A 46,905-nucleotide genomic window follows, 5' to 3' on the forward strand; every position below is an offset into this window, starting at 1 on the left:
CGGCGAGGCGACGGAAACGCCGGAGAGCGGCGGGGCGACGGCCTCGGCCGAGCCCTCGCCGGTCGAGACGCCGACGTTCGAGGAGTCGCCCCCCGCGCCGAAGAAGGCCGACTACGCGGGCCGGGTGAAGGGCAACGGCGGCCTGATCGCGATCTCGATCCGTGACGGCAGGGCCATCGGGTACTTCTGCGACGGCCGGACGGAGTCCTGGTTCAAGGGCGACGCGACCGGCGGCGAGCTGGCCCTGAAAGGCACGGGGAAGGCCACGGTCAAGGCCGAGCTGGGCGACGGCAAGGCCGCGGGGCAGGTCGCGGTCGGCGGGAAGCGCTGGAGCTTCGTCGCCGCCACGGCCAAGAAGCCCTCGGGCCTGTACCGGGCCAGCGCCGTCGTCAGGGGCGCCAAGGTGCGCGCGGGCTGGATCGTCGTGGAGAACCCGGGCGGCGGCTACACGCAGGTCGGCGCCGCCTTCAGCGACGACGAGCCGGTGGACGTGCCGCGGCTCGACGGCGACGACCCGACCAGGGCCGTCTCCGTGAACGGAACCACCGTCACGCCCGAGGACGTCGACGGTTTCATCGAGGAGATGCGATGACCGCCATCCACCGCCACCCCGCCCGGAGTTCCGTCTCGCTGCTGGTGCCGCTGCTGGCCGGCGCCGTGATCATGGTCGCGCTCGGCGTGTACGGGCGCGCGCACACCCCGACCGGCTTCGCCGTGGGCGTCGCGGGCTTCTCGGCCGCGCTGCCGATGAAGGTCTGGCTGACCACGGCCGCCGCCGCGCTGGCCGTGGTGCAGATCGTCTCGGCCCTGTCGATGTGGGGCCGGCTGGGGATCCGGATCCCGGAGGGGGTCCACCGGTGGTCGGGCAGGCTGGCGTTCCTGCTCACCATCCCGGTGGCCTTCCACTGCCTGTACGCGCTCGGCCTGCAGTACGACGTGCCGCGGGTGATGGTCCACTCGCTGCTCGGCTGCTTCTTCTACGGCGTGTTCACCACGAAGATGCTGGCCCTGCGCAAGGACGGCACCCCGGGCTGGACGCTTCCGGTGATCGGCGGGCTGGCGTTCACCGCGCTCGTGGGGCTCTGGCTGACCTCGTCGTTCTGGTTCTTCACGGCCGTGGGGTTCGCGGTCTAGCCCGCCGGGTCGAAGCTCGTGGTGCGCCGCAGCCCGGCGGCCCGGCCCTTGGCGGCCACGACGAGCGCCATCTTCCGGGACGCCTCGTCGATCATCTCGTCGCCGAGCATGGCCGCGCCGCGCTTCTCGACCGTCGTGTAGTACTCGTACGCGTCGAGGATGAGCTCGGCGCGGTCGTAGTCCGCCTGCGGCGGCGAGAAGAGCTCGTTGGCCGCGTCGACCTGCAGCGGGTGGAGCACCCACTTGCCGTCGTAGCCGAGCGCGGCCGAGCGCCGGGCGGCCCGGCGGAACCCGTCGACGTCCTTGATCTGCAGGTAGGGGCCGTCGATGACCTGGAGGTCGTGGGTGCGGGCGGCCATGAGCAGGCGCATCAGGATGTAGTGGTAGGCGTCGCCCTCCTCGTAGCCGGGCGGCTGCTCGCCCACGACGAGGGTGCGCATGTTGATCGAGGCCATGAAGTCGGCCGGCCCGAAGACCAGCGTCTCCAGCCGGCGGGACGAGCCGGCGATGGCGTCGGCGTTGACCAGCCCGCGCGCGTTCTCGATCTGCGCCTCGATGCCGATGCGGCCCGGCTCGTAGCCCATGGCCTTCTCGATCTGGGTGAGCAGCGTGTCGAGCCACACGACCTCGGTCGGGTCCTGCACCTTGGGCAGGATCAGGCAGTCGAGCCGGTCGCCGGCGCCTTCGACGACCTCGATGACGTCCTTGTACGCCCACTGCGTCGCCAGGTCGTTGACCCGCACCGCGACGGTCTTGCCCTCCCAGCCGCCCTCGCGCAGCGCGGCCACCACGTTGCGCCGCGCCTCGTCCTTGGCCAGTGGCGCGACGGCGTCCTCCAGGTCCAAGAACGCCTCGTCGACGGGCAGGGCGCGGGCCTTCTCCAGGAAACGGGGGTTGCTGCCGGGCACGGCCAGGACAGATCTACGCGAACGCAACATGAGCCACACCGTAACGGCACCGGAGCCGGTTACATTCGAGCTGTGACCGACAACACCCCGGCGATCGAGCTTTCGGCCGTAGAAGAGGGCGCCAAGAAGTCCGGCGTCCTCTGGCTCGATCTGGACCGGCCGCGGCTGGCCTGGCACGCGTGGCACGACGGCGCGATCTATCTGGTGACCGGCGGCGAGGAGCAGGAGCTGCCGGGGCTGGCCGGGCGGGAGAGCGTACGGGTCACGCTGCGCAGCAAGGACAACGGGGCCCGTCTGGTGGTGTTCGACGCCGCCGTGTCGGTCGTCGAGCAGGCGGCGGCGCCCGAGGCGGTGGCGGCGCTGGCCAAGGAGCGGCTCAACGCCCGCGACAGCGAGCGGCTGCCCGAGCGCTGGGCTCAGGGGTCGGCGGTGCTGCGGCTCACGCCGACGGGCGTCGCCAGTTCGACCGGCGTCTGACGGACGATGGTCGCGGTCTGCGCGAGGAGCGCGCCCGACAGCACGATGAGGCCGCCGACGATCTGGTATGCGCCGAGCGCCTGGCCGAGCAGGAGCCAGGCGACGATCGAGCCGGCGATGACCTCCAGCGAGGCCACGGTCGCTCCGACGGCCGCCGAGAGCCTGCGCACCGCGTTCACCCCGAGGATGTAGGCGATGACGGTGGCCACGACCACCAGCCACAGGTACGCGACGAGCACCGGCATCGGGGTGGCGTCGACCGGCGAGGCGGTCCGGGTGAAGGCGTCCCACGGGAGGTTCCACGGCTGGGAGATCGGCGCGAGCACGACGGCGGCGCCGATCATGCCCCAGGCGATCAGGCCGAGCGGGTCGATGTCATCCCCGAAGCTATCGTTCATCAGGAAATATCCGGCGCAGCACGCGCCGGCCAGCAGCGCCAGCGCCAGCCCGATCGCGTCCAGCCGGAGGCCCTGCCAGGCCTCGACCACGATGGCCAGGCCGACCACCGCCATGACCGCGCCGAGGTAGGCGGCCCTGGCCAGCCGGATCTTCCGCACGAACCGTACCCACACCACCACCATCACCGGCGCCATGAACTCCAGCAGCAGGGCGATCCCCACCGGCAGCCTGGTGATGGCCGCGAAGTACAGTGATTGCACCCCCGCGATGGCGACGACCGCGTACACCGCGAAGAACGGCAGCCGCGAGCGGGCGATCCGCAGCGCGGACGGCTTGACCACGGCGAGCACGGCGACGAGCAGCACCCCGGCACCCGCCATCCGCACCCAGACCGCCTCCAGCGGCGCCAGACCGGCGGCGTTGAGGTATTTGGCCATGGTGCCGGAGAAGGCGAAGCAGAGCGAGGACACGAAGGCCATCGCGAGTCCCGCGTAGCGCACGTGAACCCCCGTCGAACGTCATTACCGTGGTGCAGGTTGGATACTGACACGTCAGGCGTCCGCGGCGCAACGCGGGGGCGCTGTTAGCCTGGCTGACGTGCAGATCTTCGTCGCCCGGCTGGCGGGCACCCCGGTCTTCGACCCGGCGGGCGATCAGATCGGCCGCATCAGGGACGTGGTCGTCGGGCTGCGCGGCGTGCGCCCGCCCCGCGTGCACGGCATGGTGGTCGAGGTCCGCCCCCGCCGCCGGGTGTTCCTGCCCATCACCCGGGTACGCGGCATCGAGGCCGGCGCGGTGGTCTTCACCGGCAAGCTCAACGTGCGCCGGTTCGAGCAGCGGCCCCTGGAGACCCTGGTGATCGGCGAGATGCTCGACCTGACCGTGCGCGTCGACGGCGAGCCGATGACCGTCTACGACGTCGCCATCGCCGAGACCAAGCCTGCCGAGTGGCAGGTCACCCAGGTCGCGGTCTACCGGGGCAGGCGGCGGCGCGACGCCCGGGTGGCCGACTGGGACGAGGTCTCCGGCTTCGACATCCTCCAGGAGAACCAGGGCGCCGCCGGGCTGATCGCCTCGTTCGACTCGCTGCGCGCCGCCGACCTGGCAAACGCCCTGCACGAGCTGTCCGGAAAGCGGCGCGAGGAGGTCGCCCGCGCGCTCGACGACGACCGGCTGGCCGACGTGCTGGAGGAGCTGCCGCCCGGCGACCAGATCGGCATCCTCGGCGCGCTCGAACCGGAGCGGGCCGCCGACGTGCTGGAGGAGATGGGCCCCGACGACGCCGCCGACCTGCTCCACGACCTGCCGCCGGAGCAGGCGGCCGCGCTGCTGGCGCTGATGGAGCCGGAGGAGGCCGCCCCGGTGCGGCGGCTGCTCACCTACCCGCACGACACCGCCGGCGGCCTGATGACCACCGATCCGGTCATCCTCCCCCCGACCAGCTCGGTCGCCGAGGCGCTCGCGCACATCCGGCAGCAGGAGCTGACCCCGGCCGTGGCGGCCCAGGTGTTCATCACCCGCCCGCCCAATGAGACCCCGACCGGCCGCTACCTCGGCGTGAGCCACTTCCAGCGGCTGCTCCGCGTCCCGCCCTCCACGCTGCTCGGCAACGTCATCGACCCGTCGATCGACCCCATCAAGCCCGACCTCCCGCTGCCCGACGTCGCCGCCTACCTGGCGGTCTACAACCTCGTCGCGGCCCCGGTCGTCGACGAGCACAACCGGCTCGTCGGCACGGTGACCGTCGACGACGTCCTTGACCACCTGCTCCCCGCAGACTGGCGCGAGAGGCTCTGACGTGACCACCGAACGCCTTGACCAGCCCCGTGACCTGCGCCGCTCGCTGCGCCCGCACTACGACCCCGAGGCGTTCGGCCGGCTGTCGGAGCGCATCGCCCGCTTCCTCGGCACCGCGCGCTTCCTGGTCTACATGACCGTGTTCGTGGTGGTCTGGGTGAGCTGGAACGTCGCCGCCCCGGCCTCGTTCCAGTTCGATCCGTACCCGTTCATCTTCCTCACGCTCATGCTGTCGCTGCAGGCCTCCTACGCGGCCCCGCTGATCCTGCTCGCCCAGAACCGGCAGGACGACCGCGACCGCGTCCAGTACGAGCAGGACCGGCAGACGGCCGAGCGCAACCGCGCCGACGTCGAGTACCTCACCCGCGAGATCGCCGGGCTGCGGCTGGCGCTCGGCGAGGTGGCCACCCGCGACTACCTGCGCTCGGAGCTGCAGCGGCTGGGCGAGGAGCTCAAGGAGTCGCGATGACCGCGGCGGCCCTCGTCCCTCGCTGCGGGTCACCCAGTAACCTTGGCACGTTGCCCGATGAGCCTGCTGGATTAACGGGACCGGTTCCCGGGTTCATACCATGGAGGGGCATCCTCAACCGGCGTTCCCGCGCTGTCACACCCATACCGGCAAAGGAGGGACGGCACCCCCTCACCCGGGCGTGCCGAGACTTCGATGGCACCAACCCAGGAACAGGTGACGGCCGCCCTCGCCACCGTCATCGACCCCGAGATCCGCCGCCCGATCACCGACCTCGGCATGGTCAAGGGCGTCGACATCGCCGCTGACGGCAGGGTGCGCGTCGGCGTCTTCCTCACGGTCGCCGGCTGCCCGATGAAGGACACGATCCGGCGCGACGTCACGACCGCGGTCGCCAAGGTCGACGGCGTCACCGCCGTCGAGCTGGAGCTCGACGTGATGAGCCAGGAGCAGCGCAAGGAGCTGCAGACCAAGCTCCGCGGCGACAAGGGCCCCGAGAAGGAGGTCCCGTTCAACAAGCCCGGCTCGCTGACCCGCGTCTTCGCGGTGGCCAGCGGCAAGGGCGGCGTCGGCAAGTCCTCGGTGACGGTCAACCTCGCCGCCGCGATGGCCGCGAGCGGGATGAAGGTCGGCATCGTCGACGCCGACATCTACGGCCACAGCGTCCCCCGCATGCTGGGCGCGGCCGAGCGGCCCACCAAGGTCGAAGACATGATCATGCCGCCGGTGGCCCACGACATCAAGGTCATCTCGGTGGGCATGTTCAAGCCCGAGGGCAACACGCCCGTGGTGTGGCGCGGCCCGATGCTCGACCGGGCGCTCCACCAGTTCCTCACCGACGTCTACTGGGGCGACCTCGACGTCCTCCTGCTCGACCTGCCGCCGGGCACCGGCGACATCGCCATCTCGGTGGCCCAGCGGCTGCCGGGGGCCGAGATCCTGGTCGTCACCACGCCGCAGATGGCCGCCGCCGAGGTGGCCGAGCGGGCCGGCTCCATCGCGGCGCAGACCCACCAGCAGATCGCCGGCGTCATCGAGAACATGGCCTGGCTGCCCTGTCCCCACTGCGACGAGCGCATCGCCGTCTTCGGCGAGGGCGGCGGCCAGACGGTCGCCGACGCGCTGACCCGCATCCTCGGCGCGCGCGTGCCGCTGCTCGGCCAGGTCCCGATCGACCTGCGGCTGCGCGAGGGCGGCGACGAGGGCAAGCCGCTGGTCCTCACCGACCCCGACTCCCCCGCCGCGGCGGAGCTCCGCTCGATCGCGACCACGCTGAGCAAGCGCGCGTCCAGCCTCAAGGGCATGCAGCTCGGGCTCGCCCCCAACCGGGGCTGACCGCGCGGGCGCGGGTCTGTGCTCGCCGCGTCGTACGGGTGTGGGTCAGGTCGCCTCGTTGTCGTACGGGGGGACCTCGCCCACGCCCAGCTCCCCTCCCACCGGGGCGGGGTAGATCGGTTCCGCCTCCGCGACGGCCGGCTTGCCGTCCTTCCAGACGTCGTCGTCCTCCAGCAGGTGCTTGCGGACGAAGTTGCGCGGATTGAGGTCGGCGGGGTCGAAGTCGGAGAACTCGGGGCCCAGCCCGGCCCGCAGGTCGTCACGCGCGTTGTTGGCCATGCGGCGCAGGTTGCGCAGGGTCTTGCCGGCCTGGGCGGCCGCCTGGGGCAGCTTCTCCGGGCCGAAGACCAGCAGCGCGATAATGATCAGCGCACCGACTTCCAGCCAGCCAAGTCCGAACACTGTCAGCTCCCAGCAGTCAACCGCCCCGAGGACAACCCCGGCTATCCCACAGACTAAGGGCTCTACCGGGTAGCTCGGTCTCCTCCCCCGGACCCAATCATCACCCCCCGCGGACCCTCGAACCTCACGCCCGGGGAGGTCCCGGGCGAGGCGTCACGACGGCGTCGGAGTGGGGGCGTCGGCGCTGACGACCAGGGTCGCGGTGTGCTCCTGCTTGTCGCGCTCGTACTTGATCTGGATCTTCGCTCCCGGCGCCTTGCTCCGGATCAGCGCGATGAGCTCGTTGCCGTCCTGCAGGCGCAGGCCGTCGACCTCCAGGATGACGTCGCCGGCCTTGAGCCCGGCCTTCTCCGCCGGGCCGCCCTCGTCGATCGGCGGGCGGCCGTTCTGGTTGCCGGAGGCGATGCGGACGCCCTCGCCGCGGTAGTCGGTGTCGAGCACCACGCCGATCTTGGGCCGCTTGGCCTTGCCGGTGGTGATGAGCTCCTCGGCGACGCGCCGGGTCTGGTTGACCGGGATGGCGAAGCCGAGGCCGATGCTGCCGCTCTGGTTCGCCATGGACCGGCTGAGGGTCGCGATGGCCGAGTTGACGCCGACGACCTCGCCGCGGCCGTTGACGAGCGGTCCGCCCGAGTTGCCGGGGTTGATGGCGGCGTCGGTCTGGATGGCGCTGATGTAGGCGGGCTCCTCGGTGCCCGTGCCGCTCTCGTCGCCGGCGATGACCGGCCGGTTGAGCGAGCTGACGATGCCGGTGGTGACGGTGCCGGTCAGGCCCAGCGGCGAGCCGATCGCGATGACCGGGTCGCCCACGACCACCTGGTCGGAGTTGCCGAGGGTGATCTCCGGCGTGCCGAACGTCTCCTCCGGCTTCAGCACCGCGAGGTCGGAGCCGGGGTCGCGGCCGACGATCTGGGCCGTCGTGCGCTTGCGGTTGTTGAAGATGACCCGGATCTCGCCGTCCCTGGCGGCCAGGGCGACCACGTGGTTGTTCGTCACCACGTAACCGTTCTTGATCAGAAACCCGGAGCCGGAGGCGCCCTCGGTGTTGCTGCCGTTGCCGACCTCCAGCGAGACCACGCTGGGCAGCACCCGGGAGGCCACGCCGGCGATCGAGCCGGGGGCGCGCTCGACGTTGCCGGTGGGGAGCGGGCCGAGGCTGTAGGACGGGTCGGTGCTGCCGCTCGGCCGGGTCAGCAGGTAGGTGCCGACGCTGCCGAGCCCGGACGCGACCAGCGCGATGACCAGGGCGACCACGAGCATCAGCGGCGTGCTGGGACCTCGCCTGGGCGGCGGGACCCTGGTGGCGCCGGGTGGCGGGGCCCAGTGGGGGCCCATGGGCAGGGCGCTCGGTGGCGGCGGCGGGCCGCCCACGCCGAACGGGCCCTCGCCGCTGGGATTGGTGAACGCGCCGGGGCGGCGCCCGCTGCCGGGATCGCCGAAGAACGGCCAGTCGCGGTCCGGCTGCGAGCCTTCGCCGGCGGGGCTGCGGAACTGCGGGTTCTCGCCGCTCGGACGACCGAAGCGGGACGGCTCCCCGTACCCGGGCCCCTCACCGCCGGGAGCGCCGAACCGCGGGCCTTGGCCCCCGGGATCGCCGAACCGCGGGCCCTCACCATCCGGCGGACCGAACCGGGGCGTCTCGCCGCCCGGGTGGCCGAAGGCGGAGGGCGGGGCGGGGTTCTCGTACGGGTACGTGCCCTCCCGCCGGGCCGGGCCGTCGTAAGGGTCGTCGTCGTAGGAGTGGGTGGGGCCGTAGACGGAGGTCTCGCCGGAGTCGTCCCAGCCGGAGGGCGGCCGCCTCTCGGCCGGCTGCTCGCCGGCGGGCAGGAACTCGGGCCGTCCCGGTGGCTCAGGATTTCCCGACGGCGTGCGTCCTTCGCGGCGCGTCTCGTCGGTCATCTACTCTCACCACTCCTTGCTCACGACACCGCAATCATGGCTTGATCGGCATACGGGTGCTGTAAAGCAGCTGTCAGCCCGATTCGCCTGACATATCCCGATCCCAGATCGTATGCCCCCCACGCCATGGACTACGCCACCATGAGTATCCCAGTCGGGGGAGCGCTCAAGGAGTGGCGGTGGCCGGAACGTCCGCCGGTGTCGGCTGGACCCGCTTGACGAGCTCGACGGGCGGGGCCTGAGTGTTCTGCCCGACGCCGGAGACGGCGAAGAACGTCCCGAGCGCGACGGCCGCCGACACGAAGCCGACCGCCATGTACGTGCTGCGCCGCCTAGTCCCGCGGCCAGGGCCCGAGGAACCGCCACCAGTGGCGTTCCTGCGGGGCCGGTTGTCCAAAGGGGCGATGCTGTGCGGCCCCGGGATGGGCACCCCTCCGAACGTACGGGTAGGGAAAGGCCGCTCCCTGGGCGGCAGCGGCCCGCCGGGCTCGGCCATGCGCATCAGGGACAGGGTGAGGTCGGCCGGCAGCGCGGGGTGTTCGAGCGACCGCAGGCGCGTCTTCAGCGCCCGCAGCGACTCCACCTCACGCCGGCAGTCGGCGCAGAAGGTCAGATGGGCCAGCGCCCGGTCTCGCTCGGCGTGATTGAGCTCGCCGTCGACGAGCGCGGACACGCGTTCTCCAAGGTGGGTCATGTCAGACTTCCTCCCCACGGGTTACGGTCGGGGGGAGTTGGGAATTGCGGGGTGCTCGGTGTTCGAGCGCCTCGCGCAACTGTGCCCGGCCACGGTGAATCCGGCTTCTGACCGTTCCCAGCTTGACGCCGAGCGTGGCCGCGATCTCCTCGTAGGACAGCCCCTCGATGTCGCACAGCACGATCGCGGCCCGGAACTCGGGGGCGAGCGCGTCGAGCGCGGCCTGGATGTCCGGCTCAAGATGGGCGTCGTGCAGGGCCTGCGCCGGCGACGGCTCGCGACCGCGAATCCGCTCGGCCGCGTCGTCGGCGAGACCCTCGAACCTGATGCGCTGCTTGCGCCGCGCCATGTCGAGGAACAGGTTGGTCGTGATCCGGTGCAGCCAGCCCTCGAACGTGCCAGGGGTGTAATTGGACAGCGACCGGAAGACCCGGACGAAGACCTCCTGGGTCAGATCCTCCGCGTCATGGACGTTGCCGGTGAGACGGTACGCCAGGCGATAGACCCGTGCGGAGTGGGTCCGCACCACTTCATCCCAGGTGGGAGGGGTCCATTCGGGCTCGGGCACCATACCGGGGACATCGGACAACGGAGTATCGGCCTGGTGGTCACTTTCGTCCACCAGAACTCCTCTCTCTGAGACCACCGCTACCGTCATAGTGCCTGGTTTTGTCCCTCCGTGCGCACTGGCTGCCCTCCAGACCGGCAAAGCCCGTTTAAACCTGCAACGCCTCGGGGCCCTCCTGAGTTCCCGTCCCGGCCCTCCTCCCCTAGGCTGCGATCGGTGACCAATCGCACGAAAGTGGGGGGAGGAGGCCGATGACCAGTCCGTTGGAGGCCACTCTGGCCTATGCGGAGCAGTTCCATCACGAGGATGAGATCCTGCACGCGGCGCGGCAGCGCGGGCTGGAGATGGGCGCCCCGCCCGTCCTTCCCGGCGGCGGGGCCGCGCTCTGCTTCCTCGCCACCGTGATCAACGCCAAGTCGGTGGTCGAGATCGGCACCGGCTGCGGCGTCTCCGGGCTGTGGCTGCTGCGGGGCATGCGCGCCGACGGCACGCTGACGAGCGTGGACGTCGAGCCGGAGCACCAGCGGATGGCCCGCCAGGCGTTCGCGGAGGCGGGCTTCTCGGGCGGCAGGGTGCGGCTGATCGCCGGCCGCGCGCTCGACGTGCTGCCGCGGCTCTCCGACGGCGGCTACGACCTGGTCTTCGCCGACGCGGCCAAGCAGGAGTACGCCGACTATCTCGCCGAGGCCGTCCGCCTGCTGCGCGTCGGCGGCGTCGTGGCCTTCGACAACGCGCTCTGGCACCACCGGGTGGCGGACCCGGCGCAACGCGACCCCGACACGGTGGCCGTGCGCGAGCTGGGCAAGCTCGTGCAGGCCGACGACCGGCTGCGGTCCGTCCTCATGCCGCTCGGCGACGGCCTGCTGGCCGCGGTCAAGGTCGCGGGCTAGAACGGGCCAGAACGCTCCAGAACAGCCCGGAACGGGTCAGGGCGGGCCAGAATGGGCCGGAGCGGCCCAGGCGGGCTCAGAGCCCGGACAGCCACTCCAGCAGCACGCGCACGCCGAACCCGGTGGCGCCCTTGGTCAGGATCCCCTCGTCGACCGTGCTGCGCCCGACGCCGGCGATGTCGAGGTGGGCCCACGGCCGGTCACCGGCGAACTCGCGCAGGAACAGCGCCGCCGTGATCGACCCGGCGCCGAAGCGGGAGCCGATCTCGACGTTGGCCAGGTCGGCGACCGGCGACTCCAGCGCGCCGGCGTACTCGTCGATCAGCGGCAGCCGCCACAGCCGGTCGCCGCTGGCCTCGCCCGCCGCCGTCAGCCCCTTGGCCAGCTCGTCGTCGGAGGCGTACAGGCCGCCGACGTGACGGCCGAGAGCCACGGTGACGGCGCCGGTGAGCGTGGCGACATCGACGACCACGTCGGGATCGAGCCGCGCGTCGGCGTAGGCGAGCGCGTCGGCCAGCACCAGGCGGCCCTCGGCGTCGGTGTTGAGCACCTCGACGGTGCGCCCCCCGTACGGCTTGATCACGTCGCTGGGCCGCTGGGCCGTGCCGGAGGGCATGTTCTCGGCGGCGGCCACCAGGCCGGTCACCCGGACCGGGAGGCCGAGCCTGGCCAGCGCGGCGAGGACGGCGATGACCACGGCGCCGCCGGCCATGTCGGTCTTCTGCGTCTTCATGCTGTCGGTGGGCTTGAGCGACAGCCCGCCCGAGTCGAACGTGATGCCCTTGCCGACCAGCACGACGTGGCGGTCGGCGGGCCGGTCGGGGGTGTAGGAGAGCTGGATGAGGCGGGGCGGCCGGGCCGAGCCGCGGCCGACGGCCAGGAGACCGCCGAACCCCTCGGCCTGGAGTTGCTCCTCGTCCCAGACGCGGACCGGGACGCCCTGCTCGGCGGCCTGCTCGGCCAGCCATGACGGGCTCTTGACCGACGACGGCGTGTTGCTCAGGTCACGGGCCAGCGCGACGGCCTGGGCGACGCTCTCGCCCCGGCGCACCTGCTCCTCGTCGGCGCCGACGAAGGTGAGCGCGCGCACCGGCCGCTTCCCCGGCGAGCCGATCTTGAACGAGTAGGCGGCCAGCAGCGCGGCCTCGGCGAAGGCCCGGAGGTCGCCCTCGGGGGCGACGACGGCCAGCGACTCCTTGCCGCGCACACGGCGGGTCAGCGTGGCCGCGGCCTTGCGCAGCGCCCGCGGCGAACCGTCGCCCACGCCGTAGAGCAGCACCCGGCCGACGCCCTCGCCCCTGGCCACCGGGACCTCGACGACCTCACCGGCCTCGCCCTCGGCCTCGTAGTGCGCGAGCAGCCCGGCGACCGGCACGTGCAGGTCCAGGTCGAGCGCCGGGCGAAGCTCGCAATCGTACGGAACGGCCAGCAGGGCGGCGTCCTCGGGCACCCGCGCCGCCACTGAGACGGCGGTCTCGATCGGCACTTTCTCTCCTCATACGTCGGCGACCCTGGCACGCCGGTGCACGCCAGGGCCGGGGTGAAGATCGTCCGGGGAGCTCTAGCCGACGACGCTCTTCAACGCTTCGCCGAGCGCCTTCGCCTCATCCGCCGAGATCTCCACGACGAGCCGTCCGCCACCCTCCAGGGGGACCCGCATGACAATGCCGCGCCCTTCCTTGGTGACCTCAAGCGGACCATCGCCGGTCCGCGGCTTCATCGCCGCCATGCGTGCATCCCTTCCTGCCTTGGGCTCCCGCGGCCCGCGATCGCGACCTCCGACCTCCCGAGAGGGGCGGTCGGCGTATTCACGTCTTCTGTGATGTCCTATTCTCCCGCATCGAGAGCCCTCATGGGTAACGATCTCCTCCCAGAATGCGTTGTCGAGCGGGTCGAAGACCTCCAAACTGGACTTCGTGCACGCACGCGCCGCTCTGTTCGACCTGTACGGGGACCACCTGCGCTCGCGCGGTGGGCACGCGTCCGTGGCCGCTCTCGTACGGCTGATGAAGCCCCTGGACATCGCCGCTCCGGCGGTGCGCACGGCCGTTTCCCGCATGGTCAGACAGGGCTGGCTGGAGCCGGTCCGGCTGCCGCAGGGCCCTGGCTACGGTGTCACGCCCAAGTGCTTGAGGCGGCTGGACGAGGCGGCGCTGAGAATTTACCGAGCCGGGACCCTGAGCTGGAACACCCGATGGCATCTGATCGTGTTCCCGCCCGTCAAGGAACGGCCGCGCCGCGAACGGATCAGGGCCACGCTGACGTTCCTCGGCTACGCGGCCCTGTCGGAGAGCACCTGGATCGGCCCGCGCTCCTCCGTCGAGCTGGACAACCTGCTGGAGTGCGAGGGAGTGCGGGCCGATAGGTTCGACGCGGCGCTGGAGGGCGACCCGCGCGAGCTGGTGGCCCGGGCATGGGATCTGCACGCCATCGGCGAGGCTTACGAGCAGTGGCACGCCGAGGCTGACACGCTGATCACCACCCTGCCCGCCCAGGCGCCGCCCGACCAGGTCTTCGCGACGAGGAGCAAGCTCGTGCACGGATGGCGGAACTTCCTGTTCCGTGACCCCGGCCTGCCGCCCGAGCTGCTGCCCGCGGGCTGGCCTGGCGAGAAGGCCAGGGCGTTCTTCGAGCAGGAGGCAGCCCGGCTGCTGCCCGCAGCCGCCGCGTTCGTCGACAGGGAGTTGCATTGATCCGCTATGACGTGGCCGACGCCGTCGCCACCATCACGCTCGACCGGCCCGACGCGATGAACTCGCTGACGGCGGAGGTCAAGACCGCCCTGCTGGAGGCGCTGCGCCGGGCGGCGGCCGATCCCGGCGTGCGCGCCGTCCTGCTGACCGGCTCGGGCCGGGCCTTCTGCGCCGGGCAGGACCTGCGCGAGCACGCCGCCAACCTGGAGGCCGGCCGCGCCCTGGACGACACCGTCCGGCGGCACTACAACCCGATCATCGAGCTGATCACCACCATGGACCAGCCGGTCGTGGCGGCGGTCAACGGCGTGGCCGCGGGCGCGGGCGCCGCGCTCGCCTTCGCCTGCGACCTGCGGGTCGCGGCGGAGAAGGCCAAGTTCGCGCTCGCGTTCGGCGGCATCGGCCTGGCGCCAGACTCCGGCGCCTCGTGGACGCTGCAGCGTCTGGTCGGGCTGGGCCGGGCCACGGAGCTGCTGCTGCTGGGCGAGCCCGTGGACGCCCGCCGCGCGCTGGAGCTGGGCCTGGTCACCCGCGTGGTGCCCGCCGACGAGGTGCTCAAGACCGCCCACGAGCTGGCCGTACGGCTCGCGCAGGGGCCGACCAGAGCCTTCGGCGCCACCAAGCGGGCGCTGGCCCACGCGGCAGGCCACTCGCTGCCCGAGACGCTGGCGCTGGAGGCCGACCTGCAGGACGCGTGCGTGGCCACCGACGACCACGTCCGCGCCACGGCGTCGTTCCTGGCCAAGGAGCGGCCGGTGTTCCACGGCCGCTGACGGCGCTCTCAGGCCCGCGCCAGACAGCCTTCGACGTGGTCGTTGACCAGCCCGATCGCCTGCATCAGCGCGTACGCGGTGGTCGGGCCGACGAACCTGAACCCGTGCCTCTTCAGCTCCTTGGCCAGGGCCGTGGATGCGGGGGTGACGGCCGGCACGTCGGCCATGGTCCGGGGCACCGGAGCCGACGGGTCAGCATATTTCCAGACCAGGTCGGACAGGCCGTCGGGCAGCTCCATCGCCGCCCTGGCGTTGGCCACGGCCGCCTCGATCTTGGCCCGGTTGCGCACGATCCCCGCGTCACCGAGCAGCCGCTCGACGTCCGCCTCGGTGTAGGCGGCCACCTTGGGGATGGCGAAGCCGTCGAAGGCGGCGCGGAAGTTCTCGCGCTTGCGCAGGATCGTCAGCCACGACAGGCCCGACTGGAACGCCTCCAGCGTCACCCGTTCGAAGACCCGGTCGTCGCCCCGCACCGGGCGGCCCCACTCCTCGTCGTGGTAGGCGAGGTACAGCGGGTCCGACAGGCCCGCCCAGGAGCAGCGGATGACCTCGGTCACACGCGGCCGTCCGCGTCCTTGCCGCCCGCGGGGCCATCCTTGGGGCCGCCCGCGGGGCCATCCGGCTTTCCGTCCGCGGGACCGCCCGCGACCCGTACGGACTCCTCCGCCCGGCCCGCCCGCGAGGCGTCCTGCGAACTCTCGCCCCACTCGTCCTCGATCTTGTCCTCGGCCGGGTCCTCGACCTTGTCCCGCTTCTCACCGGGCTCCCGGTCAGCGCGGTCCTGCCCCCCGGCGTCCCCGTCGGCCACCCGGTCCGGCACGGCGGCATCCGGGGCATCCGGGTCCGAGGTCACGGCGTCCGAGGGCGCGGGGTTCGAGGGCGCGGCGTCCGAGGGCGCGGGGTTCGAGGGCGCGGCGTCCGAGGGCGCGGGGTTCGAGGGCGCGGCGTCCGAGGGCGCGGGGTTCGAGGGCGCGGCGTCCGAGGGCGCGGGGTTGTCCGGCGCCGCGGGCTCGATCCAGGTGACCGGCTCGTGCTCGGCGCTGGGCGGCTCCTCCCGCACGGCCGAGGGCACATGGCCGTTGGACAGCGGGTCGGTCTCGACGGGCAGCGCCAAGGGCAGGGCGGGCGGTTCGTGCTCGGTGCGCGGCCCGTTGCCGGGCGCGGCGTAGACCTCCTGCCGGGCGTGCAGCCGGCTCGACAGCAGCTCCGACACCCGCTGCTCCAGGATCGCGATCCTGGTGTCGCGGGCGCTGATGGCGTTGGCGGCGCGGTGCAGGGCCTCGTCGACGCTCTGCGTGTGGTAGCCGACCAGGTTGACCGGCAGGTGCAGCGCCATGAAGTCGACCGCCGTGAGCTTGCCCGCCTCCGGGAGGTTGAGCGGCGGCACGTCGGGCGGGAACTCGGTCAGCTCCCCGCCTCTGCCCCGGGACACCTGGAACACGCCCGCCAGGATGGCGAGCGCGGCGATGGCGAGTATGACCAGCAGCACATTGGCATCGTACTCATACCACCGGGGCACGAGTCCCGCACTTGCCGCACCCGGTGAGCAGCCGGACGCTCAGTCGGCGGCCTCGCTCAGCTCCTCCACGGAGGGCCGGACGGGCTGGGCGCGGGCTTCCAGGCGGGCGAAGGCCTCGTCGACGGTCGTGGTCCAGGAGATCGCGTCGAAGACGTCGGCCCGGCAGAATCCCGCGTCGTACATGCCGCCGACGAGATCCCTGAGCGGCCTGTAGAGCCCCCACGGGTCGAGGACCACGAGCGGCCGGTCGTGGATGCCGAGCACCCTGGCCGTCCACATCTCGAACAGCTCCTCCAGCGTCCCGATGCCGCCGGGCAGCACCAGGAAGGCGTCGGACCTGGCGTCCATCTCGCCTTTCCGCTCGCGCATGTCGGCCGTGACGATCAGCTCGTCGGAGTCCTCGTCGGCGATCTCGATGTCGACCAGGACGCGCGGGATGACGCCGATCGTCCGGCCGCCGGCGGCGCGGGCCGCCCTGGTGATCGCGCCCATGCAGGAGACGGTCGCGCCCCCGCTCACCAGGGTGTGGCCGCGCCGGGCCAGCTCGGTCCCGACCTCCGTCGCCAGTCGGAGGTATTTGTCGTCGATGTGACGGCTGGAGGCGCAGAAGACGCAGATGTTCACGGGGAGCCAGCCTATTGCGGCTCGCCCACCTGCGCCCTGGCGGCTTCCCGCTCCTCGTCGAGCTGCCGCGACCGGTGCAGCTCGGAATCCGTGATGATCTTCACCGCCTCGTCCACGTCGTCGGTGACCTTGATCAGGTCGAGGTCCTGGGGGGCGATCTTGCCGGTGCCGGCCAGCTGGCTCTTGATCCACTCCAGCAGGCCGCCCCAGAACTCCGAGCCCATCAGCACCACGGGGAAGCTGGTGACCTTGCGGGTCTGGACCAGGGTGAGCGACTCGAACAGCTCGTCGAGCGTGCCGAACCCGCCGGGCAGCGCGATGAACCCGCACGAGTACTTCACGAACATGGTCTTGCGTACGAAGAAGTAGCGGAACTCGATGCCGAGGTCCACGTAGTCGTTCATGCGCTGCTCGAACGGCAGCTCGATGCCGAGCCCCACCGACACGCCGCCGTCGACCTCGGTGGCGCCCCGGTTGGCCGCTTCCATGACGCCGGGCCCGCCCCCGGTGATGACGGCGAAGCCGGCCTGCGCCAGCGCGATGCCCAGCTTGCGGCCCGTCTCGTAGTCGGGTGTCTCCTCGGGGGTCCGCGCCGAGCCGAACACGGTGACCGCCCTGGGCAGCTCGGCGAGCTGGCCGAAGCCCTCGACGAACTCCGCCTGGATGCGCAGCACGCGCCACGGGTCCATGTGCACCCAGTCGGAGGAGCCCTGGCGGGCCAGCAGCCTCTGATCGTGGGTGGATTCGGGGACCAGGTTGCCGCGCACCACGGCCTGTCCCTGGCGCCGTTCGCGGCGATTGGCTCTCATACGGTTCACGCTATCCCCAACAGTTCCTTTGATGTCCGGATCCGGGCTACCCTGCGCCGATAGGCGAGGAACGCCCTCCGGAAGGCGCTCGGAAGAATCTTGAAAAACTTCCCGGTGAACCGGGAACCAGATTTCCCGACCCTTGCGTCTAATCGGCGAGGGTGCTGCTCGGGACTGAAAGTGGCTCTCCCCGTCAAATGGCCGGCGAGGAGAGCCACTTTCATGGTGTCCGGCCTCCAGTGAGCCAGGCGCGCATCGCCCGCTCGCTCTCCACGATCTTCTCCAGCGTCACGTACTCGCCCTTCTGGTGGGCCAGGTTCGGATCGCCGGGGCCGTAGTTGACGGCCGGGACCCCCAGCGCGGAGAAGCGGGCCACGTCGGTCCAGCCCAGCTTGGCCCTCGGCGTCCCGCCGACGGCCTCGGTGAAGGCGGCGGCCACGGGGTGGGTCAGCCCCGGCCGCGCCCCCGGCGCCGCGTCGACGAACGCGACCTCGTACCCCTCGAACACCTCGCGCACGTGCGCCTGCGCGGCCTCGATCGTCAGGTCGGGGGCGAACCGGTAGTTGACCGTGACCACGCACTCGTCGGGGATGACGTTGCCCGCCACGCCGCCGCGCACGCCGACCGCGTTCAGGCCCTCGTGGTACTCCAGCCCGTCGACCACCGGCCGTCGCGCCCGGTAGGCGTTGAGCCTGGCGAGCACGGGCTCGGCGCCGTGGACGGCGTTGACCCCGAACCACGACCTGGCGCTGTGGGCGCGTTTGCCGGTGACCCGCACCTCGGCGCGGAGCGTGCCCTGGCAGCCGCCCTCGATCTCCCCGTCGGTCGGCTCCATCAGCACGGCGAAGTCGGCGGCCAGCAAGCCGGGGTGCTCGCGGGCGACCCGGTTGAGCCCGTTGCGCTCCGCCTCGACCTCCTCGCAGTCGTAGAAGACGTACGTGACGTCGCGGACGGGGTCGGGCACGGTGGCCGCCAGCTTGAGCGCGACGGCCACCCCCGCCTTCATGTCGGAGGCGCCGCAGCCGTGCAGGAGGCCGCCCTCCACCCGGCTGGGCAGGTTGCCGGCCACGGGCACCGTGTCGAGATGCCCGGCGATCAGCACCCGCTCCGCGCGGCCGAGCCCGGTGCGGGCCACCACGGTCTCCCCGGACCTGTCGACCTCCAGGTGCGGCAGCCCGCGCAGGGCCTGCTCGACCAGCCCGGCCAGCACCTGCTCGGCGCCGCTCACCGAGGGGATGTCGACGATGGCCGCGGTCAGCGTGCGGACGTCCTGCGTCAGGTCAAGCATCAGGTGTTCACTCCGTGTTCGCGCAGCACCTCGTCGATGGCCGGTGACAGGGTGCTCACTTCCGTCATGGCCCCGGAGCCTATCCCGCCGGGTAGGTTCTTCAGCGTGCACCTGCGCTTCTCACGAGGAGTCATCACCATCGCGGCCATCGTGCTGGTCCTCGCGGTGGGCATCTCCTTCGGCGTCTACCAGTTGCTCAAGCGCGCCCCCAAGCCCCTGGCCGTCCCCGAGGCCAGCTGCGTCGTGCGCACTCCCGACGACGAGCGGGAGATGGACATCGAGCAGGCGCAGATCGCGGCCACCATCGCGGCCGTGGCGGCCCGGCGCAAGCTGCCGGAGCAGGCTGTGGTGATCGCGTACGCGACGGCGCTGCAGGAGTCCAAGCTCTACAACGTCGAGTACGGCGACCGCGACTCGGTCGGCGTGTTCCAGCAGCGGGAGTCGCAGGGGTGGGGCACCAAGAAGCAGATCATGGACCCCGTCTACTCCACCAACCGGTTCTTCGCCGCCCTGGAGAAGGTCAAGGGCTACCGCAAGATGCCGGTGGCGGAGGCGGCCCAGGCGGTGCAGCGCTCCGCGGCGGGCTACGCCTACGGCCCGCACGAGGAGGAGGCCAGGCTCCTGGCCGCGGCGTTCACCGGGCGGGTCCCGCGCGCCGTCCACTGCTGGTACCCGCCGAAGGACGCGAAGGCGGGCGGCGAACAGGCGGCGGGCGAGCGGACCGCCGCGCCGCGCCCCAGGACGGCCCAGGCGCGCCGCCAGCTCAAGCGGGCCCTCGGCAGCACCGCCGTGACCGACCGCAGACGCGGCTGGCTGATCGCCGCCTGGTCGGTGGCGCACGCGCAGAAGTACGGGCTGAGCCGGGTGGAGTACGCCGGCGCCCGCTGGTCCAACGACCAGCGGGTCGAGGACTGGCAGGATGTGAGCGCGGCCGGCGGCAGGACCGTCGAGCTGGCCTGACGGCGACGACCGGGGCCCGCCTGCCCCTGGCCGGTTCTGACTAGGACGACGCGCGGCTGATGATGCCGATCGACCCGGGCGGCAGCGGCTGCGCGTACGCGGCCGTCCACGGCTGGCCCTGCACCCGCGCGAACGACAGCAGCCGCCCGTCGGTCGCGCGGTAGTCGGCGAAGTCGAGCAGCCCCCGGTCGGGCATGCCCGTGCTGCCCTCCGACCGGAACGCGCCGGTGCCACGCTCCAACGGGTGGAACTCGACGTCATCCATGATCAGGCTGCTCCGCGCGGGGACCATCCCCTGGGTGGGCACGTCGGTCCAGAGGAGCACCTCCAGGTGCGGCGGCTGGCCGGGAGCCCTGCCCTTGCGGATCTCGACCGTCAGCCACTGGGTGCGGCGGGCGCTGTCGCGCAGGCGGTACTCCATCCACTGCTGGCCCTGCCATGACACGTACAGGGCGCCGATCACGCGCACCGGCGAGCCCAGAACGTCGATCTTGTCGCCCACCCGGAGCGTGCGCGGGTCGGTGTAGTCGGTGCCGGCCTGCCGTGCGGCGGCGACCGGCGCCGGCAGCGGGGGCTCGACGGGAGCGACCTCGACCGGCATGTCGGCCGCCGTGCGGTCCTTCCTGTCCTGGCGCAGGGTGGCCAGGAACGCTCCGAGCAGGAGAAGGACGGTGGCGATGCTCAGCCCGAGAACGACCATGGAGGTCATGCTCATCGTTCGGCTCGCTCCACTCGCGGTTCGCCTCGGCGAACGCCCGGTATCTACTTGTGCTGCGGTATATGCGGCTCGCCCCTTCCCTCCGCAGGAGGGAGCGTTTGAGGGGCGATCCTACTGGAGGCGGCGCACTGCCGCATCGATGCGTTCGTCCGTGGCCGTGAGCGCCACCCGGACATGCCGCTCACCTGCCGTTCCGTAGAACTCCCCGGGCGCGACCAGAATGCCGTTCTCGGAGAGCGCACCCACCTGGTCCCAGCAGTCGCGGCCGTCGGAGGCCCACAGGTAGAGCCCGGCCTCCGAATGGTCGACGCGCCAGCCCGCCCGCTCCAGCGCGGGCCGCAGCAGGGCGCGGCGCGCGGCGTAGCGCTCGCGCTGCTCGTCGGCGTGGCGGTCGTCGCCGAGCGCGGCGGTCATCGCGGCCTGCGCGGGCTGCGGCATCAGCATGCCGGCGTGCTTGCGGATCTCCAGCAGCCGCTTGATCAGCACGGGGTCGCCGGTGACGAACCCGGTGCGGTAGCCGGCCAGGTTGGACCGTTTGGACAGGGAATGGACGGCGAGCAGGCCCTCATGGGACCCCTCGCACACGTCCGGGTGCAGGATCGACACCGGACGCTCCTCCCAGCCGAGCTCGATGTAGCACTCGTCGGAGGCGACGACCGCGCCGCGCTCGCGCGCCCACGCCACGACCTTGCGCAGGTGCTCGACGGGCAGCACCCGGCCGGTCGGGTTGCCCGGCGAGTTGATCCAGACGAGGTCGGCGTGCTGGGGGCCGAGCGCGAGCAGGCCGTCGGCGGCCGTGCCCGCCGCCCCCGCCAGCCGGGCCCCCACGTCGTAGGTGGGGTAGGCCAACTCGGGGAAGACCACCCGCTTGGCGCCCAGATAGGTCGGCAGCCAGGCGACGAACTCCTTGGAACCGATCACCGGCAGCACGTCGCGCTGGTCCACGCGCACGCCGTGCCGGCGCGCCAGCCACCCCGCCGCCGCCTCGCGCAGCGCGACGGTCCCGTGGGTGTAGGGGTAGCCGGGGCTGTCGGCGGCCCGGGTCAGCGCGTCCTGGACGAGCCCGGGCACCGGGTCCACGGGAGTGCCGACCGACAGGTCGACGATGCCGCCGGGATGCGCGCGGGCGCGCTCCTTGTACGGTTCGAGCCGGTCCCAGGGAAAGTCGGGCAGGTTGTTCACGGTTCTCCAGGATCGTACGTACGACTGAGGACCGCGCACCGCGAACGGCACGCGGCACGGCTCCGCCGCCCCACCGGTGGTGCGGCCCGCGTACGGGCCGCGCCGGCTACTCGCTCTGCGGCGGGAGGGCCGCCACGACCGGGTGGTCCTTCTCGATCTTGCCGACCTTGGACGCGCCGCCGGGCGAGCCCAGGTCCTCGAAGAAGTCCACGTTGGCCTTGTAGAAGTCCTTCCACTGCTCGGGAAGGTCGTCCTCGTAGAAAATCGCCTCGACCGGGCACACAGGCTCGCACGCTCCGCAGTCGACGCACTCGTCGGGGTGGATGTAAAGCATGCGCTCGCCCTCGTAGATGCAATCGACGGGGCATTCCTCGATGCACGCCTTGTCCAGGACGTCCACGCAAGGCTGCGCGATGACGTAGGTCACCTCGAGCTCCTTCTTCTCCGCACCATGGCATGACTCTGACCGCGGTTTGCTAGGCCCTAGTATTGCCGTGCTCACCAGGTGGCTGAAACGGAGGGTGGCAAACTCATGGCCGCTCGTCTCGTGATCACTATCTCAGCAACCGACGTGGGATCGCGCGTCACCACGCGGAGGCGGGTCCCCGGAGGCTTCCGCGACGCCGTGGGCGTCCTCGAATCCTGGGCGGACGGCGTGCTGCGGGTGCGCAAGCGCGACGGCACCGTCGTGGAGATTCCGGAGGAGACGCTGGTGGCGGGCAGGGTCGTTCCGGTCGCGCCTCCTCGACCTGGACAGAAGTAACGGTAAGTATTCATCGTGTGACCGTACGTACCTGCGCCGCCGTAGCCGCCATCCTCGCCAGCGCCGGATGCGGCGCGTCGCCGTCCGCCGACAAGCCCGCGTCCCAGCCGCCCGTCAAGGTCCACGCCGCCTCGCTCAAGGAGGGGTTCGGCACCTACGAACGCCTCGTCCAGGAGGCCCAGCGCGAGGGGGCGCTCACCGTGGTGGGGCTCCCCCGCGACTGGGTCAACTACGGCGAGGTCATCGACACCTTCGCCGACAAGTACGGCATCAAGGTCAACCAGCTCGAACCGCAGGCGAGCAGCCACCGGGCGCTCGACAGCGCCGCGCGGCTCAAGCCCGACGTGTTCGACCTCAGCATCGAGGAGGCGGTCGGCGCGGCCGGCCGGTTCGCCCCGTACAAGGTGCGGGGCTGGCTCGACCTGCCCGACCACGTCAAGGACCCGGCCGGCGCCTGGTACGCCGCCTACGGCGGCTACATGTCCATCGGGTACGACCCGCGCGCGGTGCCCGCCCCCGCCTCCTTCGCCGATCTGACCAGGCCCGGCTACAAGGTGGCGCTCGACGGCGACCCGCTGCGTTCCAGGGCCGCCTTCTCCGGCGTGATGGCCGCCTCCCTGCGCGGCGGGTCGCCGCTGCCGCAGCGCGGGGTGGCGCTGTTCGGCAAGCTCAAGCAGGCGGGGCAGCTCACCTCCCCCGCCTCCGCCAACACCATCGTCACCTGGGACCACGTCAACGCCGCCCGCGCCGCCCGCGACGCCGCCTCCTGGAAGGTGACGATCCCCAGGGACGCGCCGCTCGGCAGCTACCACGTGCAGGCGATCTCCAAGGCCGCGCCGCACCCCGCCGCCGCCCGGCTGTGGCAGGAGTTCCTCTTCTCCGACGAGGGCCAGAACCTGCTCCAGAAGGGGTACGCGCGGCCCGCGCGGGGCGAGGCGATGCTCATGCGCGGCACGCTCGACACCGAGCAGGCGTCCAGGCTCCCGAAACCGCCGGGGCCGCCCGTGCTGCTGACGATCCCGCAGACCGACGCCGGGAAGACCTACGTGAAGAAGCAGTGGGCGAAAAGCGTGGGGTGAGGCCAGTGTGATCAGGTGTGTCGTAGCGACCATCTAGCTCTAAAGTGAACCGACAGCACGGCCACGGGGGCCCGATGTCTCACGATTGAGAGCTGATCGTCTTGCGGTACGACACACCGGGCCTGGAGCGGTGGAACAGTCGCGTCCACGACAGCAGCTTCGGCTACGTCTCCACCCAGGGCGAGCCGCTGGTCGACCTGCTCGACCCGCAGCCGGGCGAGCGCGTCCTCGATCTCGGGTGCGGCACCGGGGTGCTGACCGCCCAGATCGCCTTCCGCGGCGCCGAGGTGCTGGGCATCGACGGCTCGGGCGCGATGATCGAGAAGGCGCTGGCCCAGTATCCGGGCATCACCTTCATCGTCGGCGACGCGCACGACTTCACCGTGGCCCGCCCGTACGACGCCGTCTTCTCCAACGCCGCGCTGCACTGGATGAACCGCCCGGACGCGGTGATCGCCAGCGTGCGGGAGGCGCTGCTGCCCGGCGGCCGGTTCGTCGCCGAGATGGGCGGGGCGGGCAATTGCGCCGAGCTGACCACCGCGATGCTGACCGCCTGGCGCGAGTACGGCCTGCGCGAACCCGAGCTGCCGTGGTACTTCCCCTCCCCCGCCGAGTACGCCCGGCGGCTGGAGGCGGAAGGCTTCGTCGTGCGGCTGCTGGAGTACTTCGACCGGCCCACGCCGCTGGAGGAATGCCCAGGAGGGGCCGGGGACTGGGTGCGGATGTTCGCCCCGTCGGCGCTCGACGGGCTGGCGCCCGATCTCGTCGAACCCCTGCTCCAGCGGGTCAACGAACTCGCGGCCCCGGCGCTGCGCCGGGAATCCGGGTGGATGGCCGACTACGTGCGCCTACGGTTTGCCGCCGTTCGACGCTGATGCGTAGTGCAGGATGCGTAGGGCTGTTTTGCCGGACTATGGTCTCTTCAGTGGGCGGCGAGATGACGGCACGGCGACACGGCGTCGCATGGCCCGCGACGTGGCGGCGTGAGGGGCTGGTGAACGGAACGGGATGAACTTCTGCCTGAGCGACCTCGTACCACCGTTGAGGTGGAGCGACACGTCCACGATCACTTTGCTCACCGGGCAGCCGGGACTGCCCGACGCCTGGTGGCGCAGCCTGCCCATGCCGCGCGTGCTCGCGGCCATCGGCCCCGAGTCGCTGGGCGAGCTGCTCACCGAGATCGCCATCGAGCACTGGCCCGCCGCCGCCGTGGGTGACGTGCTGCCGGCGCTGCACATGCTGGACCCTGACGAGGCCGACGAGCCGTATGTGGCCATCGCGCTCGACCGGGCCGGGTCGTGGCCGGGGCTGCTGGCCCTCACCGGCCGCGAGCTGATGGACCAGCCGTTCGTGCAGGCCCGGCCGGTGCTGACGGCGCTGTTCTCCTCCGCGCTGCTCCGCCTGTCGCCGGCCGCGCCCGTATCGGCGTCCGGCGCGGCCACCCTGGACGAGGAGACCCCGGCCCCCGCGCCCGCCTCCCACGAGCCGGCCCACCCCGTTGATCACCACCCGACGGACGGCGACCAGGAACACCACGCCGCAGAGCACCACTCAGCCGCTGCTCCGGTAGGCGAGGAGCCGGACAGCTCACCCTCCGACGGCGACGCGGCGGAGGAACGCGCCGAGGCCCACGCCGGACCTGATCGCCCCGCGCAGGACGCGGAGCGCGACGCCAAGGCCGACGCAGCCGAGGCCGACGCAGCCGAGGCCGACGACGACCCCGGCCACGAGCACCACGCCGAGGAGCCCGCCGAACCGGACCCGGTCGCGCAGAACGCCTCTCCGGGTCCTGGCCCGCAGAACGACGGACCCGGCCCGGCCGAAGAAGGGGACGGGGCGGCGGAGGGTGAGACGGAGGACGAGGAGGCGGATCTGCCGCGGCTCATCGAGGCGGCGTTCGCCCACCTGGACGACAAGAGCTGGGCCGTGGCCCAGAACCGGGTGTTCACGGATCAGCCGTCGGCCGTGGACCAGCTCGCCAAGCTGTTCGCCGTGCCGCCCACCGAGATCGCCGCCACCGAGGACCGGCTGCGCGCCATGCTGGACGAGTGGCTCGCCAGCGACGAGGCCGCCCCGTACCGGGCGCATCTGGAGGAGCTGCGGGAGAAGATCGGCCCGTCCGCTCCCAAGGAGCGGCTGATCCAGGCCGCCGACTGGCACGGGCGGGAGATCAAGGCGCTGGAGGTGCCCGCCTGGCAGTTCGTGCTGGCCACGCTGCCGGACCGGCCGCTGCCGGCGCGCAAGCCGGTGCCGCCGTCGGCGTTCAGCGCGCCGTACGGCCCGCCGCCGGCCGCTTTCGCCCCGAAGCAGCCGCCGCATCCGGGGTTGCCGCCCGGGTTCGTGCCGCCTGATCCGGTGCCGTCCCAATTCCAGGCGTTCGCCCCGGCGGTGCCGGTGCAGAGCGAGACGAACGGCGCGGGCTCCGGTGAGCAGCCGGGCAAGCCGTACCAGCCGCTCAAGGACGTCTCCCAGACCAGGCGCTGCTTCCGCCAGCCCGACGGCCGGTGGTGGCTGCGCGTGGACGTGACGGCCGAGCAGCTCTCGGGCGGCGAGTGCGCGCTGCCGACCGGGTTCGCCGCGTACCTGGGGCTGTCGCCGGGCGAGAGCAGGACGGTGCGCAGCGCCGCGGGTGAGCTGACCATGACCTGGCACGGCCGGCCGGTGCTGGAGTCGATCGACCGGCTCCTGGCGGACGTCGGCGCCAAGGAGGGCGGGCACCTGTTCCTCACGCTGTCGGACGAGGGCGTGCTGCGCGCCCGCCACCTGCCGGTGGCCGCGGCCGGAGCGGAGAAGATCACCAAGGCGCTCCGCCTGGTCGGCTACACGGCTCCGGGCGGCACCCGCGACCAGGCGGCGCGAGTGATCGCGACCCGGATCGGCATGACGGGCCCGGTCAACCTGCCGGACCTGCTCACCAGGCTCCGCGAGCGCGGGGACCGCGACCTGCTCCACCTTCTGGACTGATGCCGTGCCGCGGCTCGCGATCGGCCCTGAGTTTCCCAGGGAGCTCGGCGCACTGGCTCAGCCGGTGCGCAGGGACGTCGTGGTCGCGCTGAGGCGGTTCCTCGCGAACGTGGCGGGCGCCCCGCACCCCGAGTCGGTCAGGGGCGCCAGGGACGCGCGGGTGGCGACGCTCCGGCTGGCCGAGGGCCGGCGGGGGGTGGTGGTGCGCCGGCGGGACGTCTATTGGCTGCGCACCGTGCTGCCCGACCCGGAGGCCTGGTCGTACGCGGCCCGGCACCGTTACGGCGTCAACCCGGTGCTCGGCGTGGTCGAGGAGTGGGACGCCGAGTCGCTGGAGCGGATCGAGCCGGCGTTACGCAGGTCGGCGGGCGGCTCCCGGCTGTTCGAGGCGATCTGCGACGGCGACCTGCTGGCGCTCGGCATCGACGTGCGTGCGCTGCCGCTGGTCCGGCTCATCACCACCGAGGCGGACGTGGCCGCGCTGGAGCCGCTGCTGCCGCCCACCCAGTACGTGCCGCTGGCGGTGCTGGCCAGGGGCGGCACGCTGGCCGAGGCGTGGCGGGAGCTGGACGGCTGCCGCGCCTTCGAGGAGGATCCCGAGGAGCGGGTCGACCCGGAGGACTTCCACCGGGCGCTGCTGCGCAGCCCTGACCGGGCCGCGTTCGCCGCCGACAGGGCGGAGCTGGACCGGCTGCTGACGGAGCCGGGCTGGTGGGTCTTCCCGCACCCGCCGCAGCACCGGCTGGCCAGGGCCCGCTACGACCATCCGGTGCTGGTGGTGGGCGGGTCCGGCACCGGCAAGACGGCGGTCGCGCTGCGCCGCGCCGCCCACCTGGCGGCGCACGGCAGCGGGCCGGTGCTGCTGGTGACGTTCTCGCAGGGGCTCTGCGACGAGCTGTCCGGCCGGCTCGACCGGCTGATCCAGGACGAGCTCGTACGCAAGCGCATCGAGGTGGACAACCCGGAGCGGCTGGCGATGCGGCTCGTGGCCCAGGCGGAGGGGCGTCGCCCGGCGCTGGTCGGGCCGGGCGCGCGGACCATGGACGAGCTGATCGACGAGGCCCGCCTGCTGCTGTCGAGGGAGACCGGCGACCTGCTCGACGACGTCGAACCGGGGCGCAAGCCGTACCGGCACATCGTGGTGGACGAGGGGCAGGACGTCAGCCCGGCGCAGTGGCGGCTGCTGCGGGCGGCGGCGCCGCGCGCGGCCGACGACCTGTTCATCGTGGGCGACCCGCACCAGCGCGTCACCGACACGCGGGTGACGCTCGCCGCCGTGGGCATTCCGGCCATCCAGTTCTCGCTCAAGGTCTCCCACCGGTTGTCGCGTGAGGTGCTGGCGTTCGCGGTCCGGGTGCGCGGCGGGGGGCCGGCCGACGGGCTGGTCAAGGGCATGTCGGCGCTGTACGGTTTCCGGTCGGCGCGGTTCGGGTCGCGGCCGGTGGTCCGCGGGTACGCGAGCGCGGAGGCGGAGCTGGCCGGTCTGGCGCACACCGTCGCCGCCTGGCTGGACGAGGGCGTGCCCGCCGACGCGATCGCGGTGGGGGCGCGCAACCAGGAGCTGGTCCGGGCCGCCAAGCGGACGCTGCGTGACGTGCCCGTGCGGGTGTCGACGTTCGCCGGTCTCAAGGGGCTGGAGTTCGAGCGGGTGGCGCTCATCGGGGTGGCCGAGGGCGTCGTGCCGGAGCGGCCTCCCGAGGAGCCCGGCGCCCGGGCGCGCGCGCTGCAGCGGGAACGGAGCATGCTGTACGTGGCCTGCACCCGGGCCCGGTCGATGCTCTATATCTCTCATTCCGGACGAGGGAGCCCTTTTCTGTCCTTCTGATCACATAGTCTGAACTGCGGATATCTATCGTTGCCGGTTGGACCCCAATGAACCTCAGCTTGAGCGACATCGCGCCACCACTGCGGTGGACCGCACCTGGTCAGATCGCACCGATCGCGGAAGAGTCACAGCTGCCCGAGGCGTGGTGGCAGGCGATCCCGTTCGACCGGGCGTGCGCCATCGTGGGCACCCAGGCCGTGGCGGGCCGGCTCGCCGACCTCGCCGTTGCCTTCTGGGGGCATCTGGTGCTGGGCGACATCCTGCCCCTGCTGCGCTTCTCCGACCCCGCCGAGGCCGAGCGGACGCCGGAGACGCTCGGCAAGGACGTGGTGCAGAAACTGTTCAGCGGCGTGTTCGACCGGCTGCTGGAGCCGGCCACGACCGCCGTGCCCGGTCCGGTCCAGCAGGACAAGCCGCTGCCGGAGCTGATCGACGGCGTGTTCGCGACGCTGGACGAGCGGCAGCGGGCCATCGCCCGTGACCGGCTGTACGCGGCCGACCGGGCCACGCTGGACGAGCTGGCCCAGCGCTTCTCGGTGACCAGGGAGCGCATCCGGCAGATCGAGCGCGACCTGCGCGACCACGTGGAGCTGTGGCTGGGCGGGCCGGAGGCGGCGGCGCTGGTCGCGCACGTCACCTGGCTGCGCGGCCGGCTCGGCTCCGCCGCGCCCGCCGACGACCTGACGGCCGCCGTGCCGTGGCACCGGGCCGAGCTGCGCACGCTGGGCATCCCGGCCTGGCGGTTCGTGCGCACGCTGCTGACCGGCTACGAGCAGGCCGACGGCTGGCTGGTCGCGGGCGGCGCCGACGACCTGCGGGAGAAGACCCGCCAGTTGTTCGCCGACGGGCCGCACCCGCTCACCGAGGCGGTGACCATGGTGGCCCAGCTCGGCGTCCGCGAGGACGTGGCGGAGCGGTGGATCCTCGCCGTGCCGCAGCTGCGGGTGCTCGACGGGCACGTGGTGCCGTGGCCGCGCAGCATCAACGACAAGGCGGAGGCGGTGCTGGCGGTCTCGGGCAAGCCGCTGGCCCCGGAGGAGATCCAGGAACGCATCGGCGAGGACTACAGCCTGGTCGGCATCCGCAACCAGCTCACCGCCGACGACCGGTTCCTGCGGCTCGACCGCAACAAGTACGGCCTGACCCGCTGGGGCGGCGAGGAGTACCTCGGCATCAGGGAGATGATCGTCAGGGAGATCGAGCGGGCCGGCGGCGAGGCCCCGGTCAACACGATCGTGACCAACCTGACCTCCCGCTACGACGTCAGCGAGAGCTCGGTGCGCGCCTACTCGGGCGGCCCCGGGTTCGAGCGCAGCCAGCGCGGCTGGATCCGGGTCGCGGGCACCTCCCCCACCGGGGAGGGCGGCTCGTACCAGCCCCGCAGGGACGTCTCGGAGACCCGGCGCAGCTTCCGCAGCCGTGACGGGCGCTGGTGGCACCGGGTGGACGTGAACGCCGAGCACCTGCGCGGCTCCGGCTCGCCGCTGCCGACCGGGTTCGCCGCGCACCTGGGCATGGCGCCCGGCGGGTCGCTCACCGCCTCGTCGCCCTCCGGCGACGTGGTCATCAGCTGGCACAACCAGCCGACGATGGGCTCGATCCGCAACGTGCTCGCCGACTTCAAGGCGAGCGAGGGCGACCACGTGTTCCTCACCGTCTCCGACGGCGGCGAGCTGCTCACCCGCTACCTGCCGGCGGCCCCTCCCGGGATGCCGCCGCTGAACCGGGCTCTCTACCTCATCGGCTACACCGCGCCGGTGACCTCCGAGCTGGAAGGGCTGCGGCTGATCGGCGCGCGGGTGGGGCTGCCCGAGACGGCGACCCGCGAGGAGGTTCTCGCCCGGCTGCGCGAGCGGGGCGACCGCGACATCCTCGGCTTCCTCGGAGGATGACGGCTAGGGTCGAGGGATGCTGCGGATCTACGACACGCGCACCCGGCAGGTCGAGGAGATCGCGCCCGCCCGCGGGCTGCGGATGTACGCCTGCGCGCCGCCCGTCCACCGCCGGGCCCACCTCGGCGACCTGCGCCAGGCGCTGCTGTCCGACCTGATCCGCCGGGTCCTGGAACGGCACCGCGTGCGGATGGTGGTCTGCCGCGCCGGCGACGACGCCGGTCACCCGGCCCAGGAGTCCGAGGCGTTCGCCCGCGACGCCGCGGCGCTCAACCTGCGCCCGCCGGAGCAGTCCCCCCGCGCCGCCGACCACGCCGACCAGCTGCTCGGGCTGATCGCCAGGCTGGTCGAACAGGGGCACGCGCACGTCGCCGACGGCCGCGTGGTCTTCGACGCCGCGACCTCTCCCTCGTACGGCGAGCTGTCGGGAGGCGACAGCCCGGACGGCCCGGACAGCCCGGACGGCCCGGACGGCGCGGCGGGCTGGGAGCTGTGGCGGCCCGCGGACGGCGAGGCGGCGTGGGACTCCCCCTGGGGCCGCGGCCTGCCGGGGCCGGACGTCGCCTGCTCGGCTCTGGCACTGCGGCTGCTGGGCGAGCGGATCGACATCCTGACCGGCGGCGCCGAGCTGATCTCACCGCACCACGAGGCCGTGCGCGCCCAGGCGGACGCGGTGACCGGGCACGAGGTGGTGCGGCACTGGGTCCACGGAGCGGGCCTGCTGGCAGAGGGCGGCGAGCCGCCGGAGCTCTCCGCCGTGACGGACGACGGGATCGACCCGCTGGCGGTGCGCCTGGCGTTCCTGGAGCACCACTACCGCCGCCCCCTGGACCTCTCCCCGGCCGCGCTGCGGGCGGCCGACGCGACCGTGCGCCGCTGGCGTGCCCGGGTGGCCGAGTGGTCGGAGTCGCCGAGCGCGCCGATGGCCGCCGCGCACGTCGAGCGGGCCGAGTCGGCGCTCGACGACGACCTCGACACCCCGGCGGCGCTGCGCGTCCTGGCCGAGCTGGAGCAGGACGCGTCGGTGCCGCCGGGCGCGAAGTTCGAGTCGTTCGTGCACCTGGACCAGGTGCTGGCTCTCGACCTGCCCGCCGACATCGGCAGGCCCCGGCCCTGAGGTCCCGCGGCCAGGAGCGGTCGCGGGAAGGGGTCGGGCGGACGGCATGGCAGGAGCCGTCCGCCCGGGTGGCGCCGTCCTGAAGCGGGGGTGTGGACGGTAGCGCGCCATGCGCACGATAAGCAGGTCCCGGGTTGCGTCCGGGTTGCGACCTGTCCCCTCGTGGCCGGACGATGACGTGCGGTGATGGCGGCGAGAGCAGTGGACAAAGGCTGCCAAACTGGGTGCCAGCGTGCGCAAGATGGAGGTTTACGTGAGGTTGAGGCCGTACGCGTGGATGCCGTGGCCGCTGCGGTGGTTCGCGCGGGTGTTGACCGTTCTCGTGGTTATCGCGCTGGTGCTCTCGGCGGTGCTGGTCTACACCGTACGGCAGTCGTTCCCGCAGTTGGAGGGCACGGTACGGCTCCCCGCCCTCACCGGGAATGTGGAGATTTATCGTGATAAATACGGAATCCCGCATATCTACGCCGACACGGCCGAGGACCTCTTCCTGGCCCAGGGGTTCGTGCACGCCCAGGACCGCTTCTGGGAGATGGACTTCCGCCGCCACGTGACCGCCGGCAGGCTGTCGGAGCTGTTCGGCGCGGCCACCCTCGACAACGACAAGGCCATCAGGACCATGGGCTGGCGCCGGGTGGCCGAGCAGGAGCTGCCCGACCTGACCGACCGCACCAGGCGCTTCCTGGACTCCTACGCCCAAGGCGTGAACTCCTGGATCACCGCCAACCCCAACGCCTCCGACCGCAGTCTCGAGTACTCGATCCTCAAGGTGCAGAACGGCGCCTACGAGCCCGAGCCGTGGACCCCGCTCGACTCCGTCTCCTGGCTCAAGGCCATGGCCTGGGACCTGCGCAGCAACCTGGAGGACGAGATCGACCGCGGCCTGGCGCTCGCCGAGCTGCCGCCGGAGCGGGTCGCCCAGCTCTACCCCGGTTACCCCTTCGACCGGCACAGCCCGATCGTCACCCGGGGCACGATCGACCGGGAGCGCTTCGACCAGACCGCCGAGCCGCGCACCCGGCAGGACCCGCGGGCCGACAGGCAGGTGCTCGGGCAGGCGGCGCGGACGCTCGACGCGGTGCCGACCATGATGGGCGCGACCGACCGGGAGGGCATCGGCTCCAACTCGTGGGTGGTCGCCGGCGAGCACACGAAGAGCGGCAAGCCGCTCCTGGCCAACGACCCGCACCTGTCGGCGCAGCTCCCCTCGGTCTGGTACCAGGTCGGCCTGCACTGCCGCGAGCTGAGCGAGGCGTGCCCGTACGACGTGACGGGCTTCTCGTTCTCCGGCGTCCCCGGCGTGATCATCGGGCACACCGACAAGATCGCCTGGGGCTTCACCAACCTGGGCCCCGACGTGGCCGACCTGTTCCTGGAGAAGGTCGACGGCGACACCTACCTCTACCAGGGCGAGCAGGTTCCGCTGCAGACCCGCGAGGAGAGGATCGAGGTGGCGGGCGGCGCCCCGGTCACCATCACCGTGCGCGGCACCCGGCACGGTCCGCTCGTCAACGAGGTCATGGGCCAGGTGGAACCCGGCGACGAGGCCAACGCGGTGGCCCTGTCGTGGACCGCGCTCATGCCCGGCCGCACCGTCGACGCGATCTTCGAGCTGAACGCGGCGAGTGACTGGCACGAGTTCCGGGCGGCGGCCGCGCTCTTCGACGTGCCCGCGCAGAACCTGGTCTACGCCGACACCTCGGGCACCATCGGCTACCAGGCGCCCGGCCGCGTCCCGGTGCGCAAGAAGGGCGACGGCACCGTGCCGGTGCCCGGCTGGACCGGCGAGTACGACTGGAACACCGCGCCCATCCCGTACGACCAGCTCCCGTCGGTGCGCAACCCCGCCGAGGGGTTCGTGGTCACGGCCAACAACGCCGTCATCGACCCCCAGCGCTACGCGCCGCTGCTGACCAAGGACTGGTCGTACGGCTACCGCTCGCAGCGCATCCTCGACCTGCTGCGCGAGGAGATCGCCAAGGGGAAGGTGGACGCCGCGACGATGGCCCGCGTCCAGCGGGACGACCGCAACCTGTTCGCCGCGACGCTGGTGCCCGCCCTGACGGCCGTGGACGTGGCCGGCCCCGCCAAGGAGGCGCGGGCGCTGCTCGACGGCTGGGACGGCGCCCAGGACACCGGGTCGGCCGCCGCCGCGTACTTCAACGCCGTCTGGCGGCACCTGCTGGAGCTGACCTTCCACGACGAGCTGCCGGAGGGCGCCCGGCCGAACGGCGGCGACCGCTGGTACGAGGTCGTCGCCGGGCTGCTGGGCGACCCCGAGGACCCGTACTGGGACGACACCCGCACCGAGCAGGTCACCGAGCGGCGGGACGACATCCTGCGCCAGGCCATGGCCTCGGCCTACCAGGAGCTGGCGGAGCTGCTGGGCCCGGACGTGAAGGCGTGGCGCTGGGGCGACCTGCACCGGCTCACGCTCACCCACGACTCGCTCGGCACCTCGGGGATCGCGCCGATCGAGGCGCTGTTCAACCGGGGCCCGCTGGCCGTGGCGGGCGGCAAGGACGCGGTGGACGCGGCCGGCTGGAACGTGCAGGAGGGGTACGCGGTCACGACCGTGCCGTCCATGCGCATGGTCGTGGACCTCGGCGACCTGGACGAGTCCCGGTGGATCAACCTGACGGGCGCCTCCGGCCACGCCTTCCACGACAACTACTGGGACCAGGCCGAGCTGTGGGCCAGGGGCGAGCTGTTGCCGATGCGCTCGGACGCCGCCTCGGTGACCAAGGCGGCCGTGCACACGCTGCGGTTGCGCCCCTGATCAGGAGGTGAACGAGCGCGACTCCCCCACGGCCAGGTCCCACAGGCGCTCACGCGGCAGGCCGTGGGCCGCCCACTGCTCCCGGGTCCACTCCAGCGGGCGCAGCAGCGGCTCGCCGGACAGGACGAACGTGCCCCAGTGCATGGTGGCCATCCGGCGCGCGCCCACGTCCAGGAAGGCCCGCACGGCCTGCGGCGGGTTCACGTGGGCCGGCTCCATCGCCCAGGGCGGCTGGTAGGCGCCGATCGGCATCAGCGCCAGGTCCAGGCCGGGGTGGCGGTCGCCGATCTGGGCGAGCCGCTCGCCGTAACCGGTGTCGCCGGCGAAGTACACCGACCCGTCGATCACCCATCCGCCCCACAGCGTCTTGCAGAAGTCGAAGAGCCCACGCCTGCTCCAGTGGTGGGCGGGCACGAACTCGAAGCTCACCCCGCCGACGGTCGCCGATTCCCACCAGTCCAGCTCGATCACCTCGGTGAACCCCCGGCCGGTGAACCACCTGCCGAGCCCGGCCGGCACGAGCATCGGCGTCCCCCTCGGCAGCCTGCGCACGGTGGGCCAGTCCAGGTGGTCGTAGTGGTCGTGGCTGATGACCACGGCGTCGACAGGCGGCAGGTCCTCCCAGGCGATGCCGGGCGGGGTCAACCGGGCCCGCACGCCGGGGATGCGCCGCGACCACACCGGGTCGGTCAGGATGGCCAGGCCGCCCGTCCTGATCAGGTACGTGGCGTGCCCGACCCAGGTCACGGCCGTCTCCCCTGCCGCGACCGGGGGCAGCCCGCCGCGGGCCACCGGGATGCGGGCGGCCTCGTGCAGGTCGGGCGGGAACACACTGTGCCAGGCGATGCTGATCGCCTCCCGCAGCCCTGACGGGGCGTAGGTGAGGCGGTCCCGGTAACTACCTGGCCTCTTCGGAGCACGGATGATCTGCGTCATGCGGACCCCCTGCCCTGCGTGCTGGATCAGTCACCCACGGGGAGAGCCGTCCGCGCGTCCGCGCCAGCGCGGCGGGACGCGCCGGTACCCGCCCTCGTCCAGGCCGGCCAGCCGCTCGAAGGGGTTGTAGGACGCCTGGTCGCCGCAGACGACGACGGAGACGAGCATGGCGACCAGATACAGGGGCAGCAGGGGAAGGCCGGCGCAGCAGGCCCACTGGGTGGCGTGCCGGTTCTCGTGACCGATCAGCGTGTCGTCGAGGTGGTCGCGCCTGGTGATCACCACGTTGCCGACCGTGAACGCCCCGGCGATGGGGAAGCGGTAGCGGTAGCCGTGGGCGAGGACGAGCCCATAGGGCCCGGATCGCCTGGTCGCCCCGCCGACCATGGCGATGAGCAGGCCGAGAGGAGTGGTGAGATTAACGAAATTGACGATTCGCCGGAACCGATATCGCCTGTCCATGCGTCTGAGTCTTGACCAATCTTGTCAAATCGGAATAATGATTTGCGTCCTGAAATCTCCTAGAAGAGCAGGATTATGAGATCCACCATCCTGGGCGCGCTGCTCGGAGCCGCAGCACTGGCCGGAGCAGGCGGAATCGCGATCACCCAGACATCAGCCACCGACCCCTTATCCTTCACCGGTTCTCCAGCCGCCGCGGCGGCGTTACCCGCCACCACACCCCCCGGCAACGGGGCGTACGTGGCGAAGACCGAGATCGTCGACAGAGACGGCATGTCCTATCTGGACGTCTCCGTGACGTACGGAACCGCGGCCAAGTTCAGGGTCAAGCAGCGGGTCTGCAAGCGCAAGTCCTGCCGCACGCTCACCGTCGGGCTGACGGTGGCGGCCGGATCCGGCCAGGTCAGCAAGCGGATCGGACGCGGCGACTTCTGGCTGCGGGGCAAGCCGAGGATCAGGATGTGGCCGCTGCCCGGCCCCACGGTCACCGTCACCGCGCCGCCGGTCACCGTCACCGAGACCGTCACCGCGACGGTCACCGAGACGGCCACGTTCACCTGCCAGCCGGCGCCTCCCTCGGAACCGCCCACGTCAACGCCACCGGAGGACCCCACGGTGGACCCGACGGTGGACCCGACCGCGGACCCGACCGTGACCCCCACGGTCGATCCCACGGTCACGCCCAGTCTGCCTCCTTCGGTGCCTCCTTCGGTGCCTCCTTCGGTGCCGCCGACCATCACGGACCCGCCGACGGACGTGCCGACCGACCTGCCCACGAGTTCGCCGACGGACCTGCCGACCGACCCGCCGCCGGACCTGCCGACGGTCGAGCCGACCGAGATCCCGACGTGCCCGGGGCCGACCGACACCCCCACCGACACCCCCACCGACGGACCGACGGACGTGCCGACGGACGCGCCCACCGACCCGCCGACCGACCCGCCCACGGACACTCCGCCCCCGTCGGAGACCGTGACGCCGCCGGTGCGGTGACCGCGCTCTCCCGGTCCGGCGGCCTCCCTTCCTCCGCCGGACCGGGAGAAACGCAGAGTTATATTTATCCGCTCTTATATTGCCTGCCCTGACAAGTCAGCAATTGACCTGTCGTGCTATCGCGCAGCGCATTCACGCCCCCGGCACGCCTATTTCGCCGGGCCGAGCCCGCGACTCTCCGGATATCCGCGCAGCAGCCACGAACCCCCGGTCGAGGGCGACATCAGGAATGCCGCGACGACCGCCGCCATCCCGCCGTACAGATACACGTGCCCGGCCAGGTTGCCGGAGATGACCAGGTCGCCCGCGCCCAGCTGGACCGAGAACGCCATCGACACCAGCAGCCATCCGGCCGACGTGACGGCCGCCGGCGCACGGCCGCGCATCAGCTTGCCCGCCCCCAGCGAGACGCCGAAGACCAGGAGCACCCAGAGCACCGCCGAGACGACCGGGAACCCCGGCCACGCGCCGTGCGTGAACCCGCCCACCACGCCCATGACGACGCCCAGGACGAAGAGCATGCCGTAGGCGGCTCCTCCCAGCGCCGACTCGGCCTGGCTGCGTTGCTCCATGTCGATCGAGGTTAGTGGATCCCGGCGAACAGATCGTTCTCGCGTACGTGCGGCTCGCCGAGACCGCCGGTCTCCGGCGGCGGGCCGGGCACGGCGGGACCGCGCTCCCCGATGGCCAGCGCGAAGTGCTCGACCCCCCGTACCTCCTGACCGATGTCGTTGGAGAGCGCGAACCACGGCTCGGCGACCGTGATCTGGGTCCGGTGCGCGCGCATCGCCGCGACCTTGTGGCCGAGCCAGGGCCGGGCGTCGATCTCCGTGGTGACGGCCTCGTCGGGGTCGCCGAACGGCAGGTCGTCCACGCTCGCGACCGTGAACGGGGTCCCCGCCTCCCGCAGCGCCTCGTTGGACCGGAGCAGCACCGACCTGGGCGTGGCCGTGTGGTAGAACTTCGCGATCCGCCACGGCTCGCCCTCGCCGAAGCCCGGGTCCGCCGCCAGCTCGAACGCCCGCCGGGAGACGCGGTGGGCCTGGATGTGGTCCGGGTGACCGTAGTGTCCGTTCTCGTCGTACGTGACGAGGACCTGGGGCCGCACCTCGCGGATGACCGTGACCAGCTCGGCCGCGGCCTCGTCCACGTCGGCCTGCCAGAACGCGCCGGGCCGGTCGTTGGTGGCGGCCCCCATCATCCCGGAGTCGCGCCAGCGCCCAGGACCGCCCAGGAAGCGGTGGTCCTCGACGCCGAGCGCCTCGCAGGCGGCGGCCAGCTCGCCGATCCGGTAGTCGCCGAGCGCGTCGTCCTCCACGGACGCCAGGTGCGAGAGCTCGACGGGGATGATCTCCCCCTCCTCGCCCAGCGTGCAGGTGACGAGCGTCACGTGGGCGCCCTCGGCGGCGTAGCGGGCCATCGTGGCGCCGGTCCCGATCGACTCGTCGTCGGGGTGGGCGTGCACCAGCAGCAGCCGTCGGTCAGTCATGGTCCCGAGCGTAACAACTGGCAGGATTGGCCCCATGAGTGAGAGCTTCCCGCGCCTGTCCGCCAGGACCCGCCGCTTCACCCTGGGAGTGCCCAGAGGCTTCACCCTCTCCCCCGACGGCTCTCGCGTGCTGTTCCTGCGCACCGGGTCGGGGACCGACCCGGTGACGTGCCTGTGGGAGCTCGACACCGAGACCCAGGTCGAGAGGCTGGTCGTCGACCCGCGTTCGCTCGACTCCGGCGAGGAGGACCTGCCGCCGGAGGAGCGCGCCCGCCGCGAGCGCAGCCGCGAGCAGGCGGGCGGCGTCGTGTCCTACTCGACCGACGCCGACGCCACCACGGCGGCGTTCGCCCTGTCCGGCGGCCTCTACGTGACCGACCTGGCCGCGGCGCGCACCCGCCGGCTGGAGACCGCGGGAGCGGTGATCGACCCGCGGCTCTCCCCCGACGGCCGCCGCGTCGCCTACGTCACCGGCGGCGCCCTCCACGTCCACGACCTGACCACCGGCGAGGACCGCGCGCTGGCCACGCCCGAGTCGGAGACGGTCACCTACGGGCTGGCGGAGTTCATCGCCGCCGAGGAGATGGGCCGCATGCGCGGCTTCTGGTGGTCGCCGGCGGGCGACGCCCTCCTGGTGGAGCGGGCCGACGAGGCCCCGGTCCAGACCTGGTACATCGCCGACCCGGCCAACCCGGGCCGCCCCCCGACCCCGCAGCGCTACCCCGCCGCCGGCACGCCCAACGCCGTGACCGAGCTGTTCGTGCTGGGGCTCGACGGGTCCAGGGTCACGGTGCCGTACGAGCACGAGTACCTCGCGACCGCGGCGTGGGACTCCCACGCGCTGTCGATCGTGACGCTCTCCCGCGACCAGAAGACGATGCGGCTGCTGTCGGTCGACCCGGAGACGGGGAAGTCCACGCCGGTGCGCGAGGACCGCGACCCGGCCTGGGTCGACGTCGTCTCCGGCGTGCCCGCCCACCTCGACGACGGCTCGCTGGTCTGGGTGGCGGTCGCCGACGGCGGCCACCGCCTGTTCGTCGGCGACCGCCCGGTCACCCCGCCGACCCTTCAGGTGCGCGCGGTGCTCGACGTCGACCACGACAGCGTGCTGTTCAGCGCCAGCGGCGACCCGACCGAGATCCAGCTGTGGACCTGGGACGGCCACTCGCTGCTGCCGGTCTCCACCGGGTCGGGCGTCTTCACCGGCCGGATGGCGGGCGGCGTCGGCGTGCTCACCGAGCAGAACCTCGACACCGAGGGCGTCACCACCACCGTCGTGCGCCGCGACGGCGTCGCCGTCCCGATCCCCTCCTACGCCGAGCGTCCCGGCCTCGACCTGCGCGTCTCGCTCGGGCGTTCCGGCCGTCGCGAGCTGGCGACCGCCGTGGTGCTGCCCTCCTGGCACGAGCCGGGCTCGCGGCGGCTGCCGGTCCTCATGGACCCGTACGGCGGACCGCACGCCCAGCGGGTGCTCAACAGACGCGGCGGCTTCCTGGAGAGCCAGTGGTTCGCCGAGCAGGGTTTCGCCGTGGTCGTGGCGGACGGCCGGGGCACTCCGGGGCGCGGGCCCGCGTTCGAGCGGGCGGTGCTTAACGACCTGGCCACGCCCGCGCTGGAGGACCAGATCGACGCCCTGCGGGGGGTCGCCGAGCAGTACCCCGACGACCTCGACCTGGACAAGGTGGCGATCCGCGGGTGGTCGTTCGGCGGGTTCCTGGCGGCGCTGGCGGTCCTGCGCAGGCCCGACGTGTTCCACGCGGCCGTGGCGGGCGCGCCGGTGACCGACTGGCGGCTGTACGACACCTGTTACACCGAGCGCTACCTCGGGCATCCCGGCGAGCAGCCGGAGGTGTACGACAAGTCCTCGCTGTTCGGCGACGCCGCCGAGCTGGAGCGGCCGCTGCTGCTCATCCACGGGCTGGCGGACGACAACGTGGTGGCGGCCCACACGCTCCGCCTGTCGTCGGCGCTGCTCGCGGCCGGGCGGGCGCACACCGTGCTGCCGCTGTCGGGCGTCACGCACATGACGCCGCAGGAGGTCGTGGCGGAGAACCTGATGCTGCTCCAGGTCGACTTCCTCAAGAGGTCCCTGCACCTCTGAGCGGCGCGACGGACCACGGTCTCCCGCGGAGGCAGACCGTGGTCCGGGGTCAGGTGGAGGCGCGCACCGGAGCGGGATCGGCCGGGGCGCCGTGCCAGCTCTGCCACAGAGCGGCGTAGGAGCCGCCCGCCGCCACCAGCTCGTCGTGGGAGCCCAGTTCGGTGATCCGGCCGTCCTCCACCACCGCCACCCGGTCCGCGTCGTGCGCGGTGTGGAGCCGGTGCGCGATGGCGATGACCGTGCGCCCGTCCAGCACCGCGGCGAGCGAGCGCTCCAGGTTCCTGGCGGCCCGGGGGTCGATCAGCGACGTGGCCTCGTCCAGCACCAGCGTGTGCGGGTCGGCGAGCACGAGCCGGGCCAGCGCCAGCTGCTGCGCGTGCGCGGGTGAGACCGTCAGGCCGCCGGAGCCGACCACCGTGTCGAGCCCGTCGGGCAGGCCGAGCGCCCAGTCCAGGGCGTCCACGGCGGCGAGCGCGTCGCGTACCGCCTCCTCGTCCGCGCCGGGGCGGGCGATCAGCAGGTTGTCCCTGAGCGTGCCCTTGAACACGTGGTGCTCCTGGGTGACCAGCGCGACGTGGCCGCGTAGCTCGGCCGGCGGCAGCTCCACCAGCGGCACGCCGCCCACCGTGACGGTCCCGGCGCGGGGCCCGTGGATGCCCGCGAGCAGCCTGCCGAGCGTCGACTTGCCCGCGCCCGACGGCCCCACCACGGCCAGCCGCTCGCCGGGCCGCACGGTCAGCGACACGCCGTGCAGCACGTCCCGGCCCTCCCGGTAGGCGTAGCGCACCTGGTCGGCGCTGAGCCGCTCGTCGGCGGGCCGGCCGCCGGCGGGCTCCCGGTCCTCGGGCACGTTCGCGACGCCGAGCAGCCGCGCCATGGACGCCCCACCGACCTGGAGCTCGTCGACCCACATGAGGAACCGGTCGAGCGGGTCGACGAGCTGCTGGGCGTAGAGGACGGCGGAGGTGACCTGCGCCAGCGTCACCCACCCGCCGCTGTGGAGGAACCCGCCGGCCAGCAGCGTCGCCACGACCGGCACCATGTAGCCCAGCTCGACCGAAGGGAACCAGAGGGTGCGCAGCCCGAGCGTGTAGCGTTCGGCGGCGAACGAGCCGGCGATGTCGCGGTCGGCCCGCTCCCGCCGCCGCCGTTCCAGGCCGAGCGCCTCCACGGCCCTGGCGCCCTCCACGGTCTCGGCCAGCCCCTCGGTCATCTCCGCGTACGCGGCGTTCTCGCGCAGGTAGCCGTCCCTGGCCCGGTGGAGGTACCAGCGGGTGGAGAAGTACATCAGGGGCGCGGCCAGCAGCATCGGCAGCATGAGCAGCGGGCTCACCAGCACGATCGCGCCGATGGTGATGACGAACGTGACGGCGGCGATCAGGGTCTCCGGCACCGCGTGCCGTACCGTCCTGGACAGCGAGTCGACGTCGCGCGACGTCCGGGTCAGCAGGTCGCCCGCCCCCGCCCGTTCCACGGTCGACAGCGGCAGGGCGAGCACCCGTTCGACGAACTCCTCGCGCAGCTCGGCCAGCACCTTCTCGCCCAGCCTGGCCGAGGCCAGCACCGCGTACCTGACCAGCACGCCCTGCAGCAGCATGAACCCGGCGACCCCGGCGGCGAACAGCGCCACGTTCACCGCGACGCCGCGCTCGACGTCCTCGACGAGCGCGCCGAGCTGCCACGGCACCACCAGACCGGCGACGGCGGCGAGCGCGTGCAGGGCCAGGGCGGCGGCGAGCCGCCGGGGATACTTCAACGTCAACCGGCGCGCGTAGGCGCGCACCTGCCTCCGGTCGGCGACCGGGAGGATCTCGCGGGCCATCAGGTCTCCCCTCGCGTCACCGCGGCCGCGTACGCCGGGCAGGCCGCCAGCAGGTCGCGGTGGCCGCCCTCGGCCGCGACCCGGCCGTCCTCGACGTAGAAGACGTGGTCGGTCCGGTCCAGCACCAGCGGGCTTGTCGTGCAGACCAGCGTGGTGCGGCCCGCGCGGGCCGCCGCCAGCCGGCCGGCGACGCGCGCCTCGGTGTGGGCGTCGACGGCGCTGGTCGGCTCGACCAGGATGAGCACCTCGGGATCCGCCAGCAGCGCCCGGGCCAGCCGGAGCCGCTGCTGCTGCCCGCCGGAGAACTCCCGTCCCGCCTCCGCCACCTCCGCGTCGAGCCCGCCGGGCAGCGTCTCGACGATGTCCTCGGCGCAGGCCGCGCGCAGCGCCCGGTCGATCCGCTCCCGGGGCGCGGTGCCGCGCACGTCCAGCTCCTCCCGCAGCGGCCCGCTGAACAGGCGGGCGCCGTTGTCGGCCACCAGGATGCGCGAGCGCACCTCGGCCATCGGCAGGGCCGCCAGGTCGGTGGAGCCGAAGGTGACGTCGCCGGTGGAGTAGCGGCCCAGCCGGTCGGCGATCTCGATGGCGTCCTCGGGCCGGGCCGCGGCGAGCGCGGTGAGCGTGCCCGGCTGCAGGGTGACGCCGCTGTAGCTGTCGCGCAGCACGCCGCCCGCGGCGCTGCCCGTGCCGCCGGTCACCTCCGGCTCGATGGACAGGATCCGCACCACCCGGCGGGCGGCCACGTGTCCCTTGGTGAGCCGGTCGGCCGCCTCGGTGATCGTGCGCATCGGCGCGATCAGGAAGACCGCGTACGCGTAGAAGGCGACGAGCTGGCCGACGGTGATCCGGTCGTCGACCGCGAAGGCCGCGCCGACGCTGGTGACGAGCGCGATGAGCAGTCCGGGCAGCACGATCTGGGCGCCTTCGAGCAGCGACTCCACCCGGGCGACGCCGACGCCCGCGTGCCGGACGCGCTGCGACTCCTCGCGGTAGCGCTCGGCGAACACCTGCTCGCCGCCGATGCCGCGGAGCACCCGCAGGCCGGCCACGATGTCGGCGGACCTGGTCGACAGCTCGCCGGCCAGGTCGCGCTGCCGCTTCTGCCTGCGGTGCAGGGGGCGCAGCAGCGGCGCGACCGCCGCCGTCATGACGGGCACGCCGATCAGGACCATGAGCCCGAGCACGGGCGAGGTGGAGACGAGGATCACGGTCACGGTGACGATCGCCATGACGGCCCCGGAGGCGCGCAGCAGGATGTCCATCGAGCCGCCGATGTGCGCGATGTCGGAGTTGCCGACGCTGACGACCTCGCCGGTCGACAGCCGTTTGGACAGGGTGGCGCCGAGCCTGGCCGCCTGCCGGGTGGTCAGCTGGACGGTGCGGTAGGCGGCCGACAGCCAGTTGTAGACGGCGAACCGGTGCCGCATGATCCCGGTGAACGCCTGCACCAGCCCGAGCCCGAGCAGGATGGCCGACCAGCCGAGCAGCGCGCCGGTGTCCTTGACCCGGAGCGCGTCGACGCCCATCCCGATCGCGGCCGGCACCAGGGCCTGGGCGAGCCACCAGGCGGTGGCGAAGGCGATGCCGCCGAGGAGCGCGCGGCGCTGCCGCCGGGCGTTCCACCACAGATAGCGGAACGGGCTGCGGATGTCGGGCGTGCCGGGGTCGGCGTCGGGAAGGCTTCGCATGGCCCGTCAACAGTCGCAAAGCCGCAGGTTGATCGGCAAACCATTTACCCGGAGCGTGTCGATCACCCGACGTTTCGTACAAGGTATGACAGTCTGGGCGCGCCCCCTCACACCCGCCCCATGAGTACGCCAGAATCGTCTCTCGTGGAACACGGGTACACCAACAGCACAGTCGGAGACGGCGCTCTGGTCGTCAAGTGCTATCAGGGGCCCGACGCCGCCGTCCGGCTCCGGACGGAGGCGCGGTTCCTGCGGCGCCTGCGCCGGCGGCTGCCGGTGCCGAGGCTGCACGCGGTCACCGACACCAGCGTGAGCATGGCCTACGTGCCCGGCGTCCACGGTCAGGACCTGCTCGACGACGGCCACCCGGTCGAGGTCCTCGCCGAGTGCGGCCGGGCGCTGGCCCGGCTGCACCGGATGGGGTTCGTGCACGGCGACTACGGGCCGCAGAACATGCTGTTCGACCCCGAGACGTTCGAGGCGGTGGCGATCCTCGACTGGGAGTGGGCGCATCCCGGCCGGCCGGTGGAGGACCTGGCGTGGTGCGAGTGGATCGTCCGCGCCCACCATCCGGAGCACGTGCCCCACCTGCGGCACTTCTTCGAGGCCTACGCGGGGCCGGTGCCCTCGTGGGAGGAGCGGCACGCGTCCATGCTCACCCGCTGCCGCAACCTGCTGGAGTTCGCCGCGCGGTGGGAGCCGGGCGGCGAGGGCGAGAAGCTGTGGCGGCAGCGGATCGACGACACCGCCGACTGGGTGGCCTGATCGCCGCCGGCCCCGACCAGCCGTTCGATCCGAACGCTCCCCCGCCGGGGCCTGCTCCCGGCCGATTCAGCCTTCTCCGGCCGTGACCACCGGCTCCCGAGCCCCGAAAAGCGTTTCCAGATCGGCGAGGAGCACGTCGCCCCGCGCCTGCGCCGCCTCGATGAGATCCCGGTGGAAACCCGTCAGTGAGAAGATCGCGAGCGTCGCCGCCGAGGTGTCGTGGCCCTGCTGCGAAAGCAGCCCTGCGAGCAGGTCCAACCAGTCGAGATCGGCGACCCCCCTCTTGGTGATCGTCGCCTTCGCCTCGCCGATGAGGCCGACGACCGCTCGACCGCCTCGCTTGTCCAGCGCGATGACGTCGATCTCGTGCTTGGCCCGGCCCTTCCCGTCGTTGACCACCGTCGAGGTGACCTGCCCTGCGGCGCGCAGCGCGGTGGCCGACCGACCCCGCAGCCAACCCCTGGCGCACTCCTCGAAGTGCGGGCCGAGGACCCGGGAGTCGAAGGTGGGTCGTGCCCTGCGCCAGGCCTCCGCTCCCTGGCCGGTCTCCACCAGGTCGCGCTGCGGCACGGTGATCAGATTGTGGAACCGTACGATGGGGTCGACCACGCTGATCACCGGACGCCGCTCCCACAACGGATCGCTGTCGTACCGCAGGTAACCTGCGGTGACCAGCGCCTCGATGGGGCGAGTCAGCGACGTGCGGGACAGTTCCAGCAAGCCGCCGATCTTGCTTGGGCTCGTCGCTCCACCGGCGACCGCGTTGATGATCGCGTAGTGCAAAGAGCTTCCCGTGAAGCGCGGGTCCTCTCGGAGCAGATACTCGCTCTCGCTCTCCGAGAACAACGCCTGGCTGGGGTCGAGAGCCGTGGCCGCGACCCAGTCGTCCACCTCCGCGAGAGATTGCGGCGGTGGCACGTTGGCCAGGTTGCGGTAACCCGGGGAACCGCCGTAGACGGCGTGCACCCGTAGGGCCGCGTGCGGATCACCGATGCCCCAGTGGCGAGCCATGGTAGACAAATTGAACGGATGCAGCCGCAGGTCGACGGCGGCGCGTCCGCGGAGTGCCTTCGTGCCGGACAGCAGTTCGTTCATCACCGAGAGCGCCGAGCCGCACACGATCACCCGGCCGCCATCCGGAGCCTCTCCCGCCTGCGACCGGTCGTAGAGCAGTTGCAGCAGGCCGGGCAGTTCAGGGGAGTGCGCCATCCAGTACGGCAACTCGTCGATCACCAGCAACCCGCCCCGACCCGCCGTCAACTCGATGGCCGTGGTCAGGAGGGTCTCCCAATCGGCGTCGGCCATGAGCCCGGGGGCGATTCCCGCGTACCGTGCGATCTCCGTCGCGAACCGCCGCCTGGCGGGGGCCACGCCCTCCTCCGCGACCGCCGTGACGTAGAGACCATGCGCGGTTTCGGCCAGGGCGCGGAGCAGGTAGCTCTTCCCCACCCGCCGCCTGCCGGACACGACGGCCAACCGCAGCCGGCGATCCGGGTGCTCAAGAAAGCTGGTCAACACCGACCATTCCTTCTCACGGGCCAGGACCCGCTGCGGCTTCTCCATCGTGTCACCTCATTTGTATGCTCTGAAACATACTAATCAAGCCCATCGGTCCATCGGCGATTTCGCCGACTTTACAGCCGGACCCTTTTCTGGTTGACATGTGCGAGTCACACTCAGGTCATGTCAGAGGCGCTGTACGGCCGCGCCGCCGAGCTGGACAGGGTGCGGCTGCTCCTCGACGCGGCGCGGGCCGGAGACGGCGGCGCGCTGGTCCTGGCGGGACCGCCGGGCATCGGCAAGACCGCCGTGCTCGGCCGGGCCGAGGCCATGGCCGGCGGGTTCACCGTCCTGCGCGCCCGCGGGGTGCCGCAGGAGACGCGGCTGGCCGGGTCCGGGCTGCACGCGCTGCTGCGGCCGGTGGCGGGGCTGGTCCGCTCGCCGGTGCTGGCGCGGGCGCTACGGCTGGGCGCGGCCGGGGGCGGGATGGCGGTGCCCGCCGCGGTGCTGGAGTTCCTGGCCGAGCTGGCGGCGGCCGAGCCTGTGCTGGTGTGCGTGGACGACCTGCACCTGCTCGACGAGGTCAGCAGGGAGACGCTGGGCTTCGCGGCCAGGAGGGTGTCGGGCGAGCGGATCGCGCTGCTGTTGGCGGTGCGGGACCCGGCCGGGCTGCCGGAGGACGTGCCCGTGCGGGCGCTGGAAGGGCTGGACCCCGCCTCGTGCCGGGCGCTGGCCCACGAGCTGGCGGGCGCGCTCCCCGACGACCTGGACGCCTGCCTGGCCCGCCTGGCGGGGGGCAACCCGCTGGCGTGGCGCGAGCTCGTCGGATCGCTGACGCCCGAGCAGCTCGCCGGGCTGGCCGCGCCGCCCACGGGCCTCCCACCGGGCGGCCGCCTGCACCGCGCGCACGCCGAGCGGCTGGCCCGGCTCCCGCAGGCCACCCGGTTCCTGCTCCTCCTGCTCGCCGCCCACCCCGGGCTGGACACCGAGACTCTCCGCCGGCCGGCCGGGTGGCGGCCCGAGCCCGGCGCCGAGGGGCGGCCGCGCCGGGACCTCCTGCCGGCCGATCCCCTCGCCGTCCTGGCGCCGGCCGAGCGCGCCGGGCTGATCAGGGCGGACGGCGGGCGGTACGTGTTCACGGACGAGACGGTGCGCGCCGTCGCCTACGCGGAGGCGCCGCCGGCCCGCCGCC

At 72.5% G+C, this 46,905-nt stretch carries 45 protein-coding genes; 22 read left to right on the forward strand and 23 right to left on the reverse strand.

Annotated elements, in window-relative coordinates; all coding sequences use genetic code 11:
* Together OUY22_RS12010 and OUY22_RS12015 are read left to right on the forward strand one after the other, a co-directional pair.
* Window positions 1-592 (forward strand): hypothetical protein (locus OUY22_RS12010; protein WP_270154954.1); only part of this gene is annotated, 592 nt, incomplete at its 5' end.
* Window positions 589-1,134, forward strand: a complete 546-nt coding sequence (locus OUY22_RS12015; RefSeq protein ID WP_270154955.1) for a DUF6529 family protein — start codon at window positions 589-591, stop codon at window positions 1,132-1,134. The genes OUY22_RS12010 and OUY22_RS12015, both read left to right, overlap by 4 nt.
* On the opposite strand, the gene OUY22_RS12020 is transcribed toward OUY22_RS12015, so the two are convergent.
* Window positions 1,131-2,072, reverse strand: coding sequence for an HpcH/HpaI aldolase/citrate lyase family protein (locus tag OUY22_RS12020; protein WP_270154956.1), 942 nt, complete (start codon window positions 2,070-2,072; stop codon window positions 1,131-1,133). The genes OUY22_RS12015 and OUY22_RS12020 overlap by 4 nt on opposite strands.
* A gap of 42 nt (window positions 2,073-2,114) precedes the next feature.
* On the opposite strand from OUY22_RS12020, the gene OUY22_RS12025 reads away from it, so the two are divergent.
* Window positions 2,115-2,519: a hypothetical protein gene (locus tag OUY22_RS12025; RefSeq protein WP_270154957.1), complete on the forward strand. Its 405-nt coding sequence runs from the start codon at window positions 2,115-2,117 to the stop codon at window positions 2,517-2,519.
* Here OUY22_RS12025 and OUY22_RS12030 read toward each other — a convergent pair.
* Window positions 2,459-3,418 carry an EamA family transporter gene (locus tag OUY22_RS12030; protein WP_270154959.1) on the reverse strand — a complete coding sequence of 320 codons (960 nt, stop codon included), beginning with the start codon at window positions 3,416-3,418 and terminating at the stop codon, window positions 2,459-2,461. The two genes, OUY22_RS12025 and OUY22_RS12030, sit on opposite strands and share 61 nt — an antisense overlap.
* 97 nt (window positions 3,419-3,515) lie before the next feature.
* On the opposite strand from OUY22_RS12030, the gene OUY22_RS12035 reads away from it, so the two are divergent.
* The 3 genes from OUY22_RS12035 to OUY22_RS12045 all read left to right on the forward strand — a co-directional run bounded on the left by OUY22_RS12035 (window position 3,516) and on the right by OUY22_RS12045 (window position 6,519).
* Complete coding sequence (locus OUY22_RS12035; RefSeq protein WP_333486663.1) at window positions 3,516-4,715, forward strand: magnesium transporter MgtE N-terminal domain-containing protein; 1,200 nt, start codon at window positions 3,516-3,518, stop codon at window positions 4,713-4,715.
* 1 nt (window position 4,716) lies between these two features.
* Window positions 4,717-5,184: a DUF1003 domain-containing protein gene (locus OUY22_RS12040; protein ID WP_270154960.1), complete on the forward strand. Its 468-nt coding sequence runs from the start codon at window positions 4,717-4,719 to the stop codon at window positions 5,182-5,184.
* A 195-nt stretch (window positions 5,185-5,379) separates the two neighbouring features.
* Window positions 5,380-6,519 carry an Mrp/NBP35 family ATP-binding protein gene (locus OUY22_RS12045; RefSeq protein WP_270154961.1) on the forward strand — a complete coding sequence of 380 codons (1,140 nt, stop codon included), beginning with the start codon at window positions 5,380-5,382 and terminating at the stop codon, window positions 6,517-6,519.
* A 45-nt stretch (window positions 6,520-6,564) separates the two neighbouring features.
* Here the strand turns inward: OUY22_RS12045 and OUY22_RS12050 are convergent, their stop codons facing one another.
* From OUY22_RS12050 to sigE, 4 genes are all read right to left on the reverse strand, one after another.
* Window positions 6,565-6,921, reverse strand: a complete 357-nt coding sequence (locus OUY22_RS12050; protein WP_270154962.1) for a sec-independent translocase — start codon at window positions 6,919-6,921, stop codon at window positions 6,565-6,567.
* A 153-nt stretch (window positions 6,922-7,074) separates the two neighbouring features.
* A complete protein-coding gene (locus OUY22_RS12055) occupies window positions 7,075-8,820 on the reverse strand; it encodes a S1C family serine protease (RefSeq protein WP_270154963.1) in 1,746 nt (581 codons plus the stop codon).
* Between the two features lie 166 nt (window positions 8,821-8,986).
* Complete coding sequence (locus OUY22_RS12060) at window positions 8,987-9,514, reverse strand: anti-sigma factor family protein (RefSeq protein WP_270154964.1); 528 nt, start codon at window positions 9,512-9,514, stop codon at window positions 8,987-8,989.
* Between the two features lies 1 nt (window position 9,515).
* Window positions 9,516-10,085, reverse strand: a complete 570-nt coding sequence (gene sigE / locus OUY22_RS12065) for an RNA polymerase sigma factor SigE (protein ID WP_270154997.1) — start codon at window positions 10,083-10,085, stop codon at window positions 9,516-9,518.
* A 248-nt stretch (window positions 10,086-10,333) separates the two neighbouring features.
* Here sigE and OUY22_RS12070 point away from each other — a divergent pair, with 248 nt between their 5' ends.
* Window positions 10,334-10,972 carry an O-methyltransferase gene (locus OUY22_RS12070; protein WP_270154965.1) on the forward strand — a complete coding sequence of 213 codons (639 nt, stop codon included), beginning with the start codon at window positions 10,334-10,336 and terminating at the stop codon, window positions 10,970-10,972.
* A gap of 76 nt (window positions 10,973-11,048) precedes the next feature.
* Here the strand turns inward: OUY22_RS12070 and OUY22_RS12075 are convergent, their stop codons facing one another.
* Window positions 11,049-12,458 (reverse strand): leucyl aminopeptidase, encoded by a 1,410-nt coding sequence (locus tag OUY22_RS12075; protein WP_270154966.1) that lies wholly within the window; start codon window positions 12,456-12,458, stop codon window positions 11,049-11,051.
* Between the two features lie 75 nt (window positions 12,459-12,533).
* Window positions 12,534-12,701, reverse strand: coding sequence for a DUF3117 domain-containing protein (locus tag OUY22_RS12080; protein WP_101788278.1), 168 nt, complete (start codon window positions 12,699-12,701; stop codon window positions 12,534-12,536).
* Between the two features lie 187 nt (window positions 12,702-12,888).
* Here OUY22_RS12080 and OUY22_RS12085 point away from each other — a divergent pair, with 187 nt between their 5' ends.
* Both OUY22_RS12085 and OUY22_RS12090 read left to right on the forward strand, forming a co-directional pair.
* Window positions 12,889-13,665, forward strand: coding sequence for a PaaX family transcriptional regulator (locus OUY22_RS12085; protein WP_270154967.1), 777 nt, complete (start codon window positions 12,889-12,891; stop codon window positions 13,663-13,665).
* Window positions 13,662-14,438, forward strand: a complete 777-nt coding sequence (locus OUY22_RS12090) for an enoyl-CoA hydratase-related protein (RefSeq protein WP_270154968.1) — start codon at window positions 13,662-13,664, stop codon at window positions 14,436-14,438. The genes OUY22_RS12085 and OUY22_RS12090 overlap by 4 nt, the downstream gene beginning before the upstream one ends.
* Window positions 14,439-14,446: 8 nt before the next feature.
* On the opposite strand, the gene OUY22_RS12095 is transcribed toward OUY22_RS12090, so the two are convergent.
* The 5 genes from OUY22_RS12095 to dapE form a co-directional block, all read right to left on the reverse strand.
* Window positions 14,447-14,995, reverse strand: a complete 549-nt coding sequence (locus OUY22_RS12095) for a DNA-3-methyladenine glycosylase I (RefSeq protein ID WP_270154969.1) — start codon at window positions 14,993-14,995, stop codon at window positions 14,447-14,449.
* On the reverse strand, window positions 14,992-15,927 hold the full coding sequence (locus OUY22_RS12100) for a hypothetical protein (protein ID WP_270154970.1): 936 nt from the start codon (window positions 15,925-15,927) through the stop codon (window positions 14,992-14,994). The genes OUY22_RS12095 and OUY22_RS12100 overlap by 4 nt, the downstream gene beginning before the upstream one ends.
* Window positions 15,928-15,996: 69 nt before the next feature.
* Window positions 15,997-16,581 (reverse strand): LOG family protein, encoded by a 585-nt coding sequence (locus tag OUY22_RS12105; protein ID WP_270154971.1) that lies wholly within the window; start codon window positions 16,579-16,581, stop codon window positions 15,997-15,999.
* 11 nt (window positions 16,582-16,592) lie between these two features.
* Window positions 16,593-17,390, reverse strand: a complete 798-nt coding sequence (locus OUY22_RS12110; protein ID WP_270154972.1) for an LOG family protein — start codon at window positions 17,388-17,390, stop codon at window positions 16,593-16,595.
* Between the two features lie 220 nt (window positions 17,391-17,610).
* The gene (gene dapE, locus OUY22_RS12115; protein ID WP_270154973.1) at window positions 17,611-18,678 is read right to left on the reverse strand and encodes a succinyl-diaminopimelate desuccinylase; all 1,068 of its coding nucleotides are present in this window, start codon (window positions 18,676-18,678) and stop codon (window positions 17,611-17,613) included.
* Window positions 18,679-18,744: 66 nt separating this feature from the next.
* Here dapE and OUY22_RS12120 point away from each other — a divergent pair, with 66 nt between their 5' ends.
* The gene (locus OUY22_RS12120; protein WP_270154974.1) at window positions 18,745-19,638 is read left to right on the forward strand and encodes a hypothetical protein; all 894 of its coding nucleotides are present in this window, start codon (window positions 18,745-18,747) and stop codon (window positions 19,636-19,638) included.
* Window positions 19,639-19,678: 40 nt separating this feature from the next.
* Here OUY22_RS12120 and OUY22_RS12125 read toward each other — a convergent pair whose 3' ends face one another.
* The 3 genes from OUY22_RS12125 to fdxA all read right to left on the reverse strand — a co-directional run bounded on the left by OUY22_RS12125 (window position 19,679) and on the right by fdxA (window position 21,965).
* Window positions 19,679-20,353, reverse strand: coding sequence for a DUF4178 domain-containing protein (locus OUY22_RS12125; RefSeq protein WP_270154975.1), 675 nt, complete (start codon window positions 20,351-20,353; stop codon window positions 19,679-19,681).
* 114 nt (window positions 20,354-20,467) lie between these two features.
* Window positions 20,468-21,538: a succinyldiaminopimelate transaminase gene (gene dapC / locus OUY22_RS12130; RefSeq protein ID WP_270154976.1), complete on the reverse strand. Its 1,071-nt coding sequence runs from the start codon at window positions 21,536-21,538 to the stop codon at window positions 20,468-20,470.
* 106 nt (window positions 21,539-21,644) lie between these two features.
* Window positions 21,645-21,965: a ferredoxin gene (fdxA, locus tag OUY22_RS12135; RefSeq protein WP_148029241.1), complete on the reverse strand. Its 321-nt coding sequence runs from the start codon at window positions 21,963-21,965 to the stop codon at window positions 21,645-21,647.
* A gap of 144 nt (window positions 21,966-22,109) precedes the next feature.
* Between fdxA and OUY22_RS12140 the strand changes: the two genes are divergently transcribed.
* From OUY22_RS12140 to OUY22_RS12175, 8 genes are all read left to right on the forward strand, one after another.
* Window positions 22,110-22,301: a putative acetyltransferase gene (locus tag OUY22_RS12140; RefSeq protein ID WP_333486664.1), complete on the forward strand. Its 192-nt coding sequence runs from the start codon at window positions 22,110-22,112 to the stop codon at window positions 22,299-22,301.
* A gap of 17 nt (window positions 22,302-22,318) precedes the next feature.
* The gene (locus OUY22_RS12145; protein ID WP_270154978.1) at window positions 22,319-23,380 is read left to right on the forward strand and encodes an ABC transporter substrate-binding protein; all 1,062 of its coding nucleotides are present in this window, start codon (window positions 22,319-22,321) and stop codon (window positions 23,378-23,380) included.
* A gap of 101 nt (window positions 23,381-23,481) precedes the next feature.
* Window positions 23,482-24,255, forward strand: a complete 774-nt coding sequence (locus tag OUY22_RS12150) for a class I SAM-dependent methyltransferase (RefSeq protein WP_270154979.1) — start codon at window positions 23,482-23,484, stop codon at window positions 24,253-24,255.
* Between the two features lie 133 nt (window positions 24,256-24,388).
* Window positions 24,389-26,344 (forward strand): ICP22 family protein, encoded by a 1,956-nt coding sequence (locus OUY22_RS12155; RefSeq protein ID WP_270154980.1) that lies wholly within the window; start codon window positions 24,389-24,391, stop codon window positions 26,342-26,344.
* 4 nt (window positions 26,345-26,348) lie between these two features.
* On the forward strand, window positions 26,349-28,169 hold the full coding sequence (locus OUY22_RS12160; protein ID WP_270154981.1) for a UvrD-helicase domain-containing protein: 1,821 nt from the start codon (window positions 26,349-26,351) through the stop codon (window positions 28,167-28,169).
* Between the two features lie 59 nt (window positions 28,170-28,228).
* The gene (locus OUY22_RS12165) at window positions 28,229-30,061 is read left to right on the forward strand and encodes a sigma factor-like helix-turn-helix DNA-binding protein (RefSeq protein WP_270154982.1); all 1,833 of its coding nucleotides are present in this window, start codon (window positions 28,229-28,231) and stop codon (window positions 30,059-30,061) included.
* A 16-nt stretch (window positions 30,062-30,077) separates the two neighbouring features.
* Window positions 30,078-31,178, forward strand: coding sequence for a cysteine--tRNA ligase (locus tag OUY22_RS12170; protein ID WP_270154983.1), 1,101 nt, complete (start codon window positions 30,078-30,080; stop codon window positions 31,176-31,178).
* 277 nt (window positions 31,179-31,455) lie between these two features.
* A complete protein-coding gene (locus OUY22_RS12175) occupies window positions 31,456-33,957 on the forward strand; it encodes a penicillin acylase family protein (protein ID WP_408638148.1) in 2,502 nt (833 codons plus the stop codon).
* Here the strand turns inward: OUY22_RS12175 and OUY22_RS12180 are convergent, their stop codons facing one another.
* The gene (locus OUY22_RS12180) at window positions 33,958-34,893 is read right to left on the reverse strand and encodes an MBL fold metallo-hydrolase (RefSeq protein WP_270154985.1); all 936 of its coding nucleotides are present in this window, start codon (window positions 34,891-34,893) and stop codon (window positions 33,958-33,960) included.
* A 30-nt stretch (window positions 34,894-34,923) separates the two neighbouring features.
* A complete protein-coding gene (locus OUY22_RS12185; protein ID WP_270154986.1) occupies window positions 34,924-35,355 on the reverse strand; it encodes a hypothetical protein in 432 nt (143 codons plus the stop codon).
* 75 nt (window positions 35,356-35,430) lie between these two features.
* On the opposite strand from OUY22_RS12185, the gene OUY22_RS12190 reads away from it, so the two are divergent.
* Complete coding sequence (locus OUY22_RS12190) at window positions 35,431-36,348, forward strand: hypothetical protein (protein ID WP_270154987.1); 918 nt, start codon at window positions 35,431-35,433, stop codon at window positions 36,346-36,348.
* Window positions 36,349-36,497: 149 nt separating this feature from the next.
* Here OUY22_RS12190 and OUY22_RS12195 read toward each other — a convergent pair whose 3' ends face one another.
* Window positions 36,498-36,920, reverse strand: a complete 423-nt coding sequence (locus OUY22_RS12195; protein WP_270154988.1) for a DUF6113 family protein — start codon at window positions 36,918-36,920, stop codon at window positions 36,498-36,500.
* Between the two features lie 11 nt (window positions 36,921-36,931).
* Entirely contained in the window at window positions 36,932-37,837 is a 906-nt protein-coding gene (mshB, locus tag OUY22_RS12200) for an N-acetyl-1-D-myo-inositol-2-amino-2-deoxy-alpha-D-glucopyranoside deacetylase (protein ID WP_270154989.1), read from the reverse strand.
* Window positions 37,838-37,871: 34 nt separating this feature from the next.
* Here mshB and OUY22_RS12205 point away from each other — a divergent pair, with 34 nt between their 5' ends.
* Window positions 37,872-39,938: a S9 family peptidase gene (locus OUY22_RS12205; RefSeq protein WP_270154990.1), complete on the forward strand. Its 2,067-nt coding sequence runs from the start codon at window positions 37,872-37,874 to the stop codon at window positions 39,936-39,938.
* 49 nt (window positions 39,939-39,987) lie between these two features.
* Here OUY22_RS12205 and OUY22_RS12210 read toward each other — a convergent pair whose 3' ends face one another.
* The gene (locus OUY22_RS12210; RefSeq protein ID WP_270154991.1) at window positions 39,988-41,760 is read right to left on the reverse strand and encodes an ABC transporter ATP-binding protein; all 1,773 of its coding nucleotides are present in this window, start codon (window positions 41,758-41,760) and stop codon (window positions 39,988-39,990) included.
* On the reverse strand, window positions 41,760-43,448 hold the full coding sequence (locus OUY22_RS12215) for an ABC transporter transmembrane domain-containing protein (protein ID WP_270154992.1): 1,689 nt from the start codon (window positions 43,446-43,448) through the stop codon (window positions 41,760-41,762). The genes OUY22_RS12210 and OUY22_RS12215 overlap by 1 nt, the downstream gene beginning before the upstream one ends.
* A gap of 144 nt (window positions 43,449-43,592) precedes the next feature.
* On the opposite strand from OUY22_RS12215, the gene OUY22_RS12220 reads away from it, so the two are divergent.
* Entirely contained in the window at window positions 43,593-44,213 is a 621-nt protein-coding gene (locus OUY22_RS12220; protein WP_270154993.1) for a phosphotransferase, read from the forward strand.
* 66 nt (window positions 44,214-44,279) lie between these two features.
* Here the strand turns inward: OUY22_RS12220 and OUY22_RS12225 are convergent, their stop codons facing one another.
* On the reverse strand, window positions 44,280-45,776 hold the full coding sequence (locus OUY22_RS12225) for an ATP-binding protein (RefSeq protein ID WP_270154994.1): 1,497 nt from the start codon (window positions 45,774-45,776) through the stop codon (window positions 44,280-44,282).
* A 120-nt stretch (window positions 45,777-45,896) separates the two neighbouring features.
* Between OUY22_RS12225 and OUY22_RS12230 the strand changes: the two genes are divergently transcribed.
* The coding region (locus OUY22_RS12230; protein ID WP_270154995.1) for an AAA family ATPase at window positions 45,897-46,905 on the forward strand (1,009 nt) is incomplete at its 3' end.

This window comes from Nonomuraea corallina (assembly GCF_027620315.1).
Taxonomy (GTDB): Bacteria; Actinomycetota; Actinomycetes; order Streptosporangiales; family Streptosporangiaceae; genus Nonomuraea; species Nonomuraea corallina.

Coding starts and splice junctions, on each gene's coding strand:
- OUY22_RS12015 (WP_270154955.1), top strand. CDS start 589: ATGACCGCCATCCACCGCCACCCCGCCCGGAGTTCCGTCTCGCTGCTG.
- OUY22_RS12020 (WP_270154956.1), bottom strand. CDS start 2,072: ATGTTGCGTTCGCGTAGATCTGTCCTGGCCGTGCCCGGCAGCAACCCC.
- OUY22_RS12045 (WP_270154961.1), top strand. CDS start 5,380: ATGGCACCAACCCAGGAACAGGTGACGGCCGCCCTCGCCACCGTCATC.
- OUY22_RS12055 (WP_270154963.1), bottom strand. CDS start 8,820: ATGACCGACGAGACGCGCCGCGAAGGACGCACGCCGTCGGGAAATCCT.
- OUY22_RS12060 (WP_270154964.1), bottom strand. CDS start 9,514: ATGACCCACCTTGGAGAACGCGTGTCCGCGCTCGTCGACGGCGAGCTC.
- sigE (WP_270154997.1), bottom strand. CDS start 10,085: ATGGTGCCCGAGCCCGAATGGACCCCTCCCACCTGGGATGAAGTGGTG.
- OUY22_RS12070 (WP_270154965.1), top strand. CDS start 10,334: ATGACCAGTCCGTTGGAGGCCACTCTGGCCTATGCGGAGCAGTTCCAT.
- OUY22_RS12080 (WP_101788278.1), bottom strand. CDS start 12,701: ATGGCGGCGATGAAGCCGCGGACCGGCGATGGTCCGCTTGAGGTCACC.
- OUY22_RS12110 (WP_270154972.1), bottom strand. CDS start 17,390: ATGAGAGCCAATCGCCGCGAACGGCGCCAGGGACAGGCCGTGGTGCGC.
- dapE (WP_270154973.1), bottom strand. CDS start 18,678: ATGCTTGACCTGACGCAGGACGTCCGCACGCTGACCGCGGCCATCGTC.
- OUY22_RS12120 (WP_270154974.1), top strand. CDS start 18,745: ATGGCCCCGGAGCCTATCCCGCCGGGTAGGTTCTTCAGCGTGCACCTG.
- OUY22_RS12125 (WP_270154975.1), bottom strand. CDS start 20,353: ATGAGCATGACCTCCATGGTCGTTCTCGGGCTGAGCATCGCCACCGTC.
- OUY22_RS12155 (WP_270154980.1), top strand. CDS start 24,389: ATGAACTTCTGCCTGAGCGACCTCGTACCACCGTTGAGGTGGAGCGAC.
- OUY22_RS12170 (WP_270154983.1), top strand. CDS start 30,078: ATGCTGCGGATCTACGACACGCGCACCCGGCAGGTCGAGGAGATCGCG.
- OUY22_RS12175 (WP_408638148.1), top strand. CDS start 31,456: ATGCCGTGGCCGCTGCGGTGGTTCGCGCGGGTGTTGACCGTTCTCGTG.
- OUY22_RS12180 (WP_270154985.1), bottom strand. CDS start 34,893: ATGACGCAGATCATCCGTGCTCCGAAGAGGCCAGGTAGTTACCGGGAC.
- OUY22_RS12185 (WP_270154986.1), bottom strand. CDS start 35,355: ATGGACAGGCGATATCGGTTCCGGCGAATCGTCAATTTCGTTAATCTC.
- OUY22_RS12190 (WP_270154987.1), top strand. CDS start 35,431: ATGAGATCCACCATCCTGGGCGCGCTGCTCGGAGCCGCAGCACTGGCC.
- OUY22_RS12195 (WP_270154988.1), bottom strand. CDS start 36,920: ATGGAGCAACGCAGCCAGGCCGAGTCGGCGCTGGGAGGAGCCGCCTAC.
- mshB (WP_270154989.1), bottom strand. CDS start 37,837: ATGACTGACCGACGGCTGCTGCTGGTGCACGCCCACCCCGACGACGAG.
- OUY22_RS12205 (WP_270154990.1), top strand. CDS start 37,872: ATGAGTGAGAGCTTCCCGCGCCTGTCCGCCAGGACCCGCCGCTTCACC.
- OUY22_RS12210 (WP_270154991.1), bottom strand. CDS start 41,760: ATGGCCCGCGAGATCCTCCCGGTCGCCGACCGGAGGCAGGTGCGCGCC.
- OUY22_RS12215 (WP_270154992.1), bottom strand. CDS start 43,448: ATGCGAAGCCTTCCCGACGCCGACCCCGGCACGCCCGACATCCGCAGC.
- OUY22_RS12225 (WP_270154994.1), bottom strand. CDS start 45,776: ATGGAGAAGCCGCAGCGGGTCCTGGCCCGTGAGAAGGAATGGTCGGTG.